This is a genomic window from Chromobacterium vaccinii, assembly GCF_000971335.1.
Taxonomy (GTDB): domain Bacteria; phylum Pseudomonadota; class Gammaproteobacteria; order Burkholderiales; family Chromobacteriaceae; genus Chromobacterium; species Chromobacterium vaccinii.
Genome location: NZ_JZJL01000012.1, coordinates 1 through 54,299, shown reverse-complemented (window position 1 = coordinate 54,299; position 54,299 = coordinate 1). Strand labels below are relative to the sequence as shown.

General features: G+C 64.9%; 59 protein-coding genes and 6 tRNA genes (1 of these 65 running past the window's edge). 24 read left to right on the top strand and 41 right to left on the bottom strand.

Going from position 1 to position 54,299, the window contains the following annotated elements:
* On the top strand, positions 1–191 hold the 3' portion of the coding sequence (locus VL52_RS08240) for a peptidylprolyl isomerase (RefSeq protein WP_021477592.1). It extends 592 nt beyond the left edge of the window; 191 of the gene's 783 nt are visible here — the last part of the coding sequence; the start codon falls outside the window, past its left edge; it ends in the stop codon at positions 189–191.
* Between the two features lie 177 nt (positions 192–368).
* Complete coding sequence (locus VL52_RS08235; protein ID WP_046156582.1) at positions 369–1,097, top strand: peptidylprolyl isomerase; 729 nt, start codon at positions 369–371, stop codon at positions 1,095–1,097.
* A 22-nt stretch (positions 1,098–1,119) separates the two neighbouring features.
* On the opposite strand, the gene VL52_RS08230 is transcribed toward VL52_RS08235, so the two are convergent.
* The gene (locus tag VL52_RS08230) at positions 1,120–2,418 is read right to left on the bottom strand and encodes a chitinase (protein WP_046156581.1); all 1,299 of its coding nucleotides are present in this window, start codon (positions 2,416–2,418) and stop codon (positions 1,120–1,122) included.
* 206 nt (positions 2,419–2,624) lie between these two features.
* Here VL52_RS08230 and VL52_RS08225 point away from each other — a divergent pair, with 206 nt between their 5' ends.
* Positions 2,625–4,124 (top strand): S41 family peptidase, encoded by a 1,500-nt coding sequence (locus VL52_RS08225; protein ID WP_082113678.1) that lies wholly within the window; start codon positions 2,625–2,627, stop codon positions 4,122–4,124.
* Positions 4,125–4,223: 99 nt separating this feature from the next.
* Here the strand turns inward: VL52_RS08225 and VL52_RS08220 are convergent, their stop codons facing one another.
* Together VL52_RS08220 and VL52_RS08215 are read right to left on the bottom strand one after the other, a co-directional pair.
* Positions 4,224–4,907 carry a DsbA family protein gene (locus VL52_RS08220; protein ID WP_046156631.1) on the bottom strand — a complete coding sequence of 228 codons (684 nt, stop codon included), beginning with the start codon at positions 4,905–4,907 and terminating at the stop codon, positions 4,224–4,226.
* A 5-nt stretch (positions 4,908–4,912) separates the two neighbouring features.
* Positions 4,913–5,773 (bottom strand): MBL fold metallo-hydrolase, encoded by an 861-nt coding sequence (locus VL52_RS08215; RefSeq protein WP_046156579.1) that lies wholly within the window; start codon positions 5,771–5,773, stop codon positions 4,913–4,915.
* 141 nt (positions 5,774–5,914) lie between these two features.
* Here VL52_RS08215 and VL52_RS08210 point away from each other — a divergent pair, with 141 nt between their 5' ends.
* The 5 genes from VL52_RS08210 to VL52_RS08190 all read left to right on the top strand — a co-directional run bounded on the left by VL52_RS08210 (position 5,915) and on the right by VL52_RS08190 (position 11,338).
* Entirely contained in the window at positions 5,915–6,844 is a 930-nt protein-coding gene (locus VL52_RS08210) for a LysR family transcriptional regulator (protein ID WP_046156578.1), read from the top strand.
* 233 nt (positions 6,845–7,077) lie between these two features.
* Entirely contained in the window at positions 7,078–7,860 is a 783-nt protein-coding gene (locus VL52_RS08205) for a class II glutamine amidotransferase (protein ID WP_046156577.1), read from the top strand.
* Between the two features lie 57 nt (positions 7,861–7,917).
* The gene (locus tag VL52_RS08200) at positions 7,918–9,723 is read left to right on the top strand and encodes a putative nucleotidyltransferase substrate binding domain-containing protein (RefSeq protein ID WP_046156576.1); all 1,806 of its coding nucleotides are present in this window, start codon (positions 7,918–7,920) and stop codon (positions 9,721–9,723) included.
* Positions 9,723–10,331: a 3'-5' exonuclease gene (locus VL52_RS08195; protein WP_046156575.1), complete on the top strand. Its 609-nt coding sequence runs from the start codon at positions 9,723–9,725 to the stop codon at positions 10,329–10,331. Before VL52_RS08200 ends, VL52_RS08195 begins: the two co-directional genes overlap by 1 nt.
* A 338-nt stretch (positions 10,332–10,669) precedes the next feature.
* A complete protein-coding gene (locus VL52_RS08190) occupies positions 10,670–11,338 on the top strand; it encodes a hypothetical protein (protein WP_046156574.1) in 669 nt (222 codons plus the stop codon).
* 42 nt (positions 11,339–11,380) lie between these two features.
* Here the strand turns inward: VL52_RS08190 and VL52_RS08185 are convergent, their stop codons facing one another.
* Positions 11,381–12,103 (bottom strand): substrate-binding periplasmic protein, encoded by a 723-nt coding sequence (locus tag VL52_RS08185; RefSeq protein ID WP_046156573.1) that lies wholly within the window; start codon positions 12,101–12,103, stop codon positions 11,381–11,383.
* Between the two features lie 257 nt (positions 12,104–12,360).
* Between VL52_RS08185 and VL52_RS08180 the strand changes: the two genes are divergently transcribed.
* Both VL52_RS08180 and VL52_RS08175 read left to right on the top strand, forming a co-directional pair.
* Complete coding sequence (locus VL52_RS08180; RefSeq protein WP_046156572.1) at positions 12,361–12,558, top strand: hypothetical protein; 198 nt, start codon at positions 12,361–12,363, stop codon at positions 12,556–12,558.
* Positions 12,559–12,733: 175 nt separating this feature from the next.
* Positions 12,734–13,396 carry a DUF3313 domain-containing protein gene (locus VL52_RS08175; RefSeq protein ID WP_052729218.1) on the top strand — a complete coding sequence of 221 codons (663 nt, stop codon included), beginning with the start codon at positions 12,734–12,736 and terminating at the stop codon, positions 13,394–13,396.
* A 1-nt stretch (position 13,397) separates the two neighbouring features.
* On the opposite strand, the gene VL52_RS08170 is transcribed toward VL52_RS08175, so the two are convergent.
* The 3 genes from VL52_RS08170 to VL52_RS23215 form a co-directional block, all read right to left on the bottom strand.
* Positions 13,398–13,847, bottom strand: coding sequence for a GNAT family N-acetyltransferase (locus VL52_RS08170; RefSeq protein WP_046156571.1), 450 nt, complete (start codon positions 13,845–13,847; stop codon positions 13,398–13,400).
* A 73-nt stretch (positions 13,848–13,920) separates the two neighbouring features.
* The gene (locus VL52_RS08165; protein ID WP_046156570.1) at positions 13,921–14,409 is read right to left on the bottom strand and encodes a GNAT family N-acetyltransferase; all 489 of its coding nucleotides are present in this window, start codon (positions 14,407–14,409) and stop codon (positions 13,921–13,923) included.
* 116 nt (positions 14,410–14,525) lie between these two features.
* Entirely contained in the window at positions 14,526–18,698 is a 4,173-nt protein-coding gene (locus VL52_RS23215; protein ID WP_052729217.1) for a PAS domain S-box protein, read from the bottom strand.
* Positions 18,699–18,937: 239 nt separating this feature from the next.
* On the opposite strand from VL52_RS23215, the gene VL52_RS08150 reads away from it, so the two are divergent.
* Positions 18,938–19,762, top strand: a complete 825-nt coding sequence (locus VL52_RS08150) for a hypothetical protein (RefSeq protein WP_046156569.1) — start codon at positions 18,938–18,940, stop codon at positions 19,760–19,762.
* A 58-nt stretch (positions 19,763–19,820) separates the two neighbouring features.
* Here VL52_RS08150 and VL52_RS08145 read toward each other — a convergent pair whose 3' ends face one another.
* Positions 19,821–20,444 carry an FMN-binding negative transcriptional regulator gene (locus VL52_RS08145; protein ID WP_046156568.1) on the bottom strand — a complete coding sequence of 208 codons (624 nt, stop codon included), beginning with the start codon at positions 20,442–20,444 and terminating at the stop codon, positions 19,821–19,823.
* A gap of 109 nt (positions 20,445–20,553) precedes the next feature.
* Between VL52_RS08145 and gntR the strand changes: the two genes are divergently transcribed.
* The 3 genes from gntR (at position 20,554) to VL52_RS08130 (ending at position 23,611) form a co-directional block, all read left to right on the top strand.
* Complete coding sequence (gene gntR / locus VL52_RS08140) at positions 20,554–21,573, top strand: HTH-type transcriptional regulator GntR (protein ID WP_046156567.1); 1,020 nt, start codon at positions 20,554–20,556, stop codon at positions 21,571–21,573.
* 183 nt (positions 21,574–21,756) lie between these two features.
* Complete coding sequence (locus tag VL52_RS08135; protein WP_046156566.1) at positions 21,757–22,257, top strand: gluconokinase; 501 nt, start codon at positions 21,757–21,759, stop codon at positions 22,255–22,257.
* 46 nt (positions 22,258–22,303) lie between these two features.
* Positions 22,304–23,611, top strand: a complete 1,308-nt coding sequence (locus tag VL52_RS08130) for an MFS transporter (RefSeq protein ID WP_046156565.1) — start codon at positions 22,304–22,306, stop codon at positions 23,609–23,611.
* 34 nt (positions 23,612–23,645) lie between these two features.
* Here VL52_RS08130 and VL52_RS08125 read toward each other — a convergent pair whose 3' ends face one another.
* The 8 genes from VL52_RS08125 to VL52_RS08090 all read right to left on the bottom strand — a co-directional run bounded on the left by VL52_RS08125 (position 23,646) and on the right by VL52_RS08090 (position 29,901).
* Positions 23,646–24,383: a hypothetical protein gene (locus VL52_RS08125; RefSeq protein ID WP_046156564.1), complete on the bottom strand. Its 738-nt coding sequence runs from the start codon at positions 24,381–24,383 to the stop codon at positions 23,646–23,648.
* Positions 24,384–24,538: 155 nt separating this feature from the next.
* A complete protein-coding gene (gene nudB, locus VL52_RS08120) occupies positions 24,539–24,988 on the bottom strand; it encodes a dihydroneopterin triphosphate diphosphatase (protein ID WP_046156563.1) in 450 nt (149 codons plus the stop codon).
* Positions 24,989–25,609, bottom strand: coding sequence for a response regulator transcription factor (locus VL52_RS08115; RefSeq protein ID WP_046156562.1), 621 nt, complete (start codon positions 25,607–25,609; stop codon positions 24,989–24,991).
* A gap of 9 nt (positions 25,610–25,618) precedes the next feature.
* Positions 25,619–26,908: a mechanosensitive ion channel family protein gene (locus VL52_RS08110; protein WP_052729216.1), complete on the bottom strand. Its 1,290-nt coding sequence runs from the start codon at positions 26,906–26,908 to the stop codon at positions 25,619–25,621.
* 40 nt (positions 26,909–26,948) lie between these two features.
* Positions 26,949–27,641: a lipoprotein-releasing ABC transporter ATP-binding protein LolD gene (lolD, locus tag VL52_RS08105; protein WP_046156561.1), complete on the bottom strand. Its 693-nt coding sequence runs from the start codon at positions 27,639–27,641 to the stop codon at positions 26,949–26,951.
* Positions 27,634–28,872, bottom strand: coding sequence for a lipoprotein-releasing ABC transporter permease subunit (locus VL52_RS08100; RefSeq protein WP_046156560.1), 1,239 nt, complete (start codon positions 28,870–28,872; stop codon positions 27,634–27,636). The genes lolD and VL52_RS08100 overlap by 8 nt, the downstream gene beginning before the upstream one ends.
* An 11-nt stretch (positions 28,873–28,883) precedes the next feature.
* Positions 28,884–29,105 (bottom strand): hypothetical protein, encoded by a 222-nt coding sequence (locus tag VL52_RS08095; RefSeq protein WP_046156559.1) that lies wholly within the window; start codon positions 29,103–29,105, stop codon positions 28,884–28,886.
* Between the two features lie 61 nt (positions 29,106–29,166).
* A complete protein-coding gene (locus VL52_RS08090) occupies positions 29,167–29,901 on the bottom strand; it encodes a C40 family peptidase (RefSeq protein WP_046156558.1) in 735 nt (244 codons plus the stop codon).
* A gap of 123 nt (positions 29,902–30,024) precedes the next feature.
* Between VL52_RS08090 and VL52_RS08085 the strand changes: the two genes are divergently transcribed.
* Together VL52_RS08085 and VL52_RS08080 are read left to right on the top strand one after the other, a co-directional pair.
* Positions 30,025–31,644: an ABC1 kinase family protein gene (locus VL52_RS08085; RefSeq protein ID WP_235429242.1), complete on the top strand. Its 1,620-nt coding sequence runs from the start codon at positions 30,025–30,027 to the stop codon at positions 31,642–31,644.
* 104 nt (positions 31,645–31,748) lie between these two features.
* Positions 31,749–32,711, top strand: a complete 963-nt coding sequence (locus VL52_RS08080; RefSeq protein WP_046156556.1) for an SPM autocatalytic domain-containing protein — start codon at positions 31,749–31,751, stop codon at positions 32,709–32,711.
* 35 nt (positions 32,712–32,746) lie between these two features.
* Here VL52_RS08080 and VL52_RS08075 read toward each other — a convergent pair whose 3' ends face one another.
* On the bottom strand, positions 32,747–33,538 hold the full coding sequence (locus VL52_RS08075; RefSeq protein WP_046156555.1) for a transporter substrate-binding domain-containing protein: 792 nt from the start codon (positions 33,536–33,538) through the stop codon (positions 32,747–32,749).
* A 260-nt stretch (positions 33,539–33,798) separates the two neighbouring features.
* On the opposite strand from VL52_RS08075, the gene VL52_RS08070 reads away from it, so the two are divergent.
* Entirely contained in the window at positions 33,799–34,152 is a 354-nt protein-coding gene (locus VL52_RS08070; RefSeq protein ID WP_021477625.1) for a DUF2325 domain-containing protein, read from the top strand.
* Positions 34,153–34,200: 48 nt separating this feature from the next.
* Here the strand turns inward: VL52_RS08070 and VL52_RS08065 are convergent, their stop codons facing one another.
* The 9 genes from VL52_RS08065 to hpnC all read right to left on the bottom strand — a co-directional run bounded on the left by VL52_RS08065 (position 34,201) and on the right by hpnC (position 41,662).
* A complete protein-coding gene (locus tag VL52_RS08065) occupies positions 34,201–35,076 on the bottom strand; it encodes a hypothetical protein (protein ID WP_046156554.1) in 876 nt (291 codons plus the stop codon).
* 94 nt (positions 35,077–35,170) lie between these two features.
* Positions 35,171–35,365, bottom strand: a complete 195-nt coding sequence (locus VL52_RS08060; RefSeq protein WP_046156553.1) for a zf-HC2 domain-containing protein — start codon at positions 35,363–35,365, stop codon at positions 35,171–35,173.
* The gene (locus tag VL52_RS08055) at positions 35,362–35,922 is read right to left on the bottom strand and encodes a sigma-70 family RNA polymerase sigma factor (protein ID WP_046156552.1); all 561 of its coding nucleotides are present in this window, start codon (positions 35,920–35,922) and stop codon (positions 35,362–35,364) included. Before VL52_RS08055 ends, VL52_RS08060 begins: the two co-directional genes overlap by 4 nt.
* 4 nt (positions 35,923–35,926) lie before the next feature.
* Positions 35,927–37,288 (bottom strand): DNA repair protein RadA, encoded by a 1,362-nt coding sequence (gene radA, locus VL52_RS08050; RefSeq protein WP_021477629.1) that lies wholly within the window; start codon positions 37,286–37,288, stop codon positions 35,927–35,929.
* A 72-nt stretch (positions 37,289–37,360) separates the two neighbouring features.
* Complete coding sequence (locus VL52_RS08045; RefSeq protein WP_046156551.1) at positions 37,361–37,894, bottom strand: hypothetical protein; 534 nt, start codon at positions 37,892–37,894, stop codon at positions 37,361–37,363.
* 14 nt (positions 37,895–37,908) lie between these two features.
* Complete coding sequence (locus VL52_RS08040; RefSeq protein WP_082113677.1) at positions 37,909–38,670, bottom strand: SDR family oxidoreductase; 762 nt, start codon at positions 38,668–38,670, stop codon at positions 37,909–37,911.
* Positions 38,667–39,938 (bottom strand): hydroxysqualene dehydroxylase HpnE, encoded by a 1,272-nt coding sequence (hpnE, locus tag VL52_RS08035; protein WP_046156550.1) that lies wholly within the window; start codon positions 39,936–39,938, stop codon positions 38,667–38,669. Before hpnE ends, VL52_RS08040 begins: the two co-directional genes overlap by 4 nt.
* Positions 39,935–40,780, bottom strand: coding sequence for a presqualene diphosphate synthase HpnD (hpnD, locus tag VL52_RS08030; RefSeq protein ID WP_046156549.1), 846 nt, complete (start codon positions 40,778–40,780; stop codon positions 39,935–39,937). Before hpnD ends, hpnE begins: the two co-directional genes overlap by 4 nt.
* Positions 40,781–40,849: 69 nt before the next feature.
* Positions 40,850–41,662: a squalene synthase HpnC gene (gene hpnC / locus VL52_RS08025; protein ID WP_046156548.1), complete on the bottom strand. Its 813-nt coding sequence runs from the start codon at positions 41,660–41,662 to the stop codon at positions 40,850–40,852.
* A 204-nt stretch (positions 41,663–41,866) separates the two neighbouring features.
* On the opposite strand from hpnC, the gene VL52_RS08020 reads away from it, so the two are divergent.
* Both VL52_RS08020 and VL52_RS08015 read left to right on the top strand, forming a co-directional pair.
* Positions 41,867–41,942, top strand: a tRNA-Ala gene (locus VL52_RS08020).
* A 141-nt stretch (positions 41,943–42,083) separates the two neighbouring features.
* Positions 42,084–42,734, top strand: coding sequence for a CHASE domain-containing protein (locus VL52_RS08015; protein ID WP_046156547.1), 651 nt, complete (start codon positions 42,084–42,086; stop codon positions 42,732–42,734).
* A 108-nt stretch (positions 42,735–42,842) separates the two neighbouring features.
* Here VL52_RS08015 and VL52_RS08010 read toward each other — a convergent pair whose 3' ends face one another.
* The 3 genes from VL52_RS08010 to VL52_RS08000 are packed head-to-tail and all read right to left on the bottom strand — an operon-like array spanning position 42,843 to position 45,066.
* Positions 42,843–43,610 (bottom strand): amino acid ABC transporter ATP-binding protein, encoded by a 768-nt coding sequence (locus VL52_RS08010; protein WP_046156546.1) that lies wholly within the window; start codon positions 43,608–43,610, stop codon positions 42,843–42,845.
* On the bottom strand, positions 43,607–44,287 hold the full coding sequence (locus tag VL52_RS08005) for an amino acid ABC transporter permease (protein ID WP_046156545.1): 681 nt from the start codon (positions 44,285–44,287) through the stop codon (positions 43,607–43,609). The genes VL52_RS08010 and VL52_RS08005 overlap by 4 nt, the downstream gene beginning before the upstream one ends.
* A 14-nt stretch (positions 44,288–44,301) precedes the next feature.
* Positions 44,302–45,066, bottom strand: a complete 765-nt coding sequence (locus tag VL52_RS08000; RefSeq protein ID WP_046156544.1) for an amino acid ABC transporter substrate-binding protein — start codon at positions 45,064–45,066, stop codon at positions 44,302–44,304.
* A 301-nt stretch (positions 45,067–45,367) separates the two neighbouring features.
* On the opposite strand from VL52_RS08000, the gene VL52_RS07995 reads away from it, so the two are divergent.
* The 5 genes from VL52_RS07995 to VL52_RS07975 all read left to right on the top strand — a co-directional run bounded on the left by VL52_RS07995 (position 45,368) and on the right by VL52_RS07975 (position 45,795).
* Positions 45,368–45,443: transfer RNA gene (locus tag VL52_RS07995), tRNA-Ala, on the top strand.
* 8 nt (positions 45,444–45,451) lie between these two features.
* A tRNA-Glu gene (locus VL52_RS07990) sits at positions 45,452–45,527 on the top strand.
* Positions 45,528–45,537: 10 nt separating this feature from the next.
* A tRNA-Ala gene (locus tag VL52_RS07985) sits at positions 45,538–45,613 on the top strand.
* Positions 45,614–45,632: 19 nt separating this feature from the next.
* Positions 45,633–45,708: transfer RNA gene (locus tag VL52_RS07980), tRNA-Glu, on the top strand.
* An 11-nt stretch (positions 45,709–45,719) separates the two neighbouring features.
* Positions 45,720–45,795 (top strand) — tRNA-Ala (locus VL52_RS07975).
* A 106-nt stretch (positions 45,796–45,901) separates the two neighbouring features.
* Here the strand turns inward: VL52_RS07975 and flgJ are convergent.
* From flgJ to fliD, 12 genes are all read right to left on the bottom strand, one after another.
* Complete coding sequence (gene flgJ, locus VL52_RS07970; RefSeq protein ID WP_046156543.1) at positions 45,902–46,612, bottom strand: flagellar assembly peptidoglycan hydrolase FlgJ; 711 nt, start codon at positions 46,610–46,612, stop codon at positions 45,902–45,904.
* Positions 46,593–47,018, bottom strand: a complete 426-nt coding sequence (locus VL52_RS07965; RefSeq protein WP_046156542.1) for a flagellar protein FlgN — start codon at positions 47,016–47,018, stop codon at positions 46,593–46,595. Before VL52_RS07965 ends, flgJ begins: the two co-directional genes overlap by 20 nt.
* On the bottom strand, positions 47,018–47,407 hold the full coding sequence (gene flgM, locus VL52_RS07960; protein ID WP_082113676.1) for a flagellar biosynthesis anti-sigma factor FlgM: 390 nt from the start codon (positions 47,405–47,407) through the stop codon (positions 47,018–47,020). Before flgM ends, VL52_RS07965 begins: the two co-directional genes overlap by 1 nt.
* Positions 47,400–48,005, bottom strand: coding sequence for a Crp/Fnr family transcriptional regulator (locus VL52_RS07955; protein WP_235429239.1), 606 nt, complete (start codon positions 48,003–48,005; stop codon positions 47,400–47,402). Before VL52_RS07955 ends, flgM begins: the two co-directional genes overlap by 8 nt.
* A 305-nt stretch (positions 48,006–48,310) precedes the next feature.
* Positions 48,311–49,297 (bottom strand): flagellar motor protein MotB, encoded by a 987-nt coding sequence (locus VL52_RS07950; RefSeq protein WP_046156539.1) that lies wholly within the window; start codon positions 49,295–49,297, stop codon positions 48,311–48,313.
* A 3-nt stretch (positions 49,298–49,300) separates the two neighbouring features.
* A complete protein-coding gene (motA, locus tag VL52_RS07945; RefSeq protein WP_021475129.1) occupies positions 49,301–50,167 on the bottom strand; it encodes a flagellar motor stator protein MotA in 867 nt (288 codons plus the stop codon).
* 16 nt (positions 50,168–50,183) lie between these two features.
* Positions 50,184–50,879, bottom strand: coding sequence for a FliA/WhiG family RNA polymerase sigma factor (locus VL52_RS07940; protein WP_046156538.1), 696 nt, complete (start codon positions 50,877–50,879; stop codon positions 50,184–50,186).
* Positions 50,880–50,884: 5 nt separating this feature from the next.
* Positions 50,885–51,322, bottom strand: a complete 438-nt coding sequence (locus tag VL52_RS07935; protein ID WP_046156537.1) for a flagellar basal body-associated FliL family protein — start codon at positions 51,320–51,322, stop codon at positions 50,885–50,887.
* Between the two features lie 21 nt (positions 51,323–51,343).
* The gene (locus tag VL52_RS23210; protein ID WP_235429238.1) at positions 51,344–52,351 is read right to left on the bottom strand and encodes a flagellar hook-length control protein FliK; all 1,008 of its coding nucleotides are present in this window, start codon (positions 52,349–52,351) and stop codon (positions 51,344–51,346) included.
* On the bottom strand, positions 52,348–52,635 hold the full coding sequence (locus VL52_RS07925; protein WP_046156536.1) for a hypothetical protein: 288 nt from the start codon (positions 52,633–52,635) through the stop codon (positions 52,348–52,350). The genes VL52_RS23210 and VL52_RS07925 overlap by 4 nt, the downstream gene beginning before the upstream one ends.
* Entirely contained in the window at positions 52,622–53,014 is a 393-nt protein-coding gene (gene fliS, locus VL52_RS07920) for a flagellar export chaperone FliS (protein ID WP_046156535.1), read from the bottom strand. Before fliS ends, VL52_RS07925 begins: the two co-directional genes overlap by 14 nt.
* Before the next feature lie 25 nt (positions 53,015–53,039).
* The coding region (fliD, locus tag VL52_RS07915; protein WP_046156534.1) for a flagellar filament capping protein FliD at positions 53,040–54,299 on the bottom strand (1,260 nt) is incomplete at its 5' end.

Genomic DNA, 54,299 nt, shown 5'->3' with positions numbered 1-54,299 from the left:
AGGGCGAAGTGACCGCCAAGCCGGTGAAGACCGAGTACGGCTGGCACGTGATCAAGCTGGACGACGTGCGCACCCAGCGCAACGTGCCGCAGCTCGAAGAAATCCGTCCGCAGCTGACCCAGCGCGTGATGGGCGGCCGCATCGAGAAGTACGTCGCCGATCTGAAGGCCAAGGCCCAGATCCAGCAGTAAGCCCGCGCAACGCGCGTTACGGGGACGGCATGCCGTCCCCGTTTTGCTTGACAGCGTCCCCCGCCGCGCTTAACTTCGCGCTCAACCGAAGCAGGCCCGCCCTGCCCTTGTCACCGCTGCCGCCGGCAGCCCCATCGGAAACGCCATGACATGGCCGCTCCCTCACAGGAAAATCACATGACCATCATCGTCAACGGCGTCGAAATCAGCGAAGACATGATCGCCTCGCAACTGGAACACTACGCGGATACCCCTAGCCCGCGCGATACCGCGATCCAGCAACTTGTCCTGCACACCCTGCTGGTGCAACAGGCCAAGAGCGAAGGCCTGGACGTCGCCGACGAGCAGCAAGCCATCCAGGCGCTGCTGGACCAGAAACTGGAAGTGCAGCCGATCGACGAAGCGAGCTGCCGCGAATTCTACGAGCGCTATCCGGAGCGCTTCTCCGCCGGCGAAAGCGCCGTCGCCAGCCACATCCTGCTGCCCAAGGGCGAAGGCCTGGAAGCCAGCCTGATCAAGGCCAAGGCTGAAGGCATCCTGGCGGAAGTGCAAGCCAGCCCGTCGCGCTTCGCCGCGCTGGCGCAAGAGCACTCCACCTGCCCGTCCGGCAAGCAAGGCGGCAGCCTCGGCCAATTCGGCCGCGGCCAGATGGTGCCGGAATTCGAACAAGCCGTGTTCAGCACCGAAGCCGGCCAGATCACCCCGCACTTGGTGGAAACCCAGTTCGGCTATCACATCATCCAGGTGAACGAGCGCGCCGACGGCGGCAAGATCGGCTTCGACGAAGTCAAGGAACGCCTGCAGCACTACCTGACCGACATGGCTCTCAACCAGGCGATGCACGAGTATCTGAACATGCTGGTATCCGGCGCGCAGATCAGCGGCTACCAGATGACCGCCGCCTAAGCGACGGCCACCCGGCTCAGGCTCACCAGGCCGTCCGCGTCGCGCGGACGGCTTTTTTCTTGCTCGCCGCCGCGACAGGCAACTGGCGCAAGCTGGCCGCCACCGGCTTGGAGAAGTTGTAGCCGTCATGGCGGTCCCAGTTGATCGACCAGGTCATCGCGCCGCGGAAGGTTGGATAAGCCTGCGCCGGCAGCACGCCGCCGCAGCCCTGCAGCGCGGTCAGGCAGCTCAATGCCTTGGCCACGGTGTCCGGCGTGACGAAACCGGAATTGGCCGAGCTGCGTCCGGACGGCACGCCGAAGGCCACCTGGTCGGGCCGCAGGCCCTTGAAGCTGCCGGATGCGCCGTTGCCGAGCGGGAAACCCTCGATCAGCATCTTGCTGCCGCCGACCAGCATGTCCACCGAACCCTCCGGCAACGCGCCGGTGGAGTACGGCGTGTACAGCCCGCCGTTGTTGTAATACTGGACGTGGATCACCGAGAGGTCGTCGCGCAGCCCGTCGATGATGGGCAAGTAAGCGCCCCAGTTGCCGCCGTAGGCGACATAGCCGCCCTGCACATACGGATGCTCGGGCGCCATCGACAGATAGAAACTTGGTCCGATCTTGGCCTTCAACTGCTTCACCGCGCTGACCAGATTGCTGATGATCGGCGCGCCCACCGACACGCCGCTTTCCAGATCCAGGTCGATGCCGTCAAAACCGTATTGGCCGATGATGGCGGCCAGGCTATTGACGAAGTTCTGCGCCTGCGCGGCATTGTTCAGCGTCACCGAGCCGTTCTGGCCGCCCAGCGACAACACCACCTTCTTGCCCTTGGCCTGCTTGGCGCGGACATCCTGGATGAACTGGACGGCGCTGCCTGCGGCCGGGTCCAGCGTGAAACTGACATTGCCGTTGCCGGCATCGTCGGCGAAAGCCACCACGATCACGTCCCAATCATCGGAAACCTGCGCCAAGGGGAAAGCCGCGCCGCTGGGATTGGCGAAATTGTGCCAGTAACCAACCAGCGCGTGCTTGGCGAACGGCGCTGGCGTGCCCGGCGGCGGACTGGGCGGCGTCGGAGGATTGGGCGGGGCGGGGTCGCCGCCGGAGCAGCTGCCCCCCGCCTTCCACAACGTCGGCGTCGCGGCGGGATTCCAGTTGGCGCCCGGATAGGCGGTATGCGCGGTCAGCGCGGTGTAATTGGCGTTTTGGTAGGCGACCACATCGCCAGCCTTATAGCTGGCGCCCTCGGCCCAATCAGGGCAGGCAGCCCACACCTGCTGGCCAAGAACCAGCGACAACGCCATTGCAATTGCCCCGCCTGTCGTTCTGCGCATCGACCCTCTCCTCATTGCGATTAATTGGTATCAGATTGGTATTTCATGATATGTCGGCGACAATATCTTTCAAGTCATGAATTCCAAATAAATATCAATGGCAGTCAGGCCATCCATTAGGGCGAACTATAAAAACAAATAAACGACATTGGCATCGCAAGGCGATCCGCGTACGATAGCCGTTTTGCTCTGCCCGCCACCTCTCCATGCCACCTTACTCAGTCGCCAAACTCGCCGCAGCCCTGCTTCTAACCGTTCCATCCTGCTTCGCATCCACAGCAGCCTCGGACGCGGCGTTCGACCGACAGGCCTGGTTGCAGGATTACCGGCTGCTGAAGCTGGAACTGGAAAAACGCTACTCCCACCTGGCCTGGATGGCCTCGCCCGGCAGCGGCGTCAACCTCCCTGCTCTGGACCGGCAGGCGCAAGCCATGCTGGCACGGGCTCGCGACAACGCGGAAGCCAGGCAGGCCATCCTGTATTTTCAAAACGGCTTTCGCGATGGCCATTTCTCTTCGATCAAGCCGGTCACCGAGCCATCCTCAGCCGCCGCGGAACCCCCGAAACGGGACTTGTCGCGCGACAATGCGCTCGATGGCTGCGCATCGTTGGGCTATGTCAACGGCAATGGCGGCGCCTTCTCGCTCCCTTTCGAAACCCTGCCCGGCGTGCGGCTGACCGCTGATGGCCTTGCCCTGCCGATGAGAAGCGGCATCGCCGATCTGGGAGCGGCCGGCAAACTCGCGCTGCTGCGCATTCCATCCTTCAATCCCCGCAACTATCCCCAGTTGTGCCAGCAAGCGTGGCAAGCGATGCTTGAACGCGGCGACCGCCTCGATCCCGACAAGCTTTTCACCGATATCATGCGCGCGTGGTACCGCGAAACCGCCCAGCGGCTGCGCGAGCTACGTTCGGCCGGCGCCCGCGCGCTGATCGTCGACATCGGCGACAACCCCGGAGGCAACGACAGCGGTGACGCGATGTCCCGCCTGCTGGGCAGCGGCCCGGTCCGCTCCGCGCCGTTATGGCTGGCGCGCTCGCCGCAGGGAGAGGCTTATCTGCGGGAATGGATAGAGAACTTGAGCGCAGGTCTGCCGCCGGAAGCCACGGCGGAAGATAAAGCCGTCCTGCAACCATTCCTTGATGCGTTCCGCGCCCAGGCGTCGCAACTGCGGCAAGCGCCGCCCGTAGACATGAGCTGGGTCTGGCGCGAGCAGCGCGCCTTCGATCCCGGCGCGGCGCGCAGCCGCTTGGTCCAGGTCGCTTACGCATCCGGCGCGGTGGATCACCTGGAGCCGGGCCGCTATTCGAAAATCGTGTCCGAAGCGCTGTTCTGGCCCGCGCAGTCCTTCGGCAGCCAGGGCGCCTGGCAAGGGCCGGTCTATCTGCTGACCAATGGCCAGACCTATTCCGCCGCCGAGATGTTCGCCGCCGTCAGCCGGGACAACCGATTGGCTAAAACAGTGGGGCAGCGGACCGGCGGCGACGGCTGCGGCTTCATGAGCAAAATGCAGCCCCTGGTTCTGCCGCACTCCGGCCTGAGCTTCCGCATTCCCGATTGCGTCAGGCTGCGCGCCGACGGCAGCGACGAAGTCGCCGGCATCGCGCCGGATCTGCCAGTGGATGCCGCGCCGGGAGAAAGCAGGCGCGCGATGGCGCAAAAGACGCTGCTGGCCATCGCCGCCGATCTCGCGCCTCTCCCCTAGCCGGACTTGATGTCCGCTTGAGCAATACTGCCGGCATTGGCGCGCCCATGAAAAAACCGCCGCTCCCGATGGAACGGCGGTTTAACCTGCGATGGAAAATCAGCGGCAGCTGTCCGGCGTGCAGAACAGCGCGTCGTCGCCGGCCTCTGCCGGCTTGGGCAGCTTCTCCGCCAACGCGGCGGCCAGTTCGGCCGGCTTGCCCAGCCAGCCGGACAGCTCCAGCCGCTCCAGCTTGCCGTCCTGCTCCAGCACCACGGACGGGAAGCCTCGCAAGCCCAAACGGCCCATCTGGCGGCGAGTGTCGTCGATGTGCGTTTCGGCTTCTTCTCGAGCGGACTGCCAGGCCGCCTGGAAGGATGCCGCGTCCGTGCCCAGCTCGACCGCCAATTCGCTCAACACCGCGAACTCGGCGATGCGCCGGCCTTCCAGATAATGGGCGCGCTGGATGCGGGCCAGCATCGCCAGCGGCGCGATGCCCAGCCTGGGGGCTGCCAGCACCGCGGCGATCGGCGGGTTGGACGCCAGCGGCGCGCCGATGTCGTTCAGCAGGCCATCGTAGTAGGCGTCGCCGAAGGGCTGGCCGCTCATCTGGGCGATGCGCTTGTCGTGCGGCATCACGTAGGCGCGCCATTCCGGCGTGATCGCGCGGCCCTCTTCCTCGTCTATCATGCCGCCGGCGTGCATTTCCACGCTGACGCCGGGCAGCGCGGCCGCCGCCTGCAGCAGCGGGGAGGCGCCGTAGCACCAGCCGCACAGCGGGTCGTAGAAGTAATGCAGTTTCATGCTGATCACCACTTCATCTCGCCCTTGCGCACCTTGGCGCCCAGCTCCAGCGTGGAGACTTCGGCCGCCTTCGGATAGGCCTGCTTCATCGCCTCGATCAGCTCGCCGCTGTTGCGGGTTTCGGCGTTCTTGGCTTCGAAGGTCTTCAGATAGTCGCGGGTGTAGCGGATGGCGGACACGTCCATCTTGTCGCCGGCGATCATGTGGCCCGGCACCACCACTTCCGGCTTCAGCGCTTCCATGTCGTCCAGCTGCTTGTACCAGCCCTTGCGTTCGGCGTCGTTCTGGGTGTCGGCGGTCCAGACATGCATGCCGGAGTAGATGCCCACGTTGCCGACGATGGCGCGGATGGACGGAATCCACATATAGCCGCGGTGCGCCATCACGCCCTTGGTGTCGCGCAGCTCCAGCGCCTTGCCTTCCAGCATGATCTTGTCAGTTTTCAGCGCGGTCGGCAGCAGCGGCTTGGCCTGCGGCGCGTTGGCGCCCATCTTCGGACCCCAGAACGCTACCTTGCCCTTCACATTGCCCTTGATGTGGGCCAGCACTTCCGGCGCGGCCACCAGCTCGGCCTTGGGGAATATCTGCTTCAGCACCGAAGCGCCGAAGTAGTAGTCCGGATCGGCCTGGCTCACGTAGATGGTCTTCAGGGTCTTGCCGCTGTCCAGCACCTTGGCGGCGATGCGGTAGGCGTCGGCGCGGGTGAAGCCGGTGTCGATCAGCACGGCGTCCTTGTCGCCGGTGACCAGCACGGAAGAAACATTGAAGCTGTTGCCGTCGGCGTTGTACACCGACAATTTCAGGTCGCCCGCATGGGCGAAACCGGCGGCGGCGAGAGCGGCGGCGATCAGGGTTTGGCGGATCATAAGGTGACTCCTTGGTCTAATGCCGGCGCCCGCCGGCGGGTTGCACTGCGTTTCAGTGATGATGCGCACACTATAAGCGCAAGAATCGATCCAATAAATCAGCTAAACTGCACATTATTGTTTCTTAAATCGTGCAAATAAATGGACCGACTCACCGCCATGCAAGTCTTCGCCGAAGTCGCCCAACTGGGCAGCTTCACCGCCGCCGGCGACAAGCTGGACATGTCCCGTCCGATGGTCACCCGCTATGTCGAGGAGCTGGAGCAATGGCTGGGCGTCCGCCTGCTGCAGCGCTCCACCCGCAAGGTCACCCTCACCGACGCCGGCCTCGCCTGCCTCGCCCGCTGCCGGCAGATGCTGGAGCTGGCCGACGAAGTTCGGGCGGATGCCGGCCAGCGCGACGGCCAGGTGCGCGGCCTGCTCCGCGTGGCGGCCAGCACCTCGTTCGGACTGGCGGTGCTGGGCGGCGCGGTGGCGGAGTTCGGCGAGCGCCATCCCCAGCTGCGGGTGGACCTGCAGCTGGGCGATCGCGCCGTGAACCTGATTGAAGAAAGAATAGACCTCGCCATCCGCATTACCAACGAGCCGGATCCCGGCCTGGTGGGAAGGCGGCTGTGCGACTGCCGCTCCTTGCTGGTGGCCGCGCCGTCCTACCTGGCGCGGCACGGCGCGCCGCAGAGTCCGGAAGACCTGGAGCGGCACCGCTGCCTCAGCTACAGCAACTTCGGCCGCAGCGAGTGGAAACTGAACCGCGGCGGCGAAGAACGAAAAGTGAGGGTCTCCGGCAATATCAGCGGCAACGAGGCCAGCGCGCTATTGAGCGCGGCGGTGGCCGGCGCCGGCGTCGCGATGCAGCCCAGCTACCTGGCCGCGCACCACGTCAGCCGCGGCGAGCTGGTGGCGCTGTTGCCGGAATGGCAGCCGACCGTCCTAGGCATACACGCGCTCTATCCATCGCGGCGGCTGCTGCCGCTGGCGCTGCGCAGCCTGCTGGACTTCCTGGTGGACCGCCTGGGAGGGCCGCTGCCGCCATGGGACATTCCGTCGGCGCTGGCCGGGCGCACCGCTTGAAAGACGATCCGCGGCCAGGCATTGCAAGCCACGCCCTGCGTTACTGACGCAGAATTCCGCAGCTACCCTCGACTTCGACGCTTATATCGATCAGTCATGCCTGCATAACTTTTGCTATCGGCTATCGCAGGGCGATTGCCTGCGGCCGCAAGATCGCCTAAGCTCAGCTACAAGACCATCCCGGCAGCCAGGCCGGAGCCGCGCAAACCGTTTCAAGAAGTGGAATCAAGCCGATGTGCCAGCTGCTGGGCATGAATTGCAATACCCCGACCGATATCCTGTTTTCCTTCGAAGGCTTCCACCGCCGCGGAGGCCTCACCGACCACCATGCCGACGGCTGGGGCATCGCTTTCTTCGAAAACAAGGGCTGCCGCGTCTTCCTCGACGACAAACCGTCGGTGGAGTCGCCGGTGGCCGATCTGGTGCGCCGCTACCCGATCAAATCCGAAAACGTCATCGCCCACATCCGCAAAGCCACCCAGGGCGAGATCAACCTGGCCAACACCCATCCCTTCATGCGCGAGATGTGGGGCCAGTACTGGATCTTCGCCCATAACGGCAACCTGGAAAGCTTCAACCCCGGCCCCGGCGAGCACTACCGTCCGGTGGGCACCACCGATTCCGAGCGCGCGTTCTGCCATTTGATGGAAAAGCTGCGCGTCAAATGGGCCGAGCCTCCGGAGGAGGGCGCGCTGTTCGAGGAAGTGGCGAGGCTGGCCGCGGAGATCAGCGCCAGCGGCGTGTTCAACTTCATGCTGAGCAACGGCCAGTCGCTGTTCGTCCACTGCTCCACCCATCTGCATTACATCATCCGCCGCGCGCCGTTCAACACCGCCCATCTGGTGGACGACGACGTCAGCGTGGACTTCGCCACCGTCACCACCCCGCGCGACCAGGTGGCGATGATCGCCACCCAGCCGCTGACCGACAACGAGCGCTGGACCCCGCTGTCGCCCGGCGAGCTGATCCTGTTCCGCGACGGGGCGCCGCGCCTGATCCACAAACCGGCCGGCTGACACCGGAGCGGCGATAGGCGTTATGCTGAAGGGAACCACCCGCAGCACGGACACGCCATGAGCCGCTTCGATCTCAATCACCCGCCGTTCGACACCCTCGCGCCCGCGGAACGCGACGCGCTGGAAGCCCGCTCCGACATCGTCTATTTTCCCGACGACGCCCAGATCGTCGGCCCGGACCAGCCGATGGACGCGCTGTACATGGTGATCAAGGGCGTGGCGGCCGAGCTTGCCGGCGACGAAACGCTGGGCCGCTACCGCATCCACGATGTATTCGACGCCCGCTCGCTGGTGGCCGGCCGCGCGGCCAACCGCTTCGTCGCCGAGGAGGAAACGCTGCTGCTGGCCCTGCCTCGCGACGCGGTGCTGGCGCTGACCGACAGCAACCCGCGCTTCGGCGCCTATTTCTACGCCAGCGTCGCGGAAAAAATGGGCCTGCTCGCCCAGCGCGCCGGCAGCCGCGAACTCCAGACCCTGTTATCCGCCACCGTGCGCGACGCCGGCTGCCGCCAGCCGGTTTTCGTCGACGCCGCCGCCAGCATCCGCGACGCCGCGCGCGCGATGAAGGAGCAGCGCAGCAAATCGGTGCTGGTCCGCGACGGCGAAAGGCTGGGCATCTTCACCACCACCGACTGCCGCGACGTCATTTTGGAAGGCGTGGACAGCGGAGAGCCGGTGGGCCGCCACAGCAGTTACCAGCTGTTGTGCATAGACAGGGACGACTTCCTGTTCAACGCCCTGCTGCTGATGACGCAACGTAATCTGCGCCGGCTGGTGGTGACCGAAAACGGCCAGGCGGTCGGCATCCTGGCCCAGGTGGACGTGCTGTCCTATTTCTCCAATCATTCCCACCTGATCGCCCAGCGGCTGGACCGCGCCGCCGATCTGGATGAGCTGGCCGACATAGCCGGACAGATCGACCGGCTGATCCGCATCCTGTCCGGCCATGGCGTGCGCCCTCCCCAATTGGGCCGGCTGGTGCAGGCGCTGAACGCCCGGCTGTTCGCTCGCGCCTGGCGCATGATCGCGCCGGCGAGGCTGGCGGAAAGCAGCTGTTTGCTGGTGATGGGATCGGAAGGCCGCGGCGAGCAGATACTGAAGACCGATCAGGACAACGCGCTGCTGCTGCCGAATGGAGAAGACTTTCCGGAAGCCGCCGCCTGCTGCGAGGCGTTCTCCGCCGCGCTCGCCCGCTTCGGCTACCCGCCCTGTCCCGGCGGCGTGATGGTCAGCAATCCGCATTGGCGCCTGTCCCTCAGCGACATGCGCGACCGCATCCACCATTGGCTGACCCGCCCCGACGGCGACAGCATGCTGCAACTGGCTATTTTCTGCGACGCCGAATCCGTATGCGGCGACGAGGCTTTGCTGGCGGATTGCCGCGGCTACCTGCGCGCGCGGCTGCAGGACGACGCCGGCTTCTTTTCCCGCTTCGCCCGCGCCATCGACCAATTCGACACCCCGCTCGGCCCTTTCTCGCGGCTGCGCACGCGGGAAAGCGGCGGCCGCGAGCTGCTGGACCTGAAAAAGGGCGGCATCTTTCCCCTGGTCCACGGCCTGCGCGCGCTGGCGCTGGAAAACGGCATCGACGCCGCCTCCAGCGCGGAGCGCGCCAGCTTGCTGGCGGCGGCGGGCAAGCTGGAAGCCGGGCTCGCCGACGACATCCTCGAGGCGCTGGCCTTCCTGTCCCAGCTGCGGCTTGAACGCGGCCTGCGGCGGCTGGACGCCGGCGAGAGCCCCGACAATCTGATCGAGCCGGAAGCCCTGTCCACGCTGGAGCGCGATCTGCTCAAGGACGCGCTGGCGGTGGCGAAGCGATTCAAGACCCAGCTGCGCCACCATTACCGGCTGGGGAGCTTCTGATGCTGGAGCGGCTGCGGCGGCGCTGGCAACGCGCGCGGCTGCGCGATCCGGCCTGGAGCGGACTTTTCGACGAGCCTGCGGGCGAAATGGTCAGCCTGGACTGCGAGACCACCAGCTTGAACGCGGCCGAGGCCGAGCTGCTGTCGATAGGCGCGGTCAAGCTGCGCGGCAACCGCATTCTGCACAGCGAGGCGCTGTACCTGCTGGTCAGGCCGGAGGGCATACCCAGCGCCGGCAACATCGCCGTGCACGGCCTGCGCCGCCGCGACCTGGCCGACGCCTTGCCTCCGCGCGAGGCGATTCTCAGGCTGCTGGCCTTCATCGGCGGGCGGCCGCTGCTGGGTTACTACCTGGAGTACGACGTCGCCGTGCTCAACAAATACGTGAAGCCCTGGCTGGGCATCGGCCTGCCGCAGCGGCAGATCGAACTCTCCGCCCGCTATTACGACTACCGCTTCCGCCAGCGTCCGGATTCCCACATCGACCTCAGCCTGGACGCGCTGCACCGTGAGCTGGGCGTGCCGGCCTTGCCGCGCCACGACGCGCTCAACGACGCGCTGAGCGCCGCGATGCTGTACCAGGCCCTGCGCAAGCGCGGCTTCGGCTGAGAACCGCCGACCAAGCCAGAACCAAATCAGTACGACGGCGCTCGGATCCTCCGCGAGTTTTTCCAGCGCCGCCCATGGCGCAACATCTGTAAACATCTCCCCCGCTCGACGACGGCAATCTGGCACGCCTATTGCTGAGCCAATCCACGCCAAGCCATTGTTTTCGATTGGAAAATCAGAAAAACAGCGATTTCCGCGGCGACAACGGCAAACATTGAACGGCAAGGCGGCAACAATTGCCGGCCGGACGGGAGTCCACGCTCCGACCGGCTGCCGCCAAGGACAGCAGCGGATCCGTGAAGCGCTGCCCGGCAACATCGTTCTCAAGGAGAAGCATCATGTCCGTCAGCAGTACCAATACCTCGAACGCCTATTGGCAACAGCTGCAGTCGCTGCACCAGCAACGCCGGCAAGACTTCAGCAATCTGACCCAGTCGGTCCAGCAGGGCGACATCGCCGGCGCGCAGCAGGCGCTAGCCGCGCTGCAGCAGTTGAACGGCTCGAACAACGGCAATAGCGGCAACAGCGGCGGCGACTTCAGTTCCGCGCTGAACAACGCCATCAGCGCGGCATCCTCCACCTCGCCTTCCAGCTCGAGCGATCCGTTCGCCGCGGCGAACGGCAGCCAAACCAGTAGCGGCGCAAGCAGCGCCGGGAGCTCCATCTCCTCCTTGCTGAACACGCTGGGCCAGGACCTGCAGTCCGGCAATCTCAGCCAGGCGCAGCAGGATTTCCAGCAGCTGCAGCAAGGCCTGCAGGCCGACGGCACCCAGCAAGCCAGCGGACAGCACCGCCATCACCACCATCATGGCGGCGGCGAGCAACAAAACGACAGCGGCCTGCAAAGCCTGCTGAATGCCGCCAACGGCAGCCAAGCCCAATCCTCCGGGACCACAGGCTCCGCCAACTCGACCAGCGCCCAGCAATTGCAGGCCGCATTGAGCCTGTATCAGGCGAATGCCGGCAGCAACGACATCAGCAGCCTGTTGATGTCGATGTCGGTCTGAAATGGACGCCCGGCGGGGACGGCTTGCCCGCCCCCGCCGCGTCTAATGATAGGGGGCCAGCAGGCGGCGCATCTCCTGCTGGCCTTCCAATGATTCGCAAGCCTGCTTCAACCTGCCCATCGCGTCCGCGTCGCGCGCCAGCGCGCTGGACTTCGAGACGTAAATCCTCAGCGGCTGGACGTCCAGCTGCCATTCTCCCAAAGCCTTTCCGGCCAGGCCCGCCTCATCCAGCACATTGCCGCAGCCGGGCCGCACGCAAACGGTGGCGTCCAGCCTGCCAGCCGCCAGCATCTTCGCGCCTTGATCCATATCGCCGAGCAGCACTCTGGCATGCGGCACCGCGCGGTCGAACGCATCCAGCGTGTGGCTGCCTCTAAGCTCCCCGACAGCGAGGCCGGCGAAGCTGCGCGCCGATGGATGCGCGCGCCCCGGCTCCTTCAGATAGACCAGCGATACCTTGAGCGTCGCCACTTCGCAGATGGGGATGCCGTAACGCTCCCTCTCTTCGGTGGGGATGCCCAGATTGATCGCGTTGGCTCCGCTGCGCATGCCGTCTATCACCCGCAGATAGGGTCTGACCTCGGCCTTGATCGGCACGCCGGTCTGCGCCGCCAGGAAACGGACGAAATCCGGACCGACGCCCCGGTCGCTGTCGGCCACGCCCCACGGCTCCACTGCGAGCGTGTAGGAATGGAACAACACAGGCCCCGCGGCCGCAGTTGCGGCAGCAGCGGCCAGAACCAGCCAAACAAGCCGCGGTTTCATCGCCTCTCCCGGCCTGCGCGGCGGCGATCCGGCAACGCATCCGCGCGCTCCGGGCCTCCGCTCGGGCCACTTTCGTCAGTGTAGCCCAGCCGCCGCCCTCCACAGCGCCGCCTCCTCCAACCAATCAATGACAAAAGCATAATTTTCATTTGGATATTCATTTACGAAAGAAAAATATTCATCAAAAGATGTTGCCTGCATATAAAAGCGGCGTAAAATGCAACGGCGTTCACTCTCAAACAAAAAGGCGTTCGATCATGAAACCCGGTAATGCCGACGCGGACGGCCTCAGTCCCCGCAATCTGCTGCAATACTGGCTGCGCAAGCTCAACGGCTCCCGTCTGAGCGCACATGACAAACTGCATTTCGAACCGCTGCAGGAGGAAATCCTGCTCAATCTGATGGTGGCGGCCTGCATCCTGATGTTGGCGCTGTACGCCTACTTCGCCCGTTAAGACCCGCTAACAAAACCCCTGATCCTGCGTTCGGCGCGCCTTGGCTCAGGTTCTCTGCGAGGTTTTGTTAGCGGCTCTAAGCGGCCCTGGCTGTTCCCGCGCGACAAGCTCCCCGCTTCGAACTATCCTGTCTGCGTCATGTCACCGTACTGAAGCCAAAACAGAGGAAACGATAATGAGACTATCCGCACTGACACTATGCTGTATCCTGGGATTCAGCCTGCCGGCCTTGGCCGACAGCGCCGACAATCTGTTCACCGTGCCGCTTGACGCCTTCCAGCCCGGCAAGATGGTGCCCGGCCAGCGCGTGTACCAGAAACCCGGCGCAGATCTGAAGGCTTATCATTCGGTGTTGCTGGAACCCTTGCTGTTCCTGCGCCAGGCGGATGACGGCAGCTGGGAATTGCTGCAGGCGGGAGACGAAAACGCGATCGCCGGCTATTTCCACGACCGGATGCAGGCGGAACTGAAAGCCGCCGGCGTTGAGGAAGCGCTGCAGCCGGCGACGGGCGTCGCCCGGTTGCGGGTGGCCGTCACCGGCGTGAGCCAGGACAGGCCGGGCGTCAACGCCATTGATCTGCTGCCGGTGAAGGCGGTGTTCAATCTGGCCCGCCTGGCCACGGGCAAAGAGCCCTACTTGCTGAAGATCGCGAGCATGGCGCAACTGGAGGATGCCCAGGACGGCGGCCTGCTGGCCGGCACCGTCAACCTGCGCCAGAACGAAAAGAACAAGACCAAGGAACAGCCGATGACACTGGACCTGATCAAGCCGCTGATAGACGAATGGTGCCGCCAGAGCGCTCGCCAACTGGCCGCCCATCTGAGCAAGGCCCCGTGACTCACAGCGGCTTGCGCATGAACAGGCTGTGCGGGTCTTCCCGGTAATCGCCGAAAGGCGGGCAGAAATCGTAGCCGGCGCGCCGATACAAAGCGATCGCCTCATGCTGATGGATGCCCGTCTCCAGCATCACCACCGCGCAGCCCCTGGCGCGCGCCTGCTCCTCCAGGAATGACAGCACGGCCCGCGCCGCTCCCTTGCCCCGGCATTCCGGCTTGACGAATACCCGCTTGAGCTCGCCGAACTCCGCTCCGCACCATACCGCGCCGCATCCCAGCGCCGCGCCTTCCTCTCCTCGAATCACGGCGAAGGCCACATCCGGCTTCAACAGCGCCGACACATCCACCCCGTAATGGCATTCTGGCGGATACAGGGGTTTCTGGTAGGCGTCCAGCTCATCAATCAAAGCTATCACCTCAGGTTGGTCCGGACGCTCCAGTCTGATCGACACCCTGTTCGCCGCTCCATCGATGTCTGGTCTTGTTCTTTCTTGCAAACGCATCCTGTTTCCTTGGCTATTGTTCTCAACTCGGCCGGATCCATTCCGCCATCTGGCCGCGGTACTTGACGAATCCCCTCTTGGCGTCGCCGCCGAAGCCGGCGCGCAGAAAGAAGCGGTGCGCGTCCTCCCGGCCAAGCGAGCTGAGCAGCATGATCTTGGAGCAATCGCGCGCCAGACTGCGCCGCTCGGCCTCCCGCAGCAGCATCGCGCCCAAGCCGCGGCCGCGCCAGCGCGCGTCGACCACCAGGTTCTCCAGCACGGCGAATGGCTGCTCCCCGTACATGATGTCATCGCAAAAACCGAGCCAGGCGGTGCCGGCCAGCTCGCCGCCGCACTCGCACACCAGCACCTGCGCCCGTTCGCCGCCCGCCAAGGCATCCAGCCGCTCCCGCAACACTCGCGTTCGCGCGTCACCGGTCAACTGGCGATACAGGGCCGCCAGCGCGTCGGCATCCGCGCCGGCGGCGAGCCTTATTTCAACCGGATGCCCTGCGCTGGCGCGCTCATGCATGCCAGAAGCCTCCCATGACAAGGCCCGCCTCGCGGCGGGCCCGATGTGTCTGAAAACGGCAATCTAGCAGAAAACGGCGGCAGCGACAGCCAAACAGATGACGATGGTAAACAGGATCAGGAGGCTTCGTCCGCCAATTGCTGCCAAGTCTCGTCCTGCTCCCACCGGCGGCACCAGTCCATCACCTTGTCGGCCTCCATCGGCCGGGCGATGCCGAAACCCTGGGCGTAGCGGCAGCCAAGCCGGCGCAGCAGCGCGGCGTGCTCCATCGTCTCCACGCCTTCGGCGATCGCCTTGCGGGCGAAAATGGAAGCCAGCTCGATCACGCCCTCGACGATTCGCCTGTCGTCCAGACTGTCTATCATGTCGTGCACGAAACTATTGTCTATCTTCAGCGCATCCACCGGCAGGCGGCGCAGGTGGGTCAGCGACGCGTGGCCGGTGCCGAAATCGTCCAGCGCGAAATGCACGCCCAGTTCGCGGCAGCGCTGCAACACCCGTATGGTTTGCTCGACGTCGCCGGCCCCGCTCTCCACGATTTCCAGCTCCAGATGCCAGGGCGGGACGTTGGGATAGCGCCCCAGCACGGTGGACAATTGCTGGCTGAAATCGGCGCGCAGCAGGTAATTGGTGCTGACATTGGTGCTGATCTTGACGTGGAAGCCGGCCTCCGCCCACCGTGAAACCTGGCTGAGAGCGGCATCCAGCACCCACAGGCCGAAGGCGGCCTCCAGTTCATTGCCGGACAGGTGGGGCAGGAATTCCGCCGGCGCCAACAGCCCGCGCCTGGGGTGGCGCCAACGGATCAGCGCCTCCACGCCGATGATCTCGCCGCTCTGCAAATCCACCACCGGCTGGTAGAACAGCGTGAACTCCTCGCGGACCAGCGCCTGGCGCAGCAGCTCCAGGAACTGGCGGTGCTCCTGCGCCTTGCGGTCGTTTTCCGGATCGAACAGCTGGTAACGGTTCTTGCCGGCATTCTTGGCCAGATACATCGCCTGATCTGCATGGCGCAGCAGCGTATCCGGATCGACATTGTCCTGCGGGTACAGGCTGACGCCTATGCTGGCGGTGACGCCGACATCCGCGTCGCCCAACAGCATTGGCCTCGACACCGTCACCAGCACCCGGTCCAGCACCAGCATGCATTCCTCGGGCGATGCCACTTCCGACAGCAGCACCACGAACTCGTCGCCGCCCAGCCGCGCCAGCGTGTCGTCGCCGCGCAAGATGGCCTTGAGATTGTTGCTCACCGTCATCAGCAGTTGGTCCCCCGCCGCATGGCCGTACTTGTCGTTGACCGCCTTGAAGCCGTCCAAATCCAGAAAGCAAACCGCGCAGGACTTGCCGCTGCGGTTGGCCCGTACGATGGCCTGCCGCAGCCGGTCGGACAGCAAACGGCGGTTGGGCACGCCGGTCAAGGGATCATAGTGCGCGACGCGATCCAGTTCGGCCTCATGCTGCTTGAGCTGGGTGATGTCGGAGAAAATGCCGATATAGTGCTGCACCTGCCCTTGTTCGTCGCGCACCACGGAAATCGACAGCAGTTCGGCGTAGAGCTCGCCGTTCTTGCGGCGGTTCCACAGTTCGCCGCGCCAGAAATCGTGCCCCTTGACCGAGCTCCACAACTCCTCGTAGAAACTGGTAGGCTGCTTGCCGGAAGACAGCAGGCTGGGCCTCTGCCCGATCGCCTCCTCGGCGTTGTAGCCGGTGATGCGGGAGAAGGCGTTGTTGACCTTGGTGATCACGCCGTCCGGGTTCACCATCAGGATGCCTTCATAACTGCTGTCGAACACCGCGGCGGCTTCCTTCTGCGCCTGCTCGAACACCTTGCGCTCGGTGATGTCGGTGTGGGTGCCGGACATCATCAGCGGCTCGCCATTGTCATCCCGCTCCACCACCCGGCCGCGCGACAGTATCCAGCGCCAATCTCCGCCGCGGGTCCGGCAACGCACTTCCACCTCATGGCTGCTCAATTCGCCGCGCAGATTGCGCTGGATGGAATCCCGGGTTTGGGCCACGTCGTCCGGGTGCAGATGCTCGTACCAGTTGTCCGCGGTGATGTGCATCTCGCCGGGGCCATAGCCCAGCATGCTTTCCCAACGCGGACTGATCTGGAAGCGGTTGGTTTTCAGGTTCCAGTCCCAGAAGCCCTGGTCGGAGCCGGCGATCACCCGCGCCAGCTGGCGCTCGCGGTCGCGCAGTTCCTGCTCGGCGCGATGCTGCTCGGTCAGGTCGCGGCCGAAGGCGATGTAACGGCCGTCTTTCATCCTGCCTGAGGTCAGATCCACGTTGACCCCGCCGCCCTTCTTCAGCCTCAGCTTCCATTCGGAGCGCAGGAAGGGGCCGTTATTGATCTTGGCCAGATGCTCGGCCAAAAGACCCAGGAACTCCGGGGCCACCAAGTCGTGGATGTGCATTTCGCGCAACTCGTCCAGGCTATGCCCGGTCAGGCGGCAGGCGGCGGGGTTGGCGAAGATGAAGTAGCCATCCACGTCGGTGACCCAGATCGCGTCGCCGGCTTCGTTCAGCACCAGCCGGAGATCTTCGTCGGCGCGCTTGCGCTCGGTGATGTCGGACAGATTGCCGACCAATCTCACCGCGCCGCCGCGCTCGTCCCACTCCACCGCGCGGCCCCGCACCTGAAGCCAGCGCACGCCCTCGTCCTGCTTGGCCAGCCGGAAATCGATTTCTATCTTCGGGCTCTTGCCTCGGCGATGCGCCTCTATCGCCTGCAACACATAAGGCAGGTCGGCCGGATGCACCATCCGGCGAAAGAAACGGAAGTCTCCGCTGTCCTCCTCCGGCTGGGCGCCGGTCACCTCGTAGTAACGGGGCGAGCGGTACACCTTGCCGCTGCGCAAATCCCAATCCCAGAATCCATCGCTGGTAGCCTCGGCCACCAATTGCAGCCGGGATTCGCTGGCCTTGACCTGCATGGCCATCTGCTTGCGCTCGGTGATGTCCTGCATGGTGCCGTAAAGCCCGGTGATGACGCCCTCCTCGCCGCGCCGCGCCTCTCCCCGCATCGTCAGCCAGCGGCTTTCGCCATCCGCGCGCAGCAATTCCACATCGCACTCGTAGCCCATGCCCACCAGCTTGCAGCGTTCTATCGCCTCCGACAGCTGCTCCCAGCCCTCGTCGCTGAAAAATCGCCGCATCGCCGGATAGCCGGGCGGCCCGAAACGTTCGGCCAGGCCGAACAGGCGATAGGCCTCAGGCGACCAGTAATGCCGGTCTTCAGCCAAATCCCAGCTCCAGCTGCCTATGCCGGCCAGCTGCTGCGCCTGCTGCAACATGGATTCGCTGTCGCGCAATAGCTGTTCGGCCTGCTTTTGCCGGGTGACATCGCGCGAGATGCCGAATAATCCACCCAGTTGCCCCGCGCTGTTGTAGACCGGCCCCTTGGTCACCAGAAACACCATCCGCTCGCCATTTTGCAGCACCAGGCACTCCTCGTGGGTCTGCACCCGGCCGCTTTGCATGATCAGCCGATCCTGAACGATCAACTCCTTCGCGGTTTCCTCGTCGAACAGCTCCCAATCGTCCTTGCCTATCACCTCGCGGTTGGACTTGCCGACGAAGGCCAGCGCCGCGTGATTGACCAGCAGGTAGCGCCCCTGCACGTCCTTGACGAACACCGCGTCGGAGGTGCTGGTCACCACGGCGTCCAGCAGCGCCCGGTGCATGACGCCGCGCTCCAGCGCCAAGCGCAGCAGTTCGCTGAGCAGGCTCACCGCCAAGCCATTCAAGGTCAGAAACAACAGCTGCAGCTTGCTGTGCCATGGTGTTTGCGCGGCATGCAGATGGGGCTCGGCCACTAGGTCGACGGCCAGCACCGCCAGCACGGTGGCCAGCAAGCCGGGGCCAAGTCCCCCCATGCAAGCCCCCAGGATGATGGGAAGCATGAACAGGATCAACATCGGATGTTCGCTCAGATCCGGCCCCATCAGGAACTGCCGCAACGCCAGCGCGCCGCCCAGCAACGCCAGCACCACCGGGTAGGCAAGCCAGTTGGTCCAACGCTCCGACCGCACGCCATTGGCCAGACTACCCAGCCAAAACAGTTGCATGCCGTTATCGCCGGACGGCACCGCCCGCAATGCCATCAACAGCAGAACCGAGGTCACCAGAACGAAGAAAATGCCCTTGGCTATGGAAAGGGAAACCACTCGGGAAATATCCAGTCCGGCCAGCAATTGGTCGGAGAAAAAGATCCAGGCCAGCGCGAACAGCGCGTAACAGGGCACCGCCAGCAGAATGAATCTGGTCCGCGCGTTGCTTGCCATAGAGAGCCCCCTGAGCCCGGCGCCGGCCGGGTCTGTCGTCCTCCGCGCCGCGTTGCCGGCGGAGTCTTGTCGAACTTACGCCGAAACGGACGGCATGCCATCCGTTTCGTTTGGATTCGTTCCTTACAGGTATAGCATTCGCCTTGCCCCCTGCCGCGGCGGGAAGACAAACAGGCATTCAAATCATCCTAGTCTGAACTATGCTGAGCGAAGAACCGTTGTCGCGAGAGGAACCGGGGATGGAGTTTCTGTTCGATCTGGATGATCCCCTGCAGTGTCTGGAGCATATCTACCAGTTTCTGAGTCCGATGGTAGTGGCCTTTCATCCGAAAAAAAGCGCCGGCCGCACCGGCCCCTGCTTCGGCAGCGGCCTGCTGCTGAGCTACCGGGGCGAAAAGTTCATCGTCACATCCGAAGCCGTGCTGTCCGCCGCCTGCGTCAATCACGGCCAGAACGTGGTGGCCAGCAATGGCTCGCGGCAATGGCCGCTGCTGCAGCTGCGTTGCGCCAGTCCGCAGCACCTGGACCTGGCTGCGATACACCTGCCGGCCGACTGGCTGGCGCGCCACCCGGTGGAGAACTGTTTCGAGCTGGATTACGGCACCCTGCCCGATCCGATGGCCAGCGCCTTCACCCTGTTGCTGGGCTATCCGGTCAGCAACGGCCGCCCCGCCGGCCAGCTCAATTCGGCGATAGGCGTGGTATCCCGGCCATACAGCAGCAATACCCGCCGCAACCAGGTGGTTCAGCCCTTGTTCGTGGAATTCGACAGCCGCGACATCCTCAGCCGCTGCCGGCTGGACAAGTCGACGCTGCAGGCCTTTTACCAGTTGGGCGGCGCGCCGGCCATCAGCCTGTACCACTCGTTCCAGCAGGACAGCAATCGTCTGACCGCCTACCTGCAAGGCGTGGTGGTGGAATGGGACCATGCCCGCATCGGCGCCACCGTCACCTCGTCCGCGCTGCTATCCGGCTTCTTGGATAGCTTCCTGCTGCGGCTTAGGCAGGACGGCGAGGCCGCGCCGCCGGAACTGGCCGAACTGCTCGCCCGCTTCCGCCACTAAGGCCGCAGGCGCCATCTCGCAGCGCGCCGGCGCAGGCCGCGCGCGATCGAGACTCCGCTTAGCTGGGCATCTCGCCGGCCAGCGCCCTGGCGCGCTCATCGCCGCTGCCCGCCAGGCCCGCGCGCACGCTCAGCCGGGTCGCTTCGTCCTGGTTCTGGCTGAGCTTGTACTTGCCGTCCAGCCGGCTCACCGTCAACTCTATGCCGACGATGGCGCGCAGCATCTTGTCCAGATAGTCGGCTGGCGCGTCGGTCACTTGCCAGGGCAAGGGGAAAGCCGCCTCGCGCCGGACGGTCAATTCTTCCAGCAGTCGCCGCAGCCATTGTGGATCGTCCACCGCCCGCAGCCGCCCCCTGGCGTGCGCCACCATATAGTTCCAGGTGGGCACCACCTTGCCGTGCTCGGCCTTGGCCGGGTACCACGACGGGGTGATGTAGGCGTCGTCGCCCTGGAACACAGCCAGCGCTTGCGGCTCCGCCTCCAGCAGCCGCCACAAGGGATTGGCCCGCGCCACGTGGCCTCTCAGCCTCAACGCGCCGCCCTCCTCCACCGCCAGCAGCGGCAGGTGGTTGGCCAGCGGGCCGTCCTCGCCGTTGATCGCCACGGTGGCCAGCGGCCGGGCGCGAATCAGGCTCAACAAAACGGCTGGATCGGCCTCGACGAAATGGCTGGGCTGGTACATGATGGGCTCCCGGGAAAAATCACCACATTACAAGCAGGCCTCATCGCTCGGCAAGCGCTCCCGCCGCGATACAATGACAACAGTATTGCCAATCCATTTCGAGAAACCCATGCCCAGAAAACCGCGCGTCCGCTCCGGCAGCGGCGTCACCATGCACGACGTGGCCAAGGCGGCCGGCGTCAGCGCCATCACCGTGTCCCGGGTGCTGAATCAACCGCAGCAGGTTTCCGAAGCGCTGCGCGAAAAAGTGATGCAGGCGGTCGACGCGCTAGCCTATGTGCCCAGCCGCTCCGCCAGCACGCTGGCCTCGGCGAGATCGAGGACGGTGCTGGTGCTGATCCCCTCGCTGGCCAACACCGTGTTCCTGGAGACGCTGGCCGGCATCGAAACGGTGCTGGACGCCGCCGGCTACCAGATGCTGATCGGCAACAGCCATTACGACGCCGGCCAGGAACTGCAGCTGCTGCGCGCCTATCTGCAGCACCGGCCCGACGGCGTGCTGATCACCGGCCTCAGCCACGCCGAGCCATTCGAGCGCATTCTTTGCCAACACGCGCTGCCGGCGGTCTACATGATGGATCTCGCCGACGACGGCCGCTGTTGCGTCGGCTTTTCGCAGGAGGAGGCCGGTGCCGCCATCACCCGCCACCTGCTGTCGCGCGGCAAGCGCCGCATCGGCTTTCTCGGCGCCCAGCTGGACGAACGGGTGATGAAACGCCTGGAAGGCTACCGCGCGGCGCTGGACGCGGCCGGTTGCCGCGACGCCGGACTGGAATGGCTGGACCCTCAGCCCTCCAGCATGCAGATGGGCGCCGACATGCTGGACGCGGCGCTGGCGCAGCGTCCGGACTGCGACGCGCTGTTCTGCTGCAACGACGACCTGGCGATCGGCGCGCTGTCGCGCAGCCAGCAGCTGGGGCTGGATGTGCCGGAGAGGCTGGCCATCGCAGGCTTCAACGACCTGCAGCCGTCGGCCTGGTGCACGCCCACGCTGACCACGGTGGCTACGCCGCGCCGCGACATCGGCGTCCATGCCGCCCAGGCCTTGCTGAAGCTGATCGACGGCGAGGAGCCGGAATCGCGCCGCGCCGACCTGGGCTTCCAGCTGATGCTGCGCCGCAGCAGCTGAAATCCCCCGCCCGCGCGGCTTTCAGCCTCAGGCCTCGATGTTGCTATCCCACTACAGCGCCGCGCGGACAAAACGCAAAACTTGATCCAACTGCTTGTTGTGAACTTTTTGTTAGCGCTAACATCAGTGTCATTCAGCCGGCCCTGTTCCGGCTATCCTTCCACATGAAATGTTAGCGCTAACATGAAAAACGGCAATATCGTGGTGATGGGCGTGGCCGGCTGCGGCAAAAGCAGCGTGGGCCGCCTGCTGGCCGAGGCGATCGGCGCCAGCTTCATCGAAGGCGACAGCTTCCACCCTCCCGAGAACATCGCGCGGATGCGAGAAGGCATTCCGCTGAACGACGACGACCGCGCCGGCTGGCTGGCCAATTTGGCAGGCAAGCTGCGCCAGGGCCGCGAGAGCGGCGAACCCATGGTGCTGGCCTGCTCGGCGCTCAAGCGCCGCTACCGCGACGTGCTGCGCGGCGGCGATCCTGGCCTGCGCTTCGTCCATTTGTTCGGCGACAAGGCGCTGATCGCCGAGCGCATGCGCGAGCGCAGCGGCCACTTCATGCCGGAAAGCTTGCTGGACAGCCAGTTCCGCGATCTGGAGGCCCCCGGCGCCGACGAAGCCGCGATTCCCTGCGACGTCGCCCTGCCGCCAGACGCGCTGCTGCGGCGCATCCTGGCGGAGCTGGACTGAACCCAACCGTTTCAACGCAAAGGCAGTATCAAAGAGGAGAACAACAATGAACGCCCCGTCCCCGCAACAATTCAAGGTTCCCGCCCGCCGCTGGCGCATAGGCTGGCTGCTGGGCATCGGCATCCTGGTCAATTACTTCGACCGCATCAGCCTGTCGGTGGCCGCGCCGCAGTTGCAGCAGGAGTTCGGCCTCAGCAACGGCGAGCTGGGCCTGTTGTTCAGCGCCTTCTTCTGGAGCTACGCGCTGCTGCAGATTCCCACCGGCGTGATTCTGGACCGCTTCGGCACCACCCGCATCGGCCGCCTGGGCGCGCTGCTATGGGGCGTGGCCGCCACTCTCACCGCCTGCGCCGGCGGCTTCGCCGGCATCTTCGCCGCCCGCATGCTGCTGGGCGTCGCCGAAGCGCCGGGCTTCCCGGTCAGCTCCAAGGCCACCGGCTACTGGTTTCCCCGCCGCGAGCGGGCGATGGCCACCGCCATCTTCGACGCCGCCGCCAAGTTCTCCAATGTGATCGGCGTGCCGATGGTCGCCTTGGCAGTGGTGCACCTGGGCTGGCGCTGGGGCTTCGGCGTGTCCGCCATCCTGAGCGTGCTGTACTTCATCGCCTTCTATCTGATCTACCGCGACCCCAGCGCCGACAAAAACCTGAGCGAAGCCGAGCGCCAATACATCGTCCAGGGCGGCGCGGCCGAGGAAGGCGTCAGCCAGCAAAGCTCGATGGCGATGCTGGGCTACCTGCTGCGCCAGCGCAAGGTGTGGGGCCTGTCCATCGGCTTCGCCGCCTACGGCTACGTGTTCTACCTGTTTTTGACCTGGCTGCCCGGCTACCTGGTGCAGGCGATGCACATGGACATCCTGAAATCTGCGTGGTTTTCCGCCATTCCGTGGATGTTCGCCACTCTGTCCGACCTGTTTGTCGGCGGCTGGCTGATCGACAAGCTGATCGCCCGCGGCCACGATGAAACCCGCGTGCGCAAGACGGTCCTGCTGTGCGGGATGGCCATGGGCATGGCGGTGTTCGGCGCCACCACGACCACCGATCCCTACATCGCCATCATCTGGATCACCATCGCGCTCAGCGGCCTGGCCGCCGCCGCCCCGGTGGGCTGGTCGCTGCCGTCCTTGATCGCGCCGCGCGGCGGCACCGGCACCGTCGGCGGCATCATGAATTTCGCCAACAACATGATGGGCGCGGTCGCTCCCATCGTCACCGGCTTCATTGTCGGCGCCACCCACTCCTTCGCCAACGCCTTCATGGTGGCCGGCTTCATGCTGGTGATCGGCATCCTGGCCTTCGTCTTCCTGCTGGGCCGCATCGAACAACTGCCCGAGCCCGGCGCAGTTGCAGACTAGGGCACGTTTAGCAGGCTCTGCGCTTGCCGTCTCCTCACTTGCCGCACAAATCGCGCGGTTTGGGAGTCGGCGGCGCAGGCTTGGGATGCGATTTAGTCGATGCGCCGCCGCAAAATTGGTTGACTTGCACCATGAGCTGGCCAGCGGCGCCTTTGACAAGGGGCTCGTCCTTCTTATCATCCAAAAACTTGTCGATCAGCTTTTTCGCCGCTTCGACCATGATTTCCTTCCCCCCTTCCACAGCATGCGTCAATAACTCCGACTTCAATGCCGAGGCATCCTTCGCCATGATCGCGCCTGCCGCGGCGAATTTATCGATCAAGGAAACCAACCCGGAAAGCGGAATCGCGCCCTTCTTCGGTGCCCCGCCTCCCTCCGGATAAGACTCCACTGCCAGACGCAGCAAGATCAAACCGTCCTTTCCCGCAATCTGCGGCTCCATGCTTCCCGCCACGCCAGCAGTCTTCGCGTCCCGAGCGTTGTTGGCAGCCTGCTCTGACGCAGCTCTCGACTCCGCTTTCGCCTCGCGCTCAATTCGCAACTGGAAAAACGCCAATCCATAATGAGCAGCGGCGCATAGCAAAACTATCAGCAGCAGGGCCCTCCACATCGACCGAATCAAATCCTGCACGATGTCCAAGCGCATCGTTCTCGCGTTTTCCACTTCAGCAGCGCGCTCCCGTCCTACCTTAAACTGCGCCTCGAGAACTGCCAGTCTCTCGGAAAGCTCCAATTCGCGCTTTGAACTTCTTTCCTCTTCGCGTTCCTGCATCGCCAGCCTCCATCATTTGGATCATTCCAGAATATGCATTTAATTTTGAAATCATTCTTTCATGCCAAAAGCATCAAGAAAAGCCATATTCACAAGGCATAAAAAAGAAAACCCGCCGAAGCGGGTGGAAGGAGATGGACGGAGGGGCAATCGGCTCAGCTCTCCAGCCCCAGCTTCTTCGGCAGCATGCGCAGCGCCTCGGCGTTGGATGGCGAGAACGCCAGCTCGGCGGCCTCATCCCACGGCAGCCAGCGGTAGCCCAGATGCTCGCGCGGCGCCAGCGCCACCTCGCAGGGCTCGGGCAGCAGCAGGCCGAATACATGCTCGTCGTTGTGGGTGACGCCTTCCGGGTAGCGATGGCGCCAGTGCTGGTAGATTTCGTAGCGATTGACCAGATGCCAGTCGCTCAGTTCGAAACGGGACGCGTCCAGGCCGGTTTCCTCCGCCACTTCGCGGCGGGCGGTGTCGATCAGGTCTTCGCCGCCCTCGCGGCTGCCGGTCACCGACTGCCAGTAGCCCGGCTTGTCGGCCCGCTCCATCAGCAAGGCCCGTCCATCGCGGCTGTGTATCACCACCAGCACCGACACCGGCTGCTTGCTGCCCATTTAAAGCTTGCCTCCCTGGGCCCCGGGCGCGGCCAGCATGCCGGCCAGCTCCACTGCCGATTTCACGCCCATCTTCTCGAACACCCGCGAACGGTGGACCTCCACTGTCTTCATGCTGATGCTGAGCTCCTCGGCGATCTGCTTGTTCAGCTTGCCGGCCAGGATCAGCTGCATCACCTCGCGCTCGCGCTCGGTCAGCAGCGCCAGCGCCGCCGACACCTTGCGCTGCAAGCCGTGGCGCTGGCGGTTCTGCTCGTCCAGCTCCACCGCCGCCGCCGCGCGCTCAAGCAGGCGCACGTCGTCGAACGGCTTCTCGATGAAATCGAGCGCGCCCAGCTTCAGCGCCGCCACCGCGTGCGGCACGTCGCCGTGCGCGGTCAGCATGATCACCGGCGGGCAGTACGGCCACAACGCCAGCTTCTCCAGCAGCACGATGCCGCTGATGCCGGACAGGCGCAGGTCCAGCACGATGCCGTTGTAGTCATGGCCGTTGCCGGCGGCCAGGAAGGCCTCGCCGCTGTCGAAGCCGTCGGCGCGGTAGCCCTGGCCGTCCAGCAGCCACAGCAGCGACTGCCGCACCGCCTCGTCGTCGTCGATGATGGCCAGTCGTTTCGCGCTCATGATGCCTCCTCAGCCCTGCTGCGCCGGCTGGTCGCCAACGATGCGCACTTCCCGCTGCGGGAAGGGGATTTCGATATTGTGCTGCTTGAACAGCCGCCAGATGGCCAGGTTGATGTCCGATTTCAGGCCCATGAAGCCGTTTTCCGGATCCGCCACCCAGAAACCCAGCTCCAGATTGATGCCGCTGTCGGCGAACAGGGTGACGAAGGCGTTGGCGCCCGGATTCTTCAGCACGCGCGGATGGTCCGACGCCTGCTTGAGCAGGCTGAGCGCCAGGTCCAGATCCGTGCCGTAGGCCACCTGCACCGGCAGGCTGGTCCACATATTGCGGTCGGAGTACGACTGGTTGATCACGGTGTTTGAGATCAGCGCGTCGTTCGGGATCAGCGCCTCGGTGCCGTCGGCGCCCTTCAACACCACGTAGCGCGAGGTCATCTTGGTCACGTAGCCGACGCGGTTTTCCACCATCAGCCGGTCGCCGATGCGGATCGAATGGTCGAGCAGGATGATGAAGCCGGACACGAAATTGCTGGCGATCTTCTGCAAACCGAAACCCAGACCGATACCCACCGCGCCGCCGAACACCGACAACACGGTCAGATCGATGCCCACCACCGGCAGCGCGATCAGCACCGCGGCCACCACCAGACCGGTGCGGGTCAGCTTGGCGAACACGATGCGCAAGTTGGAATCGAGGTGCTTGAGCTTCATGATGCGGGCTTCGAGCAGGCGGCTGGCCCACAGCGCCACCACCACGATCACCGTCACCCACAGCAGGCCGTTGAGGATGGTCAGCAGATCCAGCCGGGTCTTGCCGACGTGGAAGGAGATCGACTCCAGCCAATCCATCACCGCCACGTCGAAGCCTATGGTCCAGCTGACGAAGCCCAGCCACAAGGCCGAGGCCAGAAAGTGCTCGGAATGCCGCTCGAAGCGGCTATGCGGGAAGGCTTGGCGCACCACCGCCGTGCACAGCCGGATCACCGCCAGCCAGAACAGCAGCGCGCTCAGGATGTGCAGCACCAGCATCGGCGCATGCTCCAGCCGGCCCCAGGTGAAGCTGGCCAGCACCACCAGCACCTGGGCCGACACCGGCAACACCAGCCGGAAGCCGGTATAAGGCAGGAACTGGTCGTAGCGCTCCGGGTTGTGGGCAAACCAGTAGCGATACAGCCGGCGGGCCAGCGCATAGGCGGCGATCACGCACATCAGGCCCAGCGCCAGCTCGATCAGGCCGTTCTTGGTCTGCAGCGCGTCAAGCAGCGCGAAAAAATTCATTTCCTTGCGGATGAACAGCAATGTCCGACTCCTTGGTCAAAACGCGGCGGGCAAGCCGCCGTCAGGCAGAAACGGCATCCGACGCCGCCAGCCGGCCTTCGTTCAGCCGCAGCACCCGCTGGGTGCGGCCGGCCAGTTCCAGGTCATGGGTGACGATGATCAGGCTGGTGCCCAGCGTGCGGTTCAATTCCAGCATCAGCTCGAACACCTGGCCGGCGGTATGGACGTCCAGATTGCCGGTGGGCTCGTCGGCCAGCAGGCAGGCAGGCTGCGTCACCAGCGCGCGGGCGATGGCGGCGCGTTGGCGCTCGCCGCCGGACAACTCGCCCGGCTTGTGCTCCAGGCGCTTGCCCAGCCCTACCTTCTCCAGCATTTCTCCGGCGCGGCGGGCCGCCTCGCCCTTGTCCATCCGGCGGATCAGCAACGGCATCATCACGTTTTCCAGCGCGGTGAATTCCGGCAGCAGGTGGTGGAACTGGTAGACGAAGCCCATCGACTCGTTGCGCAGCCTGCCGCGCTCGGTCTCGGACAGCGTGGACAGGTCGCGGCCCAGCACCTCCACCGCGCCGGAGGTCGGCGTGTCCAGCCCGCCCAGCAGATGCAGCAACGTGCTTTTGCCGGAGCCGGACGCGCCGACGATGGCCAGGTGCTCGCCCTTGCCCACTTCCAGATTGACGTCGGCCAGCACGTCCAGCGCCAGCTTGCCTTCCTGGTAGCGTTTGCCGAGCGAGCGGCAGCTCAATACCTTATTCATAGCGCAGGGCCTCCGCCGGTTGGGTGCGCGAGGCGCGCCAGCTGGGATACAGGGTGGCGAACAAGGCCAGCAGCAGTGAAATGATGGTGATGGTGGACACGTCGCCCCACTGCACGTCGGAAGGCAGGTAGTCGATCATGTAGACGTCGCTGGACAGGATCTTGGTGCCGATAATGCGTTCGATCACCGGCACGATCACGTCCAGGTTCAGCGCGATCACCACTCCGCTGGCCACCCCGGCCAGCGTGCCCAGCACGCCGGCCACCGCGCCCTGGATCACGAAGATCTTCATGATGCTGCCGGGCGACGCGCCCAGCGTGCGCAGAATGGCGATGTCGGCCTGCTTGTCGGTCACCACCATCACCAGCGTGGACACCAGGTTGAACGCCGCCACCGCGACGATCAGCGTCAGGATGATGGTCATCATCCGCTTCTCGATCTGCACCGCGCGGAAGTAATTGGCGTTGGTGTCGGTCCAGTCGGTGACCAGCAGTTGCGGCAGTTGCGGCCGCAGCTCGGCCTTCAGCTGCGGTGCCAGCATCGGATCGTCCAGCCGCAGCCGCACGCCGCTGACGGAATCGCCCATCCGCTCCAGCACCTGGGCGTCGCGCAGATTGACCATCGCCAGCGAGGCGTCGAATTCGAACATGTCCACCTTGAAGATGCCCACCACGGTGAACTGCTTGGAGCGCGGCACCATCCCGGCCGGTGTGATATTGCCCTGCGGCGTCATCAGCGTCACCTTGTCACCGACGCCCACGCCCAGCTGGCGCGCCAGCTCCACGCCCAGCGTCATGCCGAAGCTGCCAGGCTTCAGGTCTTCCAGCTTGCCGGACACCATGTGGCGGCCCACGTCCACCACCTTGTTTTCCAGCGCGGGCTCGATGCCGCGCACCAGGCCGCCGCGCACATTGCCGTAGGCGACGAACAGGCCCTGGCTGCTGACGAAGGGCGCCGCCGCCTGCACATGCGGCTGCTTGACCAGCATCGCCTGCGCGTCGCGCCAGCCGGCGAGGCGGCCGTCGTAGCCGCTGACTTCCAGGTGGGAGGCCACGCTGAGGATGCGGCCGCGGATTTCCTTCTGGAACCCGTTCATCACCGACAGCACGATGATCAGCGCCGCCACGCCGAGGGCGATGCCGACGATGGAAATCAGGGAAATGAAGGAGATGAATCCGTTGCGGCGCTTGGCGCGCAGGTAGCGCAGCCCGATAAAGGCTTCAAATGGCATCTCGGGTTTTCTCACTCGGAACGGTAGGGATTGTCCAGGCTCTGCATCATCGCCACCAGGAAGTCGCGCACCTGCCGCTCCTCGCAGCCCATCAGCACCGCGTCCTCGAACGCGTCCTGGGCCATCTGGGCGATTTCCTCCAGGTTCTCGCGCATCACTTTCAGCTTCTCGACGCAGGCGACGACGTTGCCCTCCGGGTCGCGCCATACCGGTATTTCGATTTTCAATGCCATATTCCTGTTCCTGAAAACACGATGCCCGCGAAAAGCGGGCATCGTCGCTCGGCCGGACCGCTCAGTGCCGGCCCTTTTTCTTCTTGCCGACCGATTTCGCCGCCTTTTGCGCCTTGGCGCCCTTCTTGCCTTTGGGCTCGGCCGCCGCCTTGCATTTCCTGCCTTTGCGGCACTTCGACGCTTCCGGCGCCGCGGACGATTTCGCCGCGCTTTTCACGCTGACGTCATCGGAAGTATCGGCGGCCTGCAAGGCGGTGCTACGATTGACCCTGCGCGCGCCATTGTAACGCGCGGTCCAGTAGCTCTGCGACAGGTTCGACACCTCGATGTTCTTGCCGGTTCGCGGCGCGTGGATGAATTTGTTGTTGCCCATGTAGATGCCGACATGGGAGTAATTGCGGCCCAGGGTGTTGAAGAACACCAGGTCGCCCGGCATCAGTTCGCCGCGACCGACCGACTTGCCCACCCGGGCCATTTCGGCCGCGGTGCGCGGCAGGTTCACCCGCAGCGATTTCTGGAACACGTAACGAATGAAGCCGCTGCAGTCCAGGCCGTCGTCCGGCGTGTTGCCACCGAAGCGATAGGCGACGCCCAAGAGGCTCATCGCTTGCAAAAGCAAGTCGCCCACCGCATCCTCTTGCGGAGCGGCGTACTTGGAGATGGGATCGTCCGATTTGTCCGTCGCCGAACTGTCGGCGGCGGCCTTCCCCTCGGTCGGGGCCTTGTCTGGCGCGGCCTGGGCAAAAACCATGAAGCCCGCCAGCGCCAGCGCTGATAAGCGGAGTTGCAATTTCATAGGCCGCACTCTATCGGACGGGACCGGTAGTGTAAAGCCAAGCGGGACGGCGAAAAGCACATGATTCGGGAAACCTTGATTGCAATGCGGGACTTACCGCGGTTAAGAGAAATCAGCGGAATTTTGATCCGTCATGGACTGGGAGAGTTCGCTCAGCGGCTGAAGTTGCCGCGCGCGATGGAAAAGGCCGGAGAATGGCTGAACCTGTCGCTGCCGGAGAACGAATCCGGCCAGCCGACGGCGGTTAGGGTGAGGCTGGCGTTCGAGGAGCTGGGCCCCACTTTCATCAAGCTGGGCCAGATCCTGTCCACCCGCGTGGACGTGTTCCCCCCTGACTGGATAGACGAATTCGAGAAGCTGCAGAACCGGGTGCCGCCGCTGCCGCCGGCCATGGTGCGCAAGCTGATAGTCGACGCGCTGGGCGCCGAGGCCGACCAGCTATTCGCCGAATTCGACATGCAACCGATAGGGGCCGCGTCCATCGCCCAAGTCCACCGGGCGCGCCTGCAGGACGGCAGCGAGGTGGCGGTGAAGCTGCGCCGGCCCGGCATCGCCGACAAGGTGGAGGCCGACCTGCGCATCCTCGCCCATCTGGCCCACCTTCTGGAGCTGGAGTTTCCCGAGCTGCGCCGCTACCAGCCGTCCGGCATCGTCGCCCAGTTCTCGCGCTCGCTGCGCCGCGAGCTGGACCTGGCGATCGAGGCGCGCAATATGGAGCGCTTCGCCCGGGACTTCATCGACGACCCCTTCGTCGAAGTGCCGAGGGTGCATTGGGAATACACCAATGCCGCGGTCAACGTGCAGAGCTACGTCGACGGCGTGCCGGCCAGCGATCTCGCCCGACTGCGCGGCAGCGGCCTGGACCCGGTGCTGCTGGCCCAGCGCGGCGCCGACGCGGTATTGAAGATGATCCTGGTCAACGGCTTCTTCCACGCCGACCCCCACCCCGGCAACGTGTTCTTCCTGGCCGAGCATCGCATCGCCTTCATCGATTTCGGCATGGTCGGCCGCATCAGCCACGTGCGGCGCGACGAAATCGTCGACCTGCTGTCGGCGGTGGCCGAGCACAACGAGCACGGCATCATCGACGTGCTGGTCGAGTGGACCGGCAACACCCCGGTGGACATGCCGAAATTCGCCGACGAGGTCGGCGAATTCATGTTCCAGTACGAACACGTGCCGCTGAAGGGGCTGAACATCAGCCAATTGATCGGCGACATCATGGCGCTGATCCGCAATCACGGCATCGTGCTGCCGCCGGACATGGCGATGCTGTTCAAGGCGCTGGTGACGCTGGAGGGCCTGGGCCGGCAGCTGAACCCGGAATTCCAGCTGGTCGCCCACATCACCCCCTTCGTCAAGGAGCTGATCGTCGCCCGCTACCACCCGGCGGCGCTGCTCAAACGCGGCCGCCAGTCGCTGTCCGAAGGGCTGGAGATGATAGCCGGCCTGCCGCGCGACCTGGTCCGCATCGGCCGCGACATGCGCCACGGCAAGTTCCGCGTCAACCTGGACCTGCAGCGGCTGGACAGCTTCGGCAAGCAGCTGGACCGCAGCAGCAACCGGCTGACCATGGGCATCGTCACCGGCTGCCTGATCATAGGCTCGTCGATCGTGATGACCGTCAACGCCGGTCCCAAGCTGTTCGGCCTGCCCTTCTTCGGCTTCTTCGGCTTCATGCTGGCGCTGTTCAACAGCGTGTGGCTGGTCTGGTCGATCTGGCGCTCGGGCAAGGACTTATAACCACTGGTACGAGCATCGGAACCATTGGCAATACGGGGAACTGCGGCATCAAGTCGGGCGGAGGCGGGTCGATAGCGAGGGGGTACACCTTAAGGGACGCCGCCATGAAAATCGCCTCCGCCACCGTCAGCCTTGGCAGCAGCGTCAGCCAGAGCCAATCCCTCAGCGTCACCCAGACCCTCTCCGTGACTTCCCCGCAGCCGAGCTCCGCCGACAACGTGCAGCTGAGCAGCCAGGCGACGCAGGCCAGCCTGCTGGACCAGCTGAGCTCCGACAAGGACGCGGTCTACAGCCTGATCGAGGCGATACTGGAAAAGGCTTTCGGCGTCCATTTCAAGCTGCTGCGCCTGTTCCCGCTCCGGCCGGAGAATTCGCAGCTCTCCACCATCCCCGACCCCGCCGTCAGCGCGCAGCAGGACATCGACTACCAGCAACAGCAGCAGCTGAGCTTCACCGCCAACGGCCAGATCACCACCCAGGACGGCAGGCAGCTGCAATTCTCGCTGAACATGCAGATGCAGAGCAGCTACCAATACCACAGCAGCCAGAGCTACCAGTCCGGCGGCAAGAAAAGCTGCGATCCGCTGATGGTCAATCTGGGCGGCGCCGCCGGCAGCCTGGATGGCGCCAGCGTCAGCTTCGATCTGCAGAACAACGGCCAGATGGTGAATCTGCCCTTCTCCAGCCAAGGCGGCTGGCTGGCTCTGGACAAGAACGGCGACGGCAAGATCAATGACGGCAGCGAGCTGTTCGGGCCTCAGTCCGGCAATGGCTTCGCCGACCTGGCCAAGCTGGACAGCAACCACGACGGCGTGATCGACGAAAGCGATCCCGCCTTCGCCCAGCTCAAGATCTGGGCCGGCCGCGGCAGCGACGGCAAGGATCAGCTGAGTTCGCTGAAAGATGCCGGCATCGGCGCCATCCTGCTGCCCAGCGTGGACGCGCCGCTGACGATGCGCGCCAATTCAAGCGACGCCGACCCGCAGGCGCAGATGCGGCGCGCCGGCGTATTCGTCAAGGAGGATGGCCAGGCCGGCATGATCAGCCAGTTGGACATCTACGGCTGAACTCGGCCAGAAGACGGCGTCCCCAGGCCGGCCGCCTACTGCGGCCGGCTGACGATGTCGGCCTTGAACCACTTGCGCGACAGCGTCTGCAAGGTGCCATCGCGCTGCAGGTGGCCTATCGCCCGGTTCACCGCCGCCAGCAACTGCGGACTGCCTTTGCGCAGCACCACGCAGGCGTCTTCGCGCGCCAGCATGCGGCCGGCGGGCGCCAGCTCGCCCTGCGTTTTCTGCGCCAGGTTGAAAGCCGCCAGCCGGTTGATCACGATGGCGTCCACCTCGCCGCGGCGCAGGCCGTCGTATTTCGTCGGATCGTCCGGGTAACGATGGATGTGGGCCTGCGGCGCGTTGTCGCGCAGCCATTGCTCGTAATTGGTGCCCGCGCTGACGCCGACATGGGCGCCGGCCAGATCCCCGGCGCCATGGAAGCGCGGCAAATCCGGCTTGCGCACCACCAGCTGCAACCCGGAGTAAGTGTAGGGAATGGAAAATTCGAAGCGCTTCCTGCGTTCCGGCGTCGCCACCACCTGGTTGATCACCACATCCATCCGGCCAGCCGCCAGATTGTCCAGCATATGATCCCAAACCATGGTCTGAAAACGCGCCGCCACGCCCATCTGCGCGGCCAGCGCCCGGCCGAAGTCCACCTCGAAGCCCTGCAACTGGCCGCTCGCCAATTGGCTATAGGGCGGAAAGGTACCTTCCAGACCGATCTGCAACGCGCCGTCGCGCCGAATGCGCGCCCACTCTTCGCCGCCCGCTAGCGCCGGAATCTGCGGCAATAGCAACAGCGCGCAAAGCGCCCATCCTTTCCAACCGGCCAAAGTCATATCGCCTCCCGCTCCGCCGCCGCACTGGCACTAAGGGCAAAAACCATTCCTTACACCATAGGCGATGGCCGTCCGGCGGCCAGGCCAAATCCGTAAAAAATCCTTTCCACGCAATGCTTTGCGCCATGGCTTCCACTCCAGGCATGGCCAGACGGAATCGGATCATTCGGTAGCGGTGGAAAAAAGACCTTGAAAAACAGGATTGACTCTACGAATGATAATTATTATCATTTTCAAAACTCACACAGGAGAACGTCACGATGAACGCCATGCTGGTTGGAGCCGACACCCTGGGCAACATCCCCGACGTGCTGCAGAACTACGGCATCACCATTCACCGCCACCTGAGCGGCCGCAACAGCTCGCATCAACGCAAGGTGGACCGCCTGCCCGCCGGCACCGACCTGCTGATCCTGTTCACCGATTTTCTCGGCCACAACGTGATGCGCCATTTCCGCGAACTGGCGGCCGAACAACAGATCCGCTTCATCGCCTGTCGGCGTTCGGTCTGCGCCCTCAAGCAATCGCTGACCGGCGCCGGCATGTGCGAGCAGCCTTGCGCCGCTTGCCCGCAACGCGGCGGCGGCGACAAGCCGATCAAACGCAAGCGTTGAAGCGTCTGTTTCAGCAAGATTTTTCTCTAAGCTCTTACCTTTGTAGCTTCACGAGCCGGCCACAGCCGGCTCTCTTTTTGCCCGCCGCGCGCAGTCGTCGAACCACGGACGCAGATCTGAATCGAACGAGGCCGCCAACGCCTGCGCCTCGGCACAAGCCGCTTCCGCCTCAGCCTGGCGGCCCGATCCGCCCAGCGCCCGCGCCCTCTCCAGCAACAGGAAAGCGCGGTCCACCTCCTCCTCGCCATTGGCCGCGATCAAGGCCAGCCCCGCGTCGGCGGCCAGCAAGCCATCCGGCCAGCGCTCGAAACGGTTAGCCGTCAGCGCCAGCAGGTATTCCGCCCGCTCGTGGTTGACCCAGTTTCCCGCCCTGCCCCATAGCAGCCTGGCGATCCGCGCGCCGCTGAACAGCGTCTCCTCGCAGAACGGATCTCGAACATCAAGCTCGTTTCTGTCCAGGAAGGCCGACACGATATTGTTGACCAGCGCCGCCAGCGCGGCATCGGTCTCGCCAGCCTCGCCCAGCTCCAAAGCCGCTTGCAGGACAGCGAACTCGGTCAGCGATTCCCGCAACGGGGCGCCGCCCAACGCGCCGAGCAGCACCCCAAGCCGGATCGCGAGGCGGGCGCCGTCGGCGCTCGCGCCTCCCGCCAGGCATTGCCGCTCCAGGCGCCAGGCCGCCAAAGCGTCGCCGGCCAGCGTGGCGGCCACCACGCAATGGCGCAGCAGCGCCGGACCGGCATCGGCCAGCGGCATCGCCTTCAACAGGGCCCAGGCGCCCCGCCAGTCGCCCCTTTTTTCGCCCAGCAAGTGGTTGGCCAGCCAAGCCGCTCTCGAGAGCGAAGCGGCGGGGAGGCCCGGAGAGGCGAGCAAGGCGGGCAATTGCGCGATCGCCTCGTCCGGGCGGTCGTCATGGGTTCGCATCAATGCATCGAGAACAGCAATCGCAGACATGAAAAAAGCCTTTCCAAAAAAGAAAGGCCCAGTGTCTCCAGCGCGCGCAAAAATGTCAAAAGCATTAATCGCCGGGCGTGTCATCTCCCCTGCCCGCCCGGCGCGCGGCGTCCCGCAGCGCATCCAACTGCCGCGAAAACTGCCGGCAGTTGCCGCACAGCGCCAAATGCATTCTCAGCTTGAGCAACTCCCCCATGCCCAGCGGGCGGTCCATCCCAATGGATATCAGCCGGCTGGCCGCGCGGCAACTCAACTTCATCGCTCGTCCTCCCGGCTCCAGCGTATTGAAAAACATTCGCGCAGGCTCATCCGCGCGCGGTACAGCAGCACTGAACAGTTAGTCGCGGTGATCTCTAGATTGTTACAAATGTCGGCGATCTCCATCCCCATCACCTCGCGCATCGCGAACACCATCGCGGTGCGGCGCGGCATCACCTTGGAGCACTCCTCGAACACCTGCCAGAACTGCTTGGAAACCAACTGCGACTCCGGCCCGCTCCAGGCGCGCATCGGCTCGCGCCAATGCCCATCCTGGGTAAACAAGCCGTCGAAATCGCTATCGTCGCACTCATCCTCCAGCGATTCGAACAGCTTTTCCTTGCCCTTGCGGCGCAAGGCGTCGATCAGTTTGAAACGCAAAATGGAGGTGAGCCAGGTGCGCAGGGTCGACTTGCCCGAAAAATTATCCCGCGACTCCAGCGCCGCCAGCAGCGTCTCCTGCACCGCCTCCTCTGCGGCGTCGCGCTCGCGCAGCTGCGCCAGCGCGTAACGCAGCAGATAAGGACGTTCCTGCTCTATCGCTTGCGGATCCACCATGCCTCTACTCCCTGCAGTATTCCACCGCCTGGTCCAGGCGGTCCACGGCCAATACCTTCAGGCCTTCTATTTCCTGGCGCGGCTTGTTGGCGCTGGGCACGATGGCGCGGGTGAAGCCCAGCTTGGCGGCTTCCTTCAGCCGTTCCTGCCCGCGCGTCACCGGCCGCACCTCGCCGGCCAGGCCCACCTCGCCGAACACCACCAGCTTCTCCGGCAGCGCCTTGTTGCGCAAGGACGAAACCATGGCCAGGATGATGGCCAGGTCGGCCGCCGGCTCGTTGATCTTGACGCCGCCCACCGCGTTGAGAAACACATCCTGGTCGAAGCAGGCCACGCCGCCGTGGCGGTGCAGCACCGCCAGCAGCATCGCCAGCCGGTTCTGCTCCAGGCCTACGGTGAGGCGCTTGGGCTGGAAGCCGTGGCAATCGTCCACCAGCGCCTGGATCTCCACCAGCAGCGGACGCGTGCCTTCCTGCGTCACCAGCACGCAGGATCCGGCGACGTCATCCCGGTACGATGAGAGGAAGATGGCCGACGGGTTGGACACGCCCTTCAAGCCGCGATCGGTCATCGCGAACACGCCCAGCTCGTTGACCGCGCCGAAGCGGTTCTTGATGGCGCGTATCATCCGGTAGCTGGAATGGGAATCGCCCTCGAAATACAGCACGGTATCCACCATGTGCTCCAGCACGCGCGGGCCGGCCAGCGAGCCCTCTTTGGTGACGTGGCCGACCAGCAGCACGGTGATGCCGCTCTGCTTGGCCATCCGCGTCAGCTGCGCCGCGCATTCGCGCACCTGCGACACCGAGCCCGGCGCCGAAGTCACCTGCTCGGTGTACAGCGTCTGGATCGAGTCGATCACCACCACCTCGGGCTGTTCGCGCTTCAGCGTGGCCAGGATGTTTTCGATGCAGATCTCGGCCAGCAGGTCGACGCTGCTGGTATCCAGCGCCAGTCTTGAGGCGCGCAGCGCGATCTGCTGCGCCGATTCCTCGCCGGACACGTACAGCACCTTGCGGTTCTGGCCGATCTGCGACAGCGCCTGCAACAGCAGCGTGGACTTGCCGATGCCGGGGTCGCCGCCGATCAGCACCACCGCGCCGCGGACGATGCCGCCGCCCAGCACCCGGTCCAGTTCGTCGATGCCGGACGGATCGCGCGGGGTTTCCTCGGTTTGCACCTCGGACAGCTTCTGCACCTTGGTGACGTTGGCCGCCCACGACTGGAAGCGCGGACCGGCCGCGGCCGGCGCGGCCACCGCCTCTGTCAGCGTGTTCCAGGCATTGCAATGCGGGCACTGGCCCTGCCACTTGGGCGATTGTCCGCCGCACTCGGTGCAGCTGAATACGGTTTTGTTCTTGGCCATCAGGGAAGGATTCAGGGTGAATCAAAGGCGGAAGGATAGCAGGACGGCGCGAAACCGGCAGTCAAAAACGCTTCAGCCCGGGCTGCGGCCCGGGTCGGACTTGTTCAGTTGCTGGATGATGTTGAGCAGGCGCTTCTGATCCTCGGGCGGCGCCGACGATGAATGCTTGGCCGGCTGGCCGTTGCGTATCGCGCGCATCACCGCCGCCACCTGGGGATCGTTCTTGGCGGCGCGGTCGGCCTCTTCGCTGCTCATCAGATCGGGCAGACCGGTCTGCCCGGCCGAAGAGGTGGAGCCGCTGGCCGCGCGCTTGCCGGCCACCGCCGGCGTCGGGCCGGAAGCCGGCTGCGCCGCGGCTTCGGGCAACGGCTCCATCGTTTCCAGCTTGTTCTTGGCCATATACTCGTTCATCTCGCGCCAGCCGGCGTAGATGAAGGCCTTGTCCGCGCTCGGATTGCGCTGGTAGCACTCTTCCAGCGAGCGGCCGGTCTGGCGGCAGGCCGCGCCTATCGCCTTGTCCGAATCCTTGCTCAGCCCGGTCACGCTGTTCACATAGTTGCAGCCGCCCAGCAGCAGCGCGCAGGCCAACAACAGCAGTCTCTTCATGCCCTCTCCCCGTTTCAGCCGCGCGGCTTGCGCAGGTCCAGCTCCACCACTTCCCCGCTGCGGCCGCGGCTGTCGCCGCCCAGCCAGTACAGGAAATGCGGCATCAGATCGGCCAGATCGGCGCGCTCGCTCTTGTCCTCGCCCGGATGGGTGCGGTTGCGCTGCGGCGAATTGACCGGCCCCGGCAGCAACAGATTGACGCGTAGATTGGGCAGCATCTCCCACTCGTCGGCCGCCACCTTGGTCAGGTACGGCAAACCGGCGTTGGACGCGCCGAAACCACCCCAGTAGGCCGCCGGATGCAGCGCGTGATGTTCGCCGACGAACAGTACCGACGCGTCCGGCGCGTCCTTCAGCAGCGGCAGGCAGGCGCGGGTCAGCGCGAACGGCGCCACGGTGTTGATCCGGTACTGGTTCATCCATTCTTCTATGGTCTGGTTGCTCAGCGGCGACAATGCGTAGAAATGCGAGGCGCAATGCACGATGCCGTCCAGACGATCGAATTCGCGCTTGATGGTCAGCGCCAGCTGGTTGAATTCGTTCTCGCCCGCGTTCAGCAAGTCCAGCGGCACCGCCGCCGGCTCCGGCCCGCCGGCCGCCACGATTTCATCGTAGACCTTCTCCAGCCCCTTGACGCTGCGCGAGAGCAGCACCACGGTGGCGCCGTGGCGGGCGAAGGCCAGCGCGGCTTCGCGCCCCACGCCCTGGGAGGCGCCGGTGATCAGGATCACGCGCCCTGCCAGCGCGTCTTGGGCAAACTCGGTCTTCATCGTCATGGTTCTATTCCTAAGTCCTGCAATGCGGCTGCCGCCGCGGCCACGCCGCTGCGCGCCGCCCCCTCGAGCGTCGCCGGATAATCGGGATGCGCCCAATCCCCGGCCAGATAGATTCCTCTTTGCGCCGTCCGCGCCGTCGGCCGCTCCAGGCCGACTTCGCTGGCGAACGTCGCCCGCTTTTCCACGATCACGCGGCTGCGCGCCGGTTCGGGCAGATGCGGCGCCAGCCGGCGCGCGTCGGCCAGCGCCCTGGCGACCAGTTCCTCGGCGTCCGGCAGCGCCGTCGGCGCGCTGAGCACCGCCGCCACCAGGCCGGCCTCCCCTGCCAGCGCCTCGCGATCGAACAGCCAGTCCATGCCGCCGCCGCTGACGCCCATCATCGGCGCCGGCAGTCGCGGCGAAACGTCGAAACGCAGGTAGACGGTGGCGATCGGCCAGTAGCGGTAGGCCTCCAGCGCCACGCGCAATTTCGGATCATCCAGCAGTTCCGCCGCATGGTAGGGCGCGACGGCGCTTATCACCGCATCATACCTCTCATCGTCCACTTGCGGACCATCCTGAAGCGGGGCGATCCGCCGCGCCCGGCATCCGGCGCGCAGATCCGCGCCCTTCTCCGCCAGCCAGCGCCAGGCCGGATCGGGAAACAGCGCCGACAGCCCGGCGGCCGGCAGCAGCAGGTCGCTGTCCGCGCGCCGCGCGCCCAGACTGTCGCGCAGCGTCGCGGCCAGCACGCGCATCGACGCCCGCTCCGGCGGCGTGTTCAGCGCCGACAACACCATCGGCCGCCAGAAATCGTCGCGCAGCCTGCGGCTCTGGCCTTGCTCCGCCAGCCATTCGGCCACGCTGCAATCGCGCGCCAGCCGGTAGCCGCCGCGCCGCAAGCCGTCCAGCGCGCGCGCCAGCAGCCATTTGTCGCGCCAGCCCAGGCCGCGCGCCGCCAGCAATCCCGCGGCCAGATGCAGCGGCGCCGGCAGGCGCGGGCAGTCCAGGCTCAGGCCCCCTTCCCGCCGCCACTGCAGCGGCTGGCGCAGCAGCAAGCGGTCGGGATCGGCGCCGACTGTCCGCATCAGGCGCAGGCATTCTGCATAAGCGCCGAGCAGAATGTGCTGACCATTGTCAAACCTGTCTTCCGCGCGCCCGATGCAGCGCGCGCGGCCGCCGGGCTCCCGCCCGGCCTCGTAGACGGTGACATCGGCATGGCCGGCCAGCTCCACCGCCGCGGCGAGCCCGGCCCAGCCGGCGCCCACCACCGCCACCCTGGGTTTCACGGCTTGTAGCCGAAGGTCCAGGTTTTCCAGGCCAGCCACAGCTTGCGGCCGGTTCCCAGCGACAGGCGCTGGTTCAACACCTTGGCTGGGCCATCCTGCTGGATTTCCCGCAGCGTGGCGCGGTAGATGGCCGCCATCAGGAGGCCCGGACGCTGCGATTTGCGATCCGCCGCCGGCAGCAGTTCCCAGGCCTTGCGGTAATGCTCGTGCGCGCGTTCGATCTGGAATGCCATCAGCGACTTGAAGGCGTCGCTTTCCTCGAAATGCAGAATATCCATCGCCGGGCAGTTGAAGCGCTGCAGCTCCTCCATCGGCAGATAGATGCGGTCGCGCCGCGCGTCCTCGCCGACGTCGCGGATGATGTTGGTCAGCTGGAAGGCGACGCCCAGCTCATGCGCGTACTCCAGCGTGCGCTCGTCGGTGTAGCCGAAGATGCGCGCCGCAAGCTTGCCCACCACGCCTGCCACCCGGTGGCAATACAGCAGCAGGTCCTGGAAGCGCTGGTAGCGCACCATGCTCAGGTCCATCTCCATGCCGTCGACGATTTCTTCCAGCTCCGACTGCGGCAGGTGGAAAGCTTCTAGATGCGGCAGCAGCGCGCGCATCACGGGGTGATCCACCTCGCCGCGGTAGGCCCGCTGCACCTGGCCGCGCCACCAGGCCAGCTTGGCCTGGGCCACGCTCAGGTCGTGGCATTCGTCCACCGCGTCGTCCACCTCGCGGCAAAACGCGTACAGCGCGGTGATCGCCCGCCGCCGCGCTTCCGGCAAGAAGCGGAAGCTGTAGTAGAAACTGGAACCGCTGGCCGCGGCCTTGTCTTCGCAATACTGATCGGGCGTCACGCGCCTCTCCCCTACTGTCGCCGGCCCGTCTTGGGACCGGATGCATTCCATCCATGGCGCGGCGTCGGCTCATTTTGCCCGGCACGCCCGCCACATCATATATATCCAATCGCCAGCGCCCAGCTTGGGACGCTGCCCGAACACGTCGCCGCCGGACGCGTGCAGCTTGTGCAGAATGCGGTCGCCGCCCATCACGATCAGCCTCAACTCCAGCCCCAGCCTGCCGCGCAGCGTTCTGCCCAGCGGCGCGCCGGCCTGCAGCATCTTGCGAGTCCGCTCCACCTGGTACAGCATCAATGCCCGCCACTGGGCGTCGAAACGGCCGGCGGCGATCTGCGCCTCGTCCACGCCGAAGCGGGCCAGATCCTCCTGCGGCAGGTAAACCCTGCCCTTGCCCCAGTCCACCGCCGCATCCTGCCAGAAATTGATCAGTTGCAAGGCGGTGCAGATGCCGTCGGACTGCGCCAGGCTGCGCGCGTCGGACTCGCCGGACAGCGCCAGCATCAGCCGGCCGACCGGGTTGGCGGAGCGGCGGCAGTAGTCGACCAGCTCGGCGAAATTCTGGTAACGAGTCTTGGCCACGTCCTGGCGGAAGGCGGACAACAGATCGCGCAACGGCTGCAATGGCAAGTCGTGCGCGGCGATGGCCGCCGCCAGCGGCGCCATCAGTTCGATTCTCGTCGGCTCGCCCGCCGCGATACGGTCCAGGTCGGCCTCCAGGCGGTCCAGTTCTGCCAAGCGCTCGGCCGGGCTGGCTTCGCCCTCGTCGGCCACGTCGTCCGCATAGCGGGCGAAATGGTAGATGGCGTGGACCGCGCGCCGCATCTTGCGCGGCAGCAACAGCGAACCCACCGGGAAATTCTCGTAGTGGCCGACCGACATCGCGCCCTCCTGCGTATCCGGGCCGCCGATTATACCCGACGCCTCCTCGCAGCGTCCTGCCCGCTGACAATGCCATGCCCGCATGTCCTGAGCCATGCCGACAGCGCCATCGCGGCAATTTTCACTTTTTGCACGGCAAGGTATTTACAAGCCCAAAAGACACGCATAGAATGCTCAGCACTGTGAACGCAGCGATGGACCACCGGGGGTATAGCTCAGCTGGGAGAGCGCTTGCATGGCATGCAAGAGGTCAGCGGTTCGATCCCGCTTATCTCCACCAACCTTCTGCTTCACAACGAAATCAGCCCGCGCATGCGGGCTTTTTTCATTCCCCTCCGCTGCAAACCCCCTCGACGCAACTATCATAAAATGGTCCGGCCCCGCCTGCCGATATCATTCCATCGTTGCGACGACAGCCACCATGACGAGAAAGCCCTACACTTCCTCCGCCATCCGCTGGGCGGCAGTTACGCTGCTGCTGGGCCTGTCGCTGACGGCGCTCGCCTGCCTATACATCGATCGGCGCAATGCCGAAACGCTGCAACAGGCCGCTAATCGCCAGGCCCAAAGCGCGCTCGACGCAATCGTCGAACGCTTGCAGCGCTACGAATACGGCCTGCGCGGCGCCCGCGGCGCGTTCATCGCCGCCGGCCCCGCCGGACTCAACCGGGAAATCTTCCACCGCTATGCCCAAAGCCGCGAACCGGACCGGGAATTCCCCGGCGCTCGCGGTTTCGGCATCATCCGCCGCGTGGCCGACGCCGAACTGCCGCGCTTCCTGTCCGCCATGAAAACCGGCGGCAGCCCCGGCTTCAAGCTGCGCCAGTTCAGCCGCTACCACGGCGAACACGCCATCATCCAGTTCATCGAGCCGGCATCCGGCAATGGCGCGGCCATCGGCCTCGACATCAACTCAGACCCAGCCCGGCGGGCCGCGACCCAGGAGGCCGTGGACAGCGGCGGAGCCCGGCTGTCGGAACCCATCACGCTGCTGCAGGCGACGCCGCTGCGCGGCCAGGGCTTTCTGCTGCTGTTGCCGATCTACCGCGGCATCGCCGCTCCGACCGACTGAGAAGAGCACCGCCGCAAACGCTTATCGAGGCCGCCGATCGACAGCTGTACCAGGCCAAGCGCGCCGGCCGCGCGCGCGTCAGCGCAGGCTGAATCGTCGGCCGGCGGATCAGATCTGCACCAGATCCCTGGCGCCGGCCGTCAGCGTGGACACATACTCCGCCGTGCGCGCCTCGCGCGGCGCGCCGAATATCTGCGCGGCGGAGCCCGTCTCGACCACGCGGCCGTTTTCCAGAAACACCACGTCCCGGGCGACGCTGGAGGCCAGACGCAGATCATGCGTGGCCATCAGCATGGTGACGCCGTCGGCGGCCAGCTGGCGCAACACCGCCACCACTTCCGCGGCCAGTTCCGGGTCCAGCGCCGACGTCGGCTCGTCGCACAGCAAGAGCTGCGGCGATGGCGCCAGCGCGCGGGCGATCGCCACGCGCTGCTGCTGGCCGCCGGACAGCGTGGACGGCCAGGCGTCGGCCTTGTGCGCCATGCCCACCTTGTCCAGCAGCTCCCGCGCCCGCGCCTCCGCCTTGTCGCGCGGCCAGCGCTGAACGGTCAATAGTCCTTCCATCACGTTCTGCAGCACAGTCTGGTGCGGAAACAGCTGGAAGCTCTGGAACACCATGCCGGTGACGCGGCGCACGCGCAGGATGGCGTCGCGGGGCAACTTCCTGCCGGGCTCGAAACGCAAGGTCTCGCCGGCCAGCTGCAGTTCGCCGGCATCCGGCGTCTCCAGCAGATTGGCGCAGCGCAGCAGCGTGCTCTTGCCGCTGCCGGACGGACCGATCAGCGCGGTGACGCCGCCCTCGGCCAGCTCCAGGCCGACATCGTGCAGCACGATCTGCCCGCCGAAGGATTTGACGATACGGCTCAGCTTGATCATGACGCGGCCCCTACCGGCGCCACGTGCCGGTCAAAACGTTTTTCCAACCGTTCCTGCAGCCAGGTCAATACGGTGCTCAACAACAGATAGATCAGCGCGGTCTCCAGATACAGCAGCAGCGGCTCGTAAGTGGTGGCCGCGATGCGCTGCGCCGCCTGGAACATTTCCGGCACCGTCAGCACCGCCGCCAGCGAAGTGTCCTTCACCAGCGAGATGAAGGAGTTGGCCAGCGGCGGCACCGCCACCCTGCCCGCCTGCGGCAGGATGGTGCGGCGCATCGCCTGCGACCAGCTCATGCCCAGCGAATACGCCGCCTCCCATTGAGCCTTCGGCACCGACGAAATCGCGGCGCGTATCACTTCCGAGGTGTAGGCGCCTACGCTGAGAACGAAGCCGAGCAGCGCCGCCGGGAACGGATCGAACACGATGCCGACCCGCGGCAAGCCGTAAAAGATCACGAACAGCTGCACCAGCAGCGGCGTGCCGCGCACCAGCCAGGAATAGCCGCGCACCAGCAAAACCAGCGGGCGCGGCCCGAACAGCCGGATCAAGGCCACCGCCAGGCCCAGCGCCAGGCCGCCGGCGAAGGACAACAGCGTCAGCGGCACGGTGAATACCAGGCCTGCATACAAAAGGGACGGCAGCGAATCTGCCATCAACTGCAACCACGGGGGCATTGCCGCTCCTCAACTCAGCGCGACACGTCGGCGCCGAAATACTTGTGCGAAATCTTCTGATAGGTGCCGTCGGCCTTGATCGAGGCCAGCGCCTTGTCGATGGCGGCCTTCAACTCCGGGTTGCCCTTGCGCAGCAGCACGCCGGACGCGTCGCCGTTCGCCTCGGTGGCGGCCACCTTCAGGCGGGACTTGGGCTGCTTCTTCTTGAAGTCGAGGAAGGACAGGCTGTCGTTGATGGTGGTTTCCACCCGGCCGGACTCCAGCAGCGCGACCGATTCGTTGAAGCCCTGGGTCGGCACGATCTCGGCGCCGTAGCGTTGCGCCAGCTTGCCGAAGTTGCTGGTCAGGGTGTTGGCCGACTTGCGGCCCTTCAAATCTTCGAAACGCTTGATGTCGCGGTTGTCGTCGCGGACGATCAGCACCGCCTTGGACACGATATAGGGCGCGGAGAAATCGTACTTGACCTTGCGCGCGTCGGTGATCGCCACTTCGTTGATCACCACATCGTAACGCTTGACGTCCAGACCGGCGATCAGGCCGTCCCACTTGCCTTCGACGAATTGCGGCTTGACGCCCAGCTTGGCGGCGATCGCCTGGGCGATCTCCACGTCAAAGCCGGTCAGGCCGCCCGCGGCGTCATGATAGGTGAAGGGCGCGTAAGTGCCTTCGGTGCCGATCTTCAGCACGCCGGTCTTGCGGATGTCGGCCAGATCGTCGGCATGGGCCGCGGAGCCTGCCGCGGCGAGGATCAGAGCGAAAGCTGCGTTCAGTTTCTTCATTGTCCATTCTCCAGAATATCGTTCCTCCAGCCTGGATTCGGCCGGGCATGGCGACACCATAGCAGTCGAAAATTAGAACGCTAAGTAATATTATTTTACTTTGTTATTCTTAAAATACATATCAATGCGCCATCAGCCTCGCCTTAGCGTACCCAGTAACAGCCATGTTAATCAAAATAGATAAATTATGCGTTTTTTGAAATATTTTCACAAAGCGCTTGCATGGGGAATTTGCTGCATGTATAGTTCGCCTCCTGTCGAGACCGAACGGTCCCGCGAATAGCGAAATCGGCGGATATGTGGGGGTATAGCTCAGTTGGGAGAGCGCTTGCATGGCATGCAAGAGGTCAGCGGTTCGATCCCGCTTACCTCCACCAAAAATTTAGTCCCTATCGTCTAGAGGCCTAGGACACTGCCCTTTCACGGCGGCGACCGGGGTTCGAATCCCCGTGGGGACGCCAAGCATCATCTGGGGGTATAGCTCAGCTGGGAGAGCGCTTGCATGGCATGCAAGAGGTCAGCGGTTCGATCCCGCTTATCTCCACCAAACTACAATTAGGCATTACGTCCCTATCGTCTAGAGGCCTAGGACACTGCCCTTTCACGGCGGCGACCGGGGTTCGAATCCCCGTGGGGACGCCAAAGCATCATCTGGGGGTATAGCTCAGCTGGGAGAGCGCTTGCATGGCATGCAAGAGGTCAGCGGTTCGATCCCGCTTATCTCCACCAATCAAAAAGCCGAAATCTTACGATTTCGGCTTTTTCCTTTTTATTTTCCAAAAATCTGCATAAATGAAAATTGGCGCCCTTGGCGCCAATCTCTTTTCCCTAGGACTCAACGGATGCTCTTGCGGAACTGCCCCGCCAGACCCGCCAGCTTGCCGGCATAATCAGGATCGGTCGCATAGCCGCCGCGCGCCAAAGCCTCGGCGAAAGCCTTCGCGTCGCCGCCGACGCCCAGCGCCGCGCGATAGCGCGGATTCGACGCCAAGAGATCGGCGTAATCGTTGAACGCCGCGCGATAATCGGGATAGGCGCGGAACGGCTCCACCCTGCTCTGCTTCTGGCCGTGAATGAACTCCGTGGTCAGCGCCGTCGCCACCTCCCCGCCCCAACGCGCGTCGGCCTTGATGCCGAACAGGTTATGGCTGTTGCCGCCGTCGCTGCGCGTCAGCGGCTTGCGCCCCCAGCCCGACTCCAGCGCCGCGTGAGCGAGCACCAGATCCGGCGTCACGCCCAGACGCGCCGCAGCTGCCTGCGCGTGCGGCAGCATTTCCTCGACGAAACCCTGCCGATCCCGCGGCACCGCGGAAAAATCGGCCGCGCCGGCGCGCAGTTGCTGCTGAACGCGCCACGCTTCCGGCGACAACTGCTGAGCCGAGCCCGACTCGCCGCCGGCGATGAAACGCTCCACTTCGGCGCGAACGCCGGCGAACTGCTCGGAAAAACCCGCGCCCTCCGACGGCAGGCTCAACGACAGAGCCACCGCGTCCGACGAAACGGCCCCGCCGGCGGACTGCCAGGACTCACTGCGCTGCGTAAACATCGCTCTCGCCCTCCAGCACGCGCTGCAACAGCTGCCTGCGCTCCTGCAGCAGCTGGCCATTGCGCAGATTGCGTTCGCGGCAATCCGCGATCAGCGCGCGCAAACGCCGCCAATGCGCGTCGCCCTGCTCTCGCATGGCCTGCGGCAAAACCTTCAGCACTTCAGCCATCGATCGCTCCGTCCCCGGCGGCAGCAACGACGCAACCAATTCCAGACGCTCGCGGCGGCTGCGTTCCAGCTTGTCGCACAATGCGGCGATTTCGCCGGCGCACCGATCCAGCTCAGCCGCGTCATGCGCCAGCGCGGCGCGGAACTGCCGCTCCAGCAAGGCATTCAGACGCGGATAGTCGGCGAGGTCCTCGCCCACGGTGGCGAATAATCGACGATAGCGCTGTTTTCTATCCATCAGCGGCCGCCGTGGTACTGCTCGATCAAGCCTGCCAGGCGCCGGGCATCGAAACGAACTTCGCCCCTGGCCAGCGCGGCGCGCACCGCCTCCACCTTGGACTGGTCGATCTCGGGCATCGCTTGCAGGGAGGCCGCCAGCGGCGCCTCGGCGCTTGCAACCGACGAAATCGCGCGAGGAGCCGCGTCGGCCGCCGACGCGGTTTCGAACTTGCCCGCCGCGGCTTTTTCGCCGCGCCAGGTGGAAAGAGAGGAGATCTGCATCTGTCTGCCTAGCAACTGTATGGATGTGATACCAATACAGGGCGACCCGCGGCCGCCAAACTTAAACCTTGAAAACCAAAAACCGCGCGACTCGGTGTCGCGCGGCCTCTCCGCCGGATTAGAAATTCTCCGGCAACATCTTCAGCACCACGATGCGCCTGTTCTCCAGGCGAATGTAATGGCCGTAGACCAATTCTTTAAGGATACGCGCCACCATCTCGCGGGAGGAGCCGATCTGGTCGGCGATTTCCTGCTGGGTCAGTTGCTTGCGCAATATCAGCACGCCGTCCTGTTCGATCAACATCTGATTGATCAGGATGCGCACCCGACCGTAAACATCCAGCAAGGCTAGGTTGCGCGCCAACGTGGTCATGTGGCGCACCAGAGAAACCAGGTAGCGCATGATGCTGCAGCGAACCCTGTCGCAACCGGGCAAGCCATCCTCGCTGTCGAACACCTGCCTGAGCGTTTCCCGCGTAAACCGCAGCAACACGCTGTCCTCGTCCGCCACCACATTATTGCCGCGCTCGCCGCAGTCGACAAACGACTCCATGCCCAGCAACTGGCCCGGCATGACCATCTGCAGCACATACTTCTTGCCGCTGGGCTCAGACACATAAACCTGCATGCATCCATCCAACAGCAGCCCTACGGAATCGGATTCATCTCCCTCCTCGTAAAGGGACTCGCCCTTCGCCAGACGCACCGCTTCGGAACATTCCACGACATGATCCAACGCCCCGTCTTCCAAATGGCCAAACAGCGGCGTCTGCCGCAACATCTGCCTAACTTGCTCTTGATTCATCTCGGTAACACGTCCCCGACTACCAGCACCCGGACCTCGAAGGCACGGACATGCCTTAGTCATTATTTATTGTTTGCGATATGAGAAGTGGCTCATATGCCTGACATTGTTATCAACACTGTGTTAATTGTAAATAATTTGATTAAAATTTATGTGAAAAACACACAATAAAAAAGCCTTGCAAAGGCAAGGCTTTTATGAGAACAAAGCATACTATCAGCAACTTATCGTATGTTTATGGTATTTTCCCGCAGGGTTTTCAAGTCCTCTGCATTTGGTAGCGCTAACGCAACACCCGGCGCATTTACCGCCTCCGTCGCCGCCGCGCCGAACATCGACACCACCGCCTGAGCCTGCCCCGAGGTCAACACCAAGAGCTCGATCCGGCGATTCAACGCCGCCAGCGGATGCTGCTTGTCCAGCGGCGCCCGCTCCGCCATGCCCACCACCTGCAGCACCGAATCGCCAGCCAGGCCGCCCTGCATCATGTGCAGGCGCGCGGCCATCGCGCGGTTGCTGGACAGCGACCAGTTGGACATCGCGCCGAAGGCGCCGGCCCGGTGGTATTGCGCGGCATCGGTGTGGCCGACCACCAGCAGGCGGTTGTCGATCTCGCCCAGCATGGCGCCGATCTGCTGCAACAAGCCGCGGAAGCGGGGGTCGACGATGGCGCTGCCGCGCTCGAACATGCCTTGCTGATCCGTGTCGTGCAGCGTCACGCGCAGGCCGTAGGGCGTGATCACCGTCTGAAGATTGCTGGACAGGCCGGCCTTCTGGCTCATTTCGGACAGCTGGGCGGCCAGCTTGCGCAGATCGGCCTCGCTGTCGTAGCTGCGGCGCGGCAGCTCAGGCTGCTCGCTGGCGCGCTTGTCGCTGTCCCTCACCGCCGACTTGCTGGCCACCTGGCTGCCGGTCTGGCCCGGGATGGGATCGCGCGGAATCAGCGTGCCGGGCGGGTTGCCCATGTGGTCTATCTGCCGGCCGTTGCCCTGCAGCAGCGGACTGCCGCCGGAAGTGGTCAGCAATTGCTGCAGGTTTTCCTGATCGCGCGCGGCCAGCACCCACAGCACCAGAAACAGGCACATCAGCGCCAGCACGAAGTCGGCAAACGCCACTTTCCAGGCGCCGCCGTGCCCCTCTTCCGCATTGCGGCGGGACACTTTCTTGATCACCGCGCCTTCGTGATCGCCCTTGTTCTTCTGGCCGGCCATCTCTTAACCCAGCCCTTCCATCGCGTTGATCCACGACTCCAGCTGCGAGAAGCTGGGCTTGGTGTTCAGCTGCACCAGGCGGCGGCCGGCGTCGATCGCCAGCAGCGGCGGCTTGCCGGATACGTGAGTGGTCAGCACCACTTTCACCGATTCGAAATTGGACAATTCTTCCTTGACCAGCTGGTGCATCACGTTGGACAGCGGGTCCAGCACGCCGTAGCAGAAGAAAATGCCGATGAAGGTGCCGACCATGGCGGCGGCCACGCTGGCGGCGATCTCGCCGGCGCTGGCGCCCTGAGCGACGGTGTTCATCGCCATCACGATGCCCAGCACCGCCGCCAGGATGCCGAAGCCCGGCATCGCTTCGGCGATCTTGTGCAGCGATTTGGACGGCTGGATCAGTTGTTCATGGATGGCGTCCAGCTCCTGGTCCAGCACGCCCTCCAGCTCGTGGGCGTTGATCTTGCCCATCGCCATCAGCCGGAAGTTGTCGACGATGAAGGCCAGCAGCTTGCGGTTTTCCAGCACCATGGGGTAGCGGTTGAACAGCGGGCTCTGGCGCGGCGCTTCCACGTGCTGGTCCAGCGCCTTCAGGCCGCGGCTGGCGGTGATCAGCAATTCGTACATCAGCAACAGCTGCTGGCGCTGGAATTCCGCGCCCTGCTTCTTGCGCACCACCACGCGCTTGATCTGGCCGCCCATCTCCTTCAGCACGTGCGGCGGGTTGCCCAGCACCACCGCGCCCAGCGCCGCGCCGCAGATGATCAACAGCTCGGTCGGCTGCCAGATGATGGACAGCACGCCGCCGTGCAGCATGAAGCCGCCGAATACGCAAACCAGCACGATCAGAATGCCAAACAATTGCTGCATGGGGTGTTTCCTTGCTTCAGGCCGCCATCAGGCAGGCCTGCATCTTTTTCAGGGCGCTCTTGTTGATCTGGCAGATGCGGGCCTCGGTCAGCTCCAGCACCGCCGCGATCTCCTTGAGACTCAGTTCGAACTCGTAATACAGCTGGATCACCTGCTGCTCGCGCTCGTTGAGCGCGGTCAGCGCGCGCGCCAGCTCGCTTTGCCGCTCCAGCCTGGCTTCCGGCGAGCCTTCCGCCGCCAGCTCCATTCCGCCGGCCACCAGTTCGTCGAAGCTCGCCATCGCCTCGGCGTTTTCGGCCAGCAGCGCGTCGCGGTAGGCGTCGGCGTCCAGCCCCAGCAAGGTCATCGCCTCCGCTTCGGTCGGCTCGCGCCGAAGCTTGCGCCTCAATTCGCGCAGCCCGTCGCGAACCCGGTGCGCTTCCTGCCGCACCCCGCGCGGACGCCAGTCCAGCCGCCGCAATTCATCCAGGATGGCGCCGCGGATGCGCAGCATGGCGAAGCCGGCGAAGCGTTCGTCCGGCTCGCCGCCATAGCGGCGCAGGCAGTCCAGCAGCGCCATCAGGCCGATCTGCTCCATGTCCTCGCGGTCGAACACGCCGCCGGCCTGGCTGGAGAGCTGGCGCGCGGCGCGCTTGACCAGCGGCGCGTAGGTCGCCAGGTGCCTGGCCTCGTCGACGGCTTGGGACGGCTGCTCGTAGCTCTCGGCGTACATCGCGCTTACTCGATGATCAGCTTGCTGACCATCACCTCGGTGAACGGCTGTCCGCGCGCCTCCCGCGCGAAGGTGGCGCGGTAGGAGCGGTCCAGCAGCTTCTGGAAGTCGTCGATGTTAAAGGCGTTGGCGCGCTCGCGCGTCAGTTGCGACAGCGCGCGCACCGCCACGCTCTTGAGCAGCGGCAGCTGCTCCTTCACCTTGCCCTCGTTTTCCGCGGTGCTGCGGAACACCAAGTCGACCGCCATGTAGCGGGCGTCGCCGCCCGACTCGCTCTTCAGCATCACGATGATCTTGTCCAAGGTGACGAAGCGGTAATCCACCGGTTGCGGCTTGGCGGGTTCGGCATGCGCCGCCTGCTGGTAATACCACCAGCCGCCGCCGCCGATGCCGGCCACGCCGGCGGCCACCAAGGCGGCCACGATCAGGGTCCTGCTATTCATCTATCGATATCCTTCGCTGTCTCAGCCCTGATCCAATTGAAACGAGCCTGCCGTCTGCCAGCCCTGTTCGCTCAGCGCCCGGCCCGGCTGCTGCTGGGCCTGCTGCTCCCGGCCCTGGCGGCCGCCCTGCCCCTGCCCGGACGGCATGCCTTCGCGCACCTCCACCGCCACCTGCGTGTACTGGCGGCTGCCCAGATCCTGGCGCAGCGCGTCGCCTATGCCTTGCAGCTGGCGCACCACTTCGCCGTGCGAGGCGGTCAGCTCTACGACCAGCGCGCCGGCCTGGTGGCGCAGCGAGATTTCCAGCGTGCCCAGCGACGGCGGATCCAGCCGCAGCGTCGCGCGGTCCATGTTCTGACTGGACAACACCTGCAAGCGCTCGCCCAGCGCCGCCTGCAGCTTGCCGCTCCAACTCTCCGGCTGCGCCGGCGGCAAGGCCAGGCTGAAGCTTTCCGCTGCTTTGGCGGCATCGGCCGGGTGAGCCGGCGGCAAGGCCGCTACGATATTGTCCATACGCGGCGCGGCTTCCCGCGGCATGGCCAGATCCGCCGCTTGAATCTGCGGCGCCTTGTCGGCCGGCTTTGGAGACGCCGGCGCGGCATCCAGAACGGGCGCGGCAACCTTGCCGGCGTCCGCTGGCGCTTCGGCATCCGCTGTAGGCGCCACCTGGCGCGGCATCAACGCCTGCCAGATTTGCGGCTGCAACGCCGGACTCAGCGCGGCCAGATCCACCGGCTTGCGCGTCTTCTCATCCTCGCCGTCGCCAACCGCGGCATTCTGATCGACAGCCGCCGGCATGGCCGGCAGGCCTTGGCGAACAGCATCCGCCAAGGAAACCGGCTCTTGCGCCGATTCCTCCATGGCCGGCGACTGCCGCGCGCCGGCGTCAGACATCGCGTCGGCGAAGCCTGCCGCCGGATCGGCGTCCATCCACGACAGGTCGTCCATCGCCTGACTGACTACTCCGTCACCGCTCCCCGCCTGGACGGGGGAAACGGGCGCGGATTGCGGCGGCGCCACTCTGCTCATGCTTGTTCCCATTCACTGAATTGCGCGTAGGCCAGACGGCCTTCGCGCTGTTGTCCCGCCTCTGCCATCTTCGCGCTCAACGCGTCCAGCTCGGCGCCGCTCGCGGCCAGCGCGGCGCGGTAGGCGGCCGACAAGGCCGCCCTGTCATCCGCGTCCAGGCTCAGCCCGGACTCGGCCAACAGCCGGCGCAGACGCGCGTCCATGGCCGTCAGCGCGTCCCAGTCCCGCCGCTCCGCCGCGTCGGCGATGGCCAGGCACCAGCGCTCGACCTCAGGCCGCGGCATGCTGGTCCCGCACGCCTGTCCAGCCGCCCTTGAGCGTGACCAGCAGCTTCTCCGCCTCGTCCAGCGCCACGGCGTCGAGCTCGACGCTGGCCTGGTAAAGGCGATGGGCACAGTAGTCGTACAGCCGCGCCAGATTGGTCACCACCTCGCCGCCGGTTTCGAAATCCAGCGCGCTGGACAAGCCGTTGAGGATGTTGATGCACTTGCTGATGCTCTCGCCCTTCTGCTCGAAGCGCTGCTGCTGCAAATGGCCGCGGGCGCGGGCGATCTCTTCCAGGAGACCGTCGAACAGCACCAGCACCAGTTCCACCTGGCTGGCGGCGCCGGTCTGGGCTTCCAGATTGACCGCGTGGTAGCTGCGATAGGCGTCGTAATCCACGATCTCGATCCTGCTTTCTTTAAATTCAGAAGAAGTTGGAGTTGTTGAACATGCCCATGGTCTGGGTCATCTGATCCTGCATGCTCTGCAACTTGGTGAACTGCGCCAGGTAGCGGTTGTAGGTCTGCTCGAAGGTCTTTTGCAGCGCGTCTTGCCGCCGGGTCAGATCCTTCTGGCCGCGGTCTTCGCTGTCGCGGCGCTGCTTGAGCAGGCCGTTGCTGCCGTTCAGCCACTTGTCCAGATAGTCGGCGCTCTGCTTCAGCGCGCCGTTCTGGCCGGCGCCGTTGAAGAAGCGGTCCAGCGCGTCCGGGCTGGCCTTCAGCGTGTCGCCCAGCTTCTTGCTGTCCAGCGCCAGGGTGCCGTCGCGGCTGGCCTTGATGCCCATCTGGCCCAGCGTGACGCCGTCGAAGGACTGCCGCAGGATGGCGTTGAGCTGGCTTTTCAATACGCGGATGCTGGAGTCGTCGGCGAAGGCCGCGCCCGGTTTGCCGTTGCTGCCTGGCTGGGACAGATCGGAAATCGCCTTGTAGATCTTGTTGTACGAATCGACGAAGGACTGGACGTTGGCCGTGGTGTCGCTGTCGCCGCGGCTGATGGAAATCTGCAACGGCGGATCGGTGTCCTTGCTCACCTTGTTGACGGTGAAGCTGACGCCCTCGATGTTGTCGAAGGTGTTGGAGCCTTGCTGCAGCTTGACGCCGCCGGCCTTGCCGCCCAGCCAGACGACGGCGTCTTGCGCCTTGCTCAGCTCCTTGGGCGCGGACAGGCCGTTTTTCAGGGCGCTGTCGCTCACTCCGGCCAAATCCAGGGAGATGGTGTTCTTTTCGCCGCTCTTGCCGGCGGACAGCACCAATTGGCTGGCACCGTTGTTGTTCAGCACCATGGCGTTGACCTTGCCGGCGTTGCCGCTGGCGCGGTTGATCGCCAGCGCCAGTTCGCTGGGCGACAGCTTGCCGTCCTTGTCGCGGTCGGCGCCGTCCAGCGCCACTTCGAAGCTTTCGCCGCCCGCCAGCTTGACGGTGAACTTGTCGCCGGCCTGGGCGGTGGCGCCGGCCAGATCGCCCATCAGCAATTGCTGGGAGCTGGCCAATTGCTCGACGAACACGCTGTAGTTGCCGGCCTGGGCATTGCCCTTGGCGGTGACGGTTGCCATGCCGTCCGGCGTGGCGGAGGCGTTCATCGCCACCAGACTCTTCTTGCCGGTCAGCGTGGTCAGGCTGGTCTTGTAATCCTGAAGGGCCTTCTGCAACTGGCCCAGCGCGTCGGTGCGCGCCTTGGCGTCCTT

Bases quoted from the DNA above. Each gene is read 5' to 3' on its own strand.
- VL52_RS08225 (WP_082113678.1), top strand. From the start codon at position 2,625: ATGCCACCTTACTCAGTCGCCAAACTCGCCGCAGCCCTGCTTCTAACC.
- VL52_RS07940 (WP_046156538.1), bottom strand. From the start codon at position 50,879: ATGTACGCCGAGAGCTACGAGCAGCCGTCCCAAGCCGTCGACGAGGCC.
- gntR (WP_046156567.1), top strand. From the start codon at position 20,554: ATGCCCAGAAAACCGCGCGTCCGCTCCGGCAGCGGCGTCACCATGCAC.
- VL52_RS08065 (WP_046156554.1), bottom strand. From the start codon at position 35,076: ATGCGAACCCATGACGACCGCCCGGACGAGGCGATCGCGCAATTGCCC.
- VL52_RS08135 (WP_046156566.1), top strand. From the start codon at position 21,757: ATGAAAAACGGCAATATCGTGGTGATGGGCGTGGCCGGCTGCGGCAAA.
- VL52_RS08040 (WP_082113677.1), bottom strand. From the start codon at position 38,670: ATGACGATGAAGACCGAGTTTGCCCAAGACGCGCTGGCAGGGCGCGTG.
- VL52_RS08115 (WP_046156562.1), bottom strand. From the start codon at position 25,609: ATGAGCGCGAAACGACTGGCCATCATCGACGACGACGAGGCGGTGCGG.
- VL52_RS23215 (WP_052729217.1), bottom strand. From the start codon at position 18,698: ATGGCAAGCAACGCGCGGACCAGATTCATTCTGCTGGCGGTGCCCTGT.
- VL52_RS07950 (WP_046156539.1), bottom strand. From the start codon at position 49,297: ATGGCCGGCCAGAAGAACAAGGGCGATCACGAAGGCGCGGTGATCAAG.
- VL52_RS08070 (WP_021477625.1), top strand. From the start codon at position 33,799: ATGAACGCCATGCTGGTTGGAGCCGACACCCTGGGCAACATCCCCGAC.
- VL52_RS08195 (WP_046156575.1), top strand. From the start codon at position 9,723: ATGCTGGAGCGGCTGCGGCGGCGCTGGCAACGCGCGCGGCTGCGCGAT.
- VL52_RS08125 (WP_046156564.1), bottom strand. From the start codon at position 24,383: ATGCAGGAACGCGAAGAGGAAAGAAGTTCAAAGCGCGAATTGGAGCTT.
- motA (WP_021475129.1), bottom strand. From the start codon at position 50,167: ATGCAGCAATTGTTTGGCATTCTGATCGTGCTGGTTTGCGTATTCGGC.
- VL52_RS08150 (WP_046156569.1), top strand. From the start codon at position 18,938: ATGGAGTTTCTGTTCGATCTGGATGATCCCCTGCAGTGTCTGGAGCAT.
- VL52_RS08045 (WP_046156551.1), bottom strand. From the start codon at position 37,894: ATGAAGAGACTGCTGTTGTTGGCCTGCGCGCTGCTGCTGGGCGGCTGC.
- VL52_RS08015 (WP_046156547.1), top strand. From the start codon at position 42,084: ATGACGAGAAAGCCCTACACTTCCTCCGCCATCCGCTGGGCGGCAGTT.
- VL52_RS08005 (WP_046156545.1), bottom strand. From the start codon at position 44,287: ATGCCCCCGTGGTTGCAGTTGATGGCAGATTCGCTGCCGTCCCTTTTG.
- VL52_RS08230 (WP_046156581.1), bottom strand. From the start codon at position 2,418: ATGCGCAGAACGACAGGCGGGGCAATTGCAATGGCGTTGTCGCTGGTT.
- VL52_RS08165 (WP_046156570.1), bottom strand. From the start codon at position 14,409: ATGCATGAGCGCGCCAGCGCAGGGCATCCGGTTGAAATAAGGCTCGCC.
- VL52_RS08210 (WP_046156578.1), top strand. From the start codon at position 5,915: ATGGACCGACTCACCGCCATGCAAGTCTTCGCCGAAGTCGCCCAACTG.
- VL52_RS08130 (WP_046156565.1), top strand. From the start codon at position 22,304: ATGAACGCCCCGTCCCCGCAACAATTCAAGGTTCCCGCCCGCCGCTGG.
- VL52_RS08175 (WP_052729218.1), top strand. From the start codon at position 12,734: ATGAGACTATCCGCACTGACACTATGCTGTATCCTGGGATTCAGCCTG.
- VL52_RS08200 (WP_046156576.1), top strand. From the start codon at position 7,918: ATGAGCCGCTTCGATCTCAATCACCCGCCGTTCGACACCCTCGCGCCC.
- VL52_RS08145 (WP_046156568.1), bottom strand. From the start codon at position 20,444: ATGTACCAGCCCAGCCATTTCGTCGAGGCCGATCCAGCCGTTTTGTTG.
- VL52_RS08000 (WP_046156544.1), bottom strand. From the start codon at position 45,066: ATGAAGAAACTGAACGCAGCTTTCGCTCTGATCCTCGCCGCGGCAGGC.
- VL52_RS07965 (WP_046156542.1), bottom strand. From the start codon at position 47,018: ATGGATAGAAAACAGCGCTATCGTCGATTATTCGCCACCGTGGGCGAG.
- VL52_RS23210 (WP_235429238.1), bottom strand. From the start codon at position 52,351: ATGAGCAGAGTGGCGCCGCCGCAATCCGCGCCCGTTTCCCCCGTCCAG.
- VL52_RS08220 (WP_046156631.1), bottom strand. From the start codon at position 4,907: ATGAAACTGCATTACTTCTACGACCCGCTGTGCGGCTGGTGCTACGGC.
- flgJ (WP_046156543.1), bottom strand. From the start codon at position 46,612: ATGTTTACGCAGCGCAGTGAGTCCTGGCAGTCCGCCGGCGGGGCCGTT.
- VL52_RS08010 (WP_046156546.1), bottom strand. From the start codon at position 43,610: ATGATCAAGCTGAGCCGTATCGTCAAATCCTTCGGCGGGCAGATCGTG.
- radA (WP_021477629.1), bottom strand. From the start codon at position 37,288: ATGGCCAAGAACAAAACCGTATTCAGCTGCACCGAGTGCGGCGGACAA.
- hpnC (WP_046156548.1), bottom strand. From the start codon at position 41,662: ATGTCGGTCGGCCACTACGAGAATTTCCCGGTGGGTTCGCTGTTGCTG.
- VL52_RS08060 (WP_046156553.1), bottom strand. From the start codon at position 35,365: ATGAAGTTGAGTTGCCGCGCGGCCAGCCGGCTGATATCCATTGGGATG.
- VL52_RS08095 (WP_046156559.1), bottom strand. From the start codon at position 29,105: ATGGCATTGAAAATCGAAATACCGGTATGGCGCGACCCGGAGGGCAAC.
- VL52_RS08235 (WP_046156582.1), top strand. From the start codon at position 369: ATGACCATCATCGTCAACGGCGTCGAAATCAGCGAAGACATGATCGCC.
- VL52_RS08080 (WP_046156556.1), top strand. From the start codon at position 31,749: ATGAAAATCGCCTCCGCCACCGTCAGCCTTGGCAGCAGCGTCAGCCAG.
- VL52_RS08090 (WP_046156558.1), bottom strand. From the start codon at position 29,901: ATGAAATTGCAACTCCGCTTATCAGCGCTGGCGCTGGCGGGCTTCATG.
- VL52_RS08190 (WP_046156574.1), top strand. From the start codon at position 10,670: ATGTCCGTCAGCAGTACCAATACCTCGAACGCCTATTGGCAACAGCTG.
- VL52_RS07935 (WP_046156537.1), bottom strand. From the start codon at position 51,322: ATGAATAGCAGGACCCTGATCGTGGCCGCCTTGGTGGCCGCCGGCGTG.
- VL52_RS08205 (WP_046156577.1), top strand. From the start codon at position 7,078: ATGTGCCAGCTGCTGGGCATGAATTGCAATACCCCGACCGATATCCTG.
- nudB (WP_046156563.1), bottom strand. From the start codon at position 24,988: ATGGGCAGCAAGCAGCCGGTGTCGGTGCTGGTGGTGATACACAGCCGC.
- VL52_RS08215 (WP_046156579.1), bottom strand. From the start codon at position 5,773: ATGATCCGCCAAACCCTGATCGCCGCCGCTCTCGCCGCCGCCGGTTTC.
- VL52_RS08100 (WP_046156560.1), bottom strand. From the start codon at position 28,872: ATGCCATTTGAAGCCTTTATCGGGCTGCGCTACCTGCGCGCCAAGCGC.
- VL52_RS08055 (WP_046156552.1), bottom strand. From the start codon at position 35,922: ATGGTGGATCCGCAAGCGATAGAGCAGGAACGTCCTTATCTGCTGCGT.
- VL52_RS08185 (WP_046156573.1), bottom strand. From the start codon at position 12,103: ATGAAACCGCGGCTTGTTTGGCTGGTTCTGGCCGCTGCTGCCGCAACT.
- VL52_RS07925 (WP_046156536.1), bottom strand. From the start codon at position 52,635: ATGCCGCGGCCTGAGGTCGAGCGCTGGTGCCTGGCCATCGCCGACGCG.
- lolD (WP_046156561.1), bottom strand. From the start codon at position 27,641: ATGAATAAGGTATTGAGCTGCCGCTCGCTCGGCAAACGCTACCAGGAA.
- VL52_RS08180 (WP_046156572.1), top strand. From the start codon at position 12,361: ATGAAACCCGGTAATGCCGACGCGGACGGCCTCAGTCCCCGCAATCTG.
- VL52_RS08075 (WP_046156555.1), bottom strand. From the start codon at position 33,538: ATGACTTTGGCCGGTTGGAAAGGATGGGCGCTTTGCGCGCTGTTGCTA.